Genomic DNA, 56516 nt, shown 5'->3' on the forward strand with positions numbered 1-56516 from the left:
CCATGTTGGCCCAATGGTTGGCGCTGAGCGGGATTATTGCCCGTGGGCGCGGAGACCGTGAGCTGACCCAGCGCTATTGCAACGAAGCGTTGGAAAGCTTGCCGCCAAAGCGTTACGGCCAGCGCCTGATGTGCCTCTCGACCCTGTCCAACCTGGCGATCGTCGATGCCGACCTGTGGCGCGCTCGTGGTCTGAACCGCGAATCGTTGGAGCTGGCGCAGCGCGTCGGTAACCCCTTGTTTGAAGCCTTGGCCCATTACGACCGGGCGCGGGTGCTGCAGGCGCGGGGGGAGATCCTGCGTTCCCTGGATGAAGCCCGCCAGGGCCTTGAGCGCCTGCATGGGCTGGCGCCCCAGCGCCTGTATGCCGTGCGCGCACGCCTGTCGCTGTACGAGGGGTACCTGCTGCTGGTGCGTTACCAGCCCGAAGCCGGCCTGGCGCGTTTGCGCGCCGGCCTGGCCGAGGCCCGTGCCTGCCGCGATATCAGCGTGCTGATCGGGCACTGCGTCATCGCCAGCTTCGAAGGGCGGCGTGGGGAGTTTGCCCATGCTTTTGCCGAACTGGCCGAGGCCGAACGCTTGATGCACATCTGGGATGTGCCGCCGATCTATTACCTGGCGATGATCACCCTGATCAAATGCGAGTTGTGGCTGGCCCAGGGGCGCACTGACCTAGCCGACGCCTGGCTGGCCCGCCTGGGGCAGACCTACAACGGCGAGCACGCCGCGGCCGCCCCCGAGTTTCATCCGCACCTGCCGCAACATATCGAGCTGCAACAAGCCGCGCTCGATGCCACGCGCCATCAGCCCGACAGTGCGCTGCAACGCCTGGAAGCGTTGGCCCAACAGGCCCATGACAGTGGGCGCCAGATGATTGCCCTGATGGCGCTGGTCCAGCAGGTGCAGTTACTTCTGGATAATGGCCAGGAGGCCAAGGCCCGGCCGGTATTCGCCCGTGCCCTGGAAGCCGGTTCGGGCGGTGCGTTGCAGCCGTTTCAACGGTTGTTGGAGGGTTACCCGCAGTGGATGCGCGAGCAGTTGGGCAAGGATTCCCATGGGCTGCTCAACCAGAGCTTGCTGGCGTTGCTGCCCCAAGTCAGCGCAGTTGAAGCCGCACCTCAACAGGAAACCCTCAGCACCCGAGAGCTGGCGGTGCTGCAACTGATTGCCCAAGGCTGTTCAAACCAGGAAATCAGCAACCAGTTGTTCATCTCTCTGCACACGGTGAAGACCCACGCCAGCCACATCAACAGCAAGCTCGGCGTGGAGCGTCGTACCCAGGCAGTAGCGCGGGCCAAGGCCATGGGCTTGTTGGCCTGAGCCCTGGGTTTATGGCGTGGTCGGGCAGCCTTTGAGTGAGGTGTCGACGGTCTGATTGATCAGCGCCGCGAAACGCTTGAGGTTGTTCTGATGCGCCACCACCAACTCGTCGATGCTCGGCCCGGCAGGTGATTGCAAGGTGGTGCGGCAGGTCAAGGCCGGGCGATCGCCATTGACTTGCCTCAGGCGCCAGCGCACATCGAGCAATGCGTACTGCCCCGGTACCGAGTCAAACCGCTGCACGTCTACGCGCAAAGCCACGGCTTGCCGGGCATTGCTGTTGGCCAATTGATCGACCAAGGCGCTCCTCAGTTCATCGGCGAGGGTGGCGGCCCACCACTGGGTTTCAAGAATCGCCAGGCCGCTGTCGCCCTGGCGGATCACTATCTGCGCGCGGTCGACCTGAGGCGGCACGCTGATGCTCTCAATGCGCACACCGCCGGCCTCTGCTCGCGTACTCGGGCTCAAGTGCGCCGGGGTCAGGGTATGAAAAGCGATGGGTTCACTGCGACAGGCACCGAGCAGCAGCAGGGCGCTCAGTAACGTGATCTTCAACGGCAATGTCATGGCGGCTCCAATGGTCATTTGCGGGGTGGCCCTTGCAGGTCCGTCGGTGCGGCGTTATCGGGGCGGCCGCGAATCAGCGACTCCGGATGCCGGCCCAGATAATCCGAAAGCTCGCGCAGGGAACGCGACATGCGCCCCAACTCGTCGAGGGTCTGGGTCAGTTGTTCACGCTGCGGCGAGTCTTCGGCCAGGGTTGAACTGGCCGATTGCAGGGTCTTGCTCACGTCGGCCAAGGTCGTTTGCACACCCGGCAGCGTCTTGGCGTTGAATTGCGCCAGGCCCTTGCGCAGTTCGACCAGGCTGGCGTCGAGGTTGCCGGCAATACGCTCGACAGGCAGTTGGCTGATCTTGTTGACGATGCCTTCGAACTTCTCTTGCAGCTGTTCCAGGTTGCCCGGAATGGTGGGGATGCCCACGGGGCGCTGGTTCGGGTCGAACGCGACTTTTTCCGCCTTGGGGTAGAAGTCCAGGGCGATGTAGAGCTGGCCGGTCAGCAAGTTACCGCTGCGAGCCTGGGCGCGCAGGCCGTTTTCGATGAAGGTCCCGATCAGGCGTACGCCGGCTGCCTCATCGTCAGGGTTATTGTTCATGGCCTTGAGCAGCTTGGTGTGGGCCTCGCCGAGCAGTTGCGGGTAGATCACGATGCCGACATTGACCGGGAAGGTGCGTTTCTTCGCATCGAAATCCAGGTTGATCGATACAACCCTGCCGAACTCGACGCCGAGGAACTCCACCGGTGCGTCGACTTTCAGCCCGCGCAGGGCCTGATCGAAGCGCAGGACCATGTATTGCCCATTGCCGTTGGGCGGGGCGAGGGCGCTTTGCTGGTCTTCGAACAATTCAAAGCTGCGACTTTCTTCGGCCGGTTTGTCATTGGGGTTGTAGGGCGGCGCCTGGAAGGCAATCCCCCCCATCAACATGGACGACAAGGATTCGGTTTTCAGCGCAAAGCCATTGGCACCGACGCTCAAGTCGACGCCGCTGGCATTCCAGAACCGCGTGTTCTCGGTGATGTACACATCATTGGGCGCATGCACGAAGATTTCGACATTCACGCCCTTGCCCTCGTTGTCCAGCTCATAGGCCACCACCTGGCCCACCGGGATCTTGCGGTAATAGACGGGGGAGCCGATGTCCAGGGAACCCAGGGCCTGGGTGTGCAGGGTGAAGCGCTTGCCCGGCTCGCCGTAGGTGATGGGCGGCGGGTTTTCCAAGCCGGTGAAGTGCTTGGCGCGGGTCTCGGATTGACCGATGTCCGCGCCGATATAGTCGCCGGACAACAACGTGTCGATGCCCGACACGCCGCCTGCGCCAATGCGCGGGCGCACCACCCAGAATTTCGAATCTTCGCGGGTGAAGCTTTCGGCCTGTTTGACCAGCTCGACGGTGGCATTGACGCTTTTCTGGTCATCACTCAGAGCTACGGCGGTTACTTGGCCGATCACCACGTTGCGGTATTTGACCTCGGTTTTGTTGGCAACCAGCCCGCTGCCGGTCTTGAAGTTGAGGACGATGGTCGGCCCTTGTTGCATGACGCTGTGAATCACCAGCGAGATCCCCACCAGTACGGCGACAATCGGCACGATCCAGACCAGCGAGACACTGAAACGACGCGTCTTGATCACGGGTTGCCCCGCAGGGGTGTCAGCCTTGGATGAGCTCATCCGTGGTCTCCTCGTTATGTGGGTTTTCCCAGATTAGCCGGGGATCAAAGCTCATGGCCGCGAGCATCGTAAACACGACCACCAGGCCAAAAAACAGAATGCCCAGGCGCGGTTCTATCGTGCCCAGGGCTTGAAACTTCACCAGTGCGGCCACCAGGGCGACCACGATGACATCGAGCATCGACCAATAGCCGATCAGTTCGATAAACCGAAACAGCTTCGAACGCTCCTTGCGCGCCCACTGGCTATTGCGCTGCACAGTGACCAGCAGCAGCCCCAGCGACAGGAACTTAATGCCCGGCACGGCAATGCTGGCGATGAAAATGATCAGCGCAATGTCCCAGGCGCCATGTTGCCAGAACTCCAGCACGCCGCTCATGATGGTGCTGTCTGCGCCCGAGCCGAGCATGGTGGTGTTCATCACTGGCAATAAATTGGCCGGGACATAAAAGGCGAGGGCGGTGAGCATGTAGGCCCAGGTTCGGGTCAGGGACTGCACCTTGCGCCGATGCAGCGCGGCGCCACAGCGGTCGCACTCGGTGGGCTCAAGGCGCATGTCGCAGGGCTGGCCGCAGGTGTGGCACAGGCACAGGTTCAGCTCGCGGGCGGTGGGCGGTGAATTCATACGGTGTCCCACAGGTCGCGCACATCGCGCCCGGCAATGCGGATCAGCAACAGGCTCAGGGCGGCCAAGGCGAACAGGCCGGTGCCTGGGATCACATCCAGCATGCCGGCCAGCTTGAACACCGCGACCATCGCGCCCAATAGGCACACCTCCAGCATGCTCCAGGGCCGGAGTGCTTCGAGCCAGCGCATGCACAGCTTGAACGCCGGCGAGCGCCTGCCGGCCAAGGCGAAACTCAGCACCCAGATCAGCAATAGCAGCTGAAACACCGGCGCGATAATGATGGAAATCGCCGCTACCAAGGCAATGAACGTGATCGGCCCCAGGCTCAGTGCAACCACTGAGTCCCAGAGGGTGGCGCTGTTTTTCAAACCCTGCAGGCTGATGCTCATCACCGGATAAAAGTTGGCGAAGGTCCACAGCACTGCGGCAGTCACCGTCAGGGCGAGGCGTTGCTGCACCGACAAGCCGTTATAGCGCTGCAGTACGCCCGAGCAACGTACGCATAGGGCTTTTTGATGTTTGGCGAGCGTGACTTTCTCGTACACGCAGTCGCAGTGCTCGCAGATGATCTGTTGATTCGCCATGGGTGTTGCTCCAAATGCGACTGACTGCAGCGGGGGATTTCAATGGCGCGTGTGTAGCTTAGCAGCGGATAGACCGCGCAATCGACTCCTTCCAGAGCAGGGGCAAGCTACACCATACTGCACTTGGAACGCGCCAGAGAGCTTGCAGGACACCCATGACTATTGAAAAACAACCGTTGATTCGCGAAACCTTCCCCGTCGGCCCGTTGCAGTGCAACTGCACCATCATTGGTGACCCGGTCACAAAAAAAGCCATCGTCGTCGACCCCGGCGGCAATCACGAGTTGATTCTGGCGCGCCTTGATGCGCTGGGCCTGAAGGTGGTGAGCATTATCCACACCCATGCTCACCTTGATCATTTCCTGGCTTCCGGCCAATTGAAGGAAAAGACCGGTGCTACGTTGCACCTGCATAGGGATGATCAATTTCTGTGGGACAACCTGGAAATGCAATGCCAGATGTTTCGCGTGCCCTACGTCCCGGTGCCGTCTCCGGATCGCTGGCTGGAGCATGACGAAGAACTGGCCTGCGGCTGCGGCGTGGCCTTGCACACCCCAGGGCATACACCGGGCTCGATGAGTTTCTGGTTTGCCGACGCCAAGCTGTTGATCGCCGGCGATACCTTGTTTCGTCGCGGGGTAGGGCGTACGGATTTATGGGGCGGCGACCAGGCGACGATTGTGCGGTCGATCAAGCAGCGCCTGTATACGCTGGACGAAGGCGCGACGGTGGTCACTGGGCATGGGCCGGATACGTTGCTGGGCGATGAGATGCGGGAGAATCCTTTCGTGCGTGCGTGATGGGTTGTCGGCTCTGATACAAGCCGGTACAGACACACAGGCACAGGCCCGAGCCAAAGACAGCTATGCTTTACGCACCCCTGCACGGAATTTTTGCCGTTTGTCGCGTTCCAAACTCGGCACAGGTCCATTGCCAATGTCCTCTGCATCACAGAATGCAAAAGTAGGAGCTTCCTTCATGTTCACTCCGCGTCGTCTGCTTGTTGTCGCTACCGCCTTAGCCCTGTTGTCTGGCTGCGCTTCACCTAACCCTTATGACGGCAGCCAGGGACAGGCCAGCAATGGTTCCGAAAGCGGCATGAGCAAAACCGCCAAGTACGGCGGCCTCGGTGCGCTGGCTGGCGCATTGGCCGGTGCAGCCATCGACCATAACAACCGTGGCAAGGGCGCGCTGATTGGCGCAGTCGTTGCGGGTGCCGGTGCGGCGGGCTACGGCTACTACGCCGACCAGCAGGAGAAAAAACTGCGCGAAAGCATGGCCAATACCGGGGTTGAGGTGCAGCGCCAGGGCGACCAGATCAAGCTGATCATGCCGGGTAACATTACCTTCGCCACCAACTCGGACGCGATCTCCAGCAGCTTCTATCAGCCGCTGAACAACCTGGCCAACTCCCTCAAGCAGTTCAACCAGAACACCATCCAGATCGTTGGCTACACCGACAGCACCGGTAGCCGTCAACTGAACATGGACCTGTCCCAGCGCCGTGCGCAGAGCGTGGCCAACTACCTGACCTCCCAAGGTGTCAACGGTGCCAACCTGAGCGCACGCGGGGCCGGCCCGGATAACCCGATTGCCAGCAACGCCGACGTGAATGGCCGTGCCCAGAACCGTCGTGTCGAGGTCAACCTCGGCCCGATCCCTGGCCAGCAATACGGCCAGCCTGGCCAGCAGCAGGCGCCACAGCAGAACAACCAGTTCCAGGGCAACCCGTACCAGCAATACCAGTAAACCCCTGGGCACTAAAAAGGGCGCCGTGCAGTCAATGCACGGCGCCCTTTTTAGTGGCTGCGTGTTTTGATCGTTCCCACGCTCTGCGTGGGAATGCCCGCTCCTTCGGACGCTCCGCGTCCTACTCTTGGCGCAAAAGCTGAAGCGTGTGCGGTGACGCGGAGCGTCACGGGGTGCGTTCCCACGCAGAGCGTGGGAACGATCAGGCACCTTCGATCTACATCAGTCGATGTATTCGAACACCTTCACGATCTTCTGTACGCCCGACACGCCCTGCACCAGATTGGCGGCGCGGGTGGCTTCTGCCTGGGTCAGCAGGCCCATCATGTAGACGATGCCGTTATCGGTGACGATCTTGATCCGCGAGCCTGGCACTGCACTGTCGGTCAGCATCTGGGCCTTGATCTTGGTGGTCAGCAGCGCATCGTTGCTGATGGCCAGCAGAGTGATCGGGTCCATGACCTGCAGTTCGTTGTGGACCTTCTTGACGCGTTGCACGCCGGCGGCGGCTTGCTCGGCCTGGGCCTTGAGGTCGGCGCGCGGGGTTTGGCCTGCCAGCAGGACCACACCGTTGAAGCTGGTCACCACGATGCGCGAGGCACCGTTGCCCAGGTCGGTAGCCGCCTTGGCGACGTTGACCTTGACCTTGGTTTCGATCAGCGAATCATCGATGGTGCTGCCGAAGGTACGTGTGCCACGGTCGTCCTGGATAGGGGTGTCCCGTGTAGCGGTGATAGCCGAGCTGCAGCCGCTGATGGCGACGCACAGCGTGATGGCCAAAAGACTGAGGCGATTAACGGTCATTCTTCACTCCCGAACAGTTGGCTGTCGATCAGATCGCACAGGCAGTGGATCGCCAGCAGATGAACTTCTTGGATGCGTGCAGTGACATTGGCCGGGACGCGAATCTCCACGTCCTCCGGCAGCAGCAGCGAAGCCATGCCGCCGCCGTCGCGACCGGTCAAGGCTACGACAATCATTTCGCGATCATGTGCGGCCTGGATCGCTTGAATAATATTGGCCGAGTTGCCGCTGGTGGAAATCGCCAGCAATACATCGCCCGGCTGGCCGAGGGCGCGGATCTGCTTGGAGAAGATTTCGTTATAGCTGTAGTCGTTGGCAATCGAAGTGATCGTCGACGAGTCGGTGGTCAAGGCAATAGCCGGCAGGCTCGGGCGCTCACGTTCGAAACGGTTGAGCAGCTCGGAGGAAAAATGCTGGGCATCGCCAGCCGAACCGCCATTGCCGCACGAAAGCATTTTGCCTTCGTTGAGCAAGGCATTGACCATCACCTGGCTGGCTTGCTCGATGTGCGGTGCAAGTACGTCCATCGCCTGTTGCTTGGTGTCGATGCTGGCCTGGAAAAGCTGGCGAATTCGGGATTGCATGTCCATCTGTGTGACCTTAAGTAGCGCGGCTGTTTGGCACAGGTAATGTGCAGCCCGCAAAGCAAAGAGCAAAAATGAGTGGTGAAGGTGCCCGGCGAATCAGCTGTCAAAGGCATTTTTGAGCCAGGTCAGATCAGCTGTGCCTGACGGGGTGCTTTCCATGGCAACCACATCGAAACGGCAGGGGCAGTCAGCCCAGCGATGCTCTTTTTGCAGAAAAAACTGCGCAGCGAGTATCAGCTTTTGACGCTTGCGCCCGTCGATACTGGCGAGCGCGCCACCCCATTGTGCGTGTTTTCTGTAGCGGACTTCGACGAATACTACTGTATCGCCGTCAAGCATGACCAGATCAAGCTCGCCGCGTTTACATAACCAGTTCTGCGCCAGAAGGCGCAGACCCTGTTGTTGCAGGTAGTTGAGTGCATGCAGTTCGGCATCCTTGCCGCTGTGTGCGCTGGACCGCTCGGGCATCAGCGTGGGGTATCGGGCAGGCGCTGAATGTCGCCGCCGACGAACTTCGCCCACGGCATCTGGCGATCAACGCGCTGGTTGGCGCTGATGCCCAGGTTGCCCGAGAGGCCGTCGACACGGGTGTCCGGCAGTGCCTTGAGCTGGCCCAGGCGTGGCGCCAGGCGGTAGGCATCGACGCCCATCGCGTAGAGGCGGCCCAGGCTGCCATTGGCTTGCGGCCATTGCGCGGCGACCTGGTTGCGCAGTGGGTCGGTGGTATTAAGCAGCCAAGGGGTTTCGCAGAACATCACGTTGGTCATGTCCAGGTACTGGTTACGATCACCGCTGGCGCTGTACACGTGGGAGGTTGCGTATACCGGCACATCCCCGGCGTACTGGAAGTTCAGGGTCGGCTTGATCTGCTGGGCCAGTTGCGGCGTGACGGCCAGGAAGATGAACTCGATGTCCTGGCGACGCGAAGGCTGGGCGGCGACGTCGGTACCGACTGTGCTTTGCAGGCTCTTGGCGCGGCCTTCGCTCTTGCGCAGTTGGAACAGATCGGCGATCTGCTGGGCCAGGGCCACAGGTTGGTCGACATATTCAACGCCCATGACGGTGCCGCCATTGGCTTCCCAATCCTGGCGGAACGCCTTGTAGACACGCTCACCCCATTCGCCACGGGGCACCATGGCGGCGGCGCGATGCAGGCCATCGGCACGGGCACGGCGCGACACTTCGCGGGCTTCGTCTTCAGCGGCCAGGCCGAATTGGAACAACTGCGCCGGGCCCTGATCGGTCTCGCTGTAGTTCAGGGCCAGGGTGGTGATCGGTAACTGCGGGCGCGCGCTGAGTTGCTTGACCAGCGGTTTTTCCAGCGGGCCGACCACCAGTTGCACACCGGCGGCCTGGGCCTTGGCATAGAACTCGTCGAGGGAGGCCAGGCGCGAGCTGTCATAGAACTCAATGACCGGCGGCTTCTGCCCGGCTTGCTCAGCCTGGTAGTGCGCCGCCATGAAGCCTTCGCGCAGCGCTTTGCCCACAGCAGCCAGCGGACCTTCCTGCGGCAGCAGTAGGGCAATCTTGTTCAGGGGCTGGCTGGCCAGTTCCTTGAGCTTGGTCAGCGGTGCTGGCAGTTGCACTGCCGCCGGGTGCCCTGGGTTCTGAGCGCGCCAGGTGTCGATGGCGGCTTGTTGTTGCTCCAGCGTACCGGCGCCCTTGACCGCCTGGGCCAGAGTGATCCAGCCATCGAGGGTCGGGTTGCCGGTAGCTTGCAGCTGTTCGGCTGGCAGCGCGGCAATCAATACCCAGATAGCCTCGTGGTTGCTGCTGGCAGCTTCAGCCGTCAGCAGGAGCGCCATGGCCACCCGCTCGCGAGCGGCGGCGAGGGTCTGGCCGTCGGCTTCATAGGCGCGTGCATGTACGGTACCGGTGCGGATCTGCTGGTCGGCCGGCAGTTCCTTCAGGTTTTGCAGGCTAGGGTGGTTCAGCGCTGCCAAGGCCGCCTTGGGCTGGTTGCGCCCCATGGCCAGTTCTGCGGCCAGGGTGCTGGCAAATACTTGCGCGGCTGGCTTCAGGGCATCCAGGGGCACTTGCGCAAGGATCTGCGAGGAGCGGCCGGGATTGTTCTGCTGGTAGGCCAGGTCCGCCGCGCTCAGGCGCAGCAACGCGGCTTTTTCTGGCGTCTTGGCGTTCGTCGCCTGTTCGAGCAGTTGCTCGATACTGGCATCGGGCGTGCGTGGCAGTTCGCCAAGACTGGAGGAGGGCGAACTGGCGCAAGCGGCCAGCAAGGCAGCGAGGCAGAGGGCGGAGAGCAGCCGCAGGCAAGCGATCATGTAAGTGTTCCTGATACCGATCAAATTAGCGTGGAAGTGTACCCAAGCACTGGCCCAGGCGCGATGTTCATGGCGTTAAACCGTGGATTTAGGTCGTGCAAATGTTGCCAATAGCTGACGGTGGCTGAAACGGCATCGGCCGTGATGGCATATTTTCAAGGCGTCTACGCGCTACAATGTGGCTTTTGCCAACCATCGAGGTGTGCGCTTTGACTGCTCCAGGTCCTTTGAATTCCACTGCTGGCTCGCTTTTTGTGGTGGCGACGCCCATTGGCAACCTGGACGACATCAGTGCCCGGGCGCTGAAGGTGTTGCGCGAGGTGAAATTGATCGCGGCAGAAGACACGCGGCACTCCCAACGGTTGATGCAGCATTTTGGTATCAGCACGCCATTAGCGGCCTGCCACGAACACAACGAACGTGAAGAGGGTAGCCGCTTTATCACGCGTCTTTTGGCGGGTGATGACGTGGCGCTGATTTCCGACGCGGGCACGCCCCTGATTTCCGATCCTGGTTACCATCTGGTCCGCCAGGCGCGCGCCGCTGGTATCAATGTAGTGCCTGTTCCAGGAGCCTGCGCGCTGATTGCTGCATTATCGGCCGCCGGGTTGCCCTCGGACCGCTTTATCTTCGAAGGCTTCCTGCCCGCCAAGGCCGTAGGGCGTCGGGCGCGTCTGCAGGCACTTAAAGAAGAGCCGCGCACCTTAATCTTTTATGAGGCCCCGCATCGCATCCTTGAATGCCTGCAAGACATGGAGCTGGTGTTCGGCGGCGAGCGCCTGGCCTTGTTGGCCCGGGAGTTGACCAAGACCTTCGAAACCCTCAAGGGGTTGCCGCTGGAGGAGCTGCGAGCGTTTGTCGAGGGCGACAGCAATCAACAACGTGGCGAATGCGTGGTGCTGGTAGCAGGCTGGACCGCGCCGGAGAATGAAGACGCGGTGGGCAGCGAGGCCATGCGCGTCCTCGATTTGCTGCTCAAGGAAATGCCGCTCAAGCGCGCCGCCGCCCTGGCTGCCGAAATTACCGGTGTGCGCAAGAATGTGTTGTATCAGGTCGCGCTCGATAAACAGAAGGCCGAATAGTTCCGGGGCCAAAACTGTATTTCGTCTGAACGTGATGGCAATGCTGCACTTTTAATACTTGTCCTCAAGCCGCCGTGCCGTTAACCTTCGCGGCGGAGAGTCGATTGGACAGTCGCTGCCCTCTATGAAAATTAGGGGGGGGAGGAAAGTCCGGGCTCCATAGGGCGAAGTGCCAGGTAATGCCTGGGAGGCGTGAGCCTACGGAAAGTGCCACAGAAAATAACCGCCTAAGCACTTCGGTGCCGGTAAGGGTGAAAAGGTGCGGTAAGAGCGCACCGCACGACTGGCAACAGTTCGTGGCTAGGTAAACCCCACTTGGAGCAAGACCAAATAGGGTCCCAAGGCGTGGCCCGCGCTGGGACCGGGTAGGTTGCTAAAGATGTCCAGTGATGGCCATCGTAGACGAATGACTGTTCAAGACAGAACCCGGCTTACAGATCGACTCTCCACCTTTTTTCCTTGCGTTCGAATCTCGTGCGCAAACCCGGTAGTAACGCAAGAATCCCTCCCTGCCAAATCATTGGCAGATGCATCTTCGTAATACCAAAAAAATCTTACTCTTAATAAATTACTTTAACTTTGCGCTCTAGCTCTTTGAGCTATTTGCTGTTGTTGAGTCAAAAACATCGCAAAACTCTCGTTTCTCCTCCTTTTACCCTCCTAAATCTCCGTTCTGTAAGGCTTTTCCTTGAATACGCGCCTTGACGGTGTGGTAGGCGCATTCCTATAGTGTGCGCAAGTGGCGGAAAGTGGCACAAAGTGGGTTTTTTGAACGTAAAACGCTAAAATTTGGAGAAACGCATCTGTGTTTCGCGGAGCTAACGCTATCAGTCTCGATGCAAAAGGCCGTCTCGCTATGCCGAGCCGGTATCGTGACGAGCTCATTTCGCGAAGTTCAGGGCAATTAATCATCACGATTGACGCCGTTGATCCTTGTTTATGCGTTTACCCCCTCGATGAGTGGGAGTTGATTGAAACCAAGTTGCGCGCGCTGCCTTCATTGCGTGAAGAAAACCGCCGACTCCAGCGTTTGCTGATCGGTAATGCCGTCGACCTTGAACTCGATGGCAGTGGTCGTTTCCTGGTGCCGCCGCGACTGCGCGAGTACGCCAAGCTCGACAAGCGCGCAATGCTGGTAGGCCAACTGAACAAGTTCCAATTGTGGGACGAAGATGCCTGGGATGCTGTGTCTGCAGCGGACCTGGCTGCTATTCAACAACCGGGCGCCATGCCTGATGAACTGCGTGATTTGATCCTGTGACTATTGATAGCGGCTTTAACCACATCACCGTACTGCTTGACGAAGCCGTCGAGGCTCTCGCCGTACGTGCCGATGGCTGCTATGTCGATGGCACATTCGGCAGGGGCGGGCATAGCCGGTTGATACTCAGCCAGCTCGGGTCCGACGGCAAACTCCTTGGGTTCGACAAAGACCCTCAAGCGATTGCCACCGGGCAAGCGCTAGCGGCCGAAGACGGCCGCTTTGTCGTTGTGCAGCGCAGCTTTGCCGAGCTGGGGGCCGAAGTTGCCGAGCGCGGCATGGCGGGCAAGGTGGCCGGGGTTCTGCTCGACCTGGGCGTGTCTTCGCCACAGCTCGATGACCCGGAGCGCGGCTTCAGTTTCATGAACGACGGCCCCCTCGATATGCGCATGGACCCTACCCGTGGGGTCAGTGCCGCACAATTCATCGCCACCGCGCCGGTGGAAGAAATCGCCCGTGTGTTCAAGGAATACGGTGAGGAGCGCTTCGCCGGTCGAATGGCGCGTGCCGTGGTCGAGCGCCGCGAAATCCAGCCGTTCGAACGCACCGCTGACCTGGCCGAAGTGCTGAAGGTCGCCAATCCGGCCTGGGAAAAGGGCAAGAACCCGGCGACCCGTGCGTTCCAGGGCCTGCGCATTCACGTCAACAACGAATTGGGCGATCTGGAAGCCGGCCTCGAAGCCGCTCTGGATGCTTTGGAAGTGGGCGGTCGCCTGGTGGTGATCAGCTTCCACTCCCTGGAAGACCGCATCGTCAAACTGTTCATGCGTCGTCTGGTCAAGGGCGAATCCGACAACCTGCCGCGCAACCTGCCGGTGCGTTTCGAAGCCTTTGTGCCGAAAATCAAAATCCATGGCAAAGCGCAGTTCGCTTCCGAAGCCGAACTCAAGGCCAACCCACGTTCCCGTAGCGCCGTCATGCGTGTTGCGGAGAAATTGCGGTGAGCAAGCTTTTCGCCAAGCCCCTCCCGGGCGGCAGCTTCTTTATGTTGCTGCTGTTTGTCGGCGTGCTGGTATCCGCGATTGCGGTGTCCTACAGCGCCCACTGGAACCGCCAGTTGCTCAATACCCTCTACGGGGAATTGAGCGTGCGTGACAAAGCCCAGGCAGAGTGGGGCCGGCTGATCCTTGAGCAAAGCACCTGGACGGCTCACAGCCGTATCGAAGTGCTGGCCACTGAACAATTGAAGATGCACATCCCTGGCGCGGCTGAAGTTCGCATGGTGGCGCCATGATGAAACTCGAAGGGGCACTCTACCCATGGCGCTTCCGCCTGATGCTCGGCTTGCTGGCATTGATGGTGGGCGCGATCGTCTGGCGCATCTTCGACCTGCAGGTCGTCGACCGCGACTTCCTGATCGGCCAGGGTGACGCCCGCAGCCTGCGGCATATTCCGATTCCTGCGCACCGTGGCCTGATCACCGACCGTAACGGCGAGCCTCTGGCCGTCAGTACCCCGGTGACCACCCTGTGGGCCAACGCCAAGGAACTGCAAGTTGCCAAGGACAAGTGGCCTGAACTGGCCGCTGCCCTGGGGCAAGACCGCAAGGCCCTGACCGAGCGCCTGGAAGCCCAGGCCAACAAAGAATTCATCTACCTGGTGCGCGGGCTTACCCCTGAGCAAGGCCAGCAAGTGCTCGACCTTAAAATCCCCGGTGTCTACGGCATCGAGGAGTTTCGTCGTTTCTACCCGGCCGGTGAAACCACCGCGCATATGGTCGGCTTTACCGATATCGATGACCATGGTCGCGAAGGTGTCGAACTGGCCTACGACGAATGGCTGGCCGGCGTTCCCGGCAAGCGGCAGGTCATCAAGGATCGGCGCGGCAGACTGATCAAGGATGTCCAGGTCACCAAAAACGCCAAGGCCGGCAAGCCTCTGGCGTTGTCGATCGATTTGCGCCTGCAATACCTGGCCAACCGCGAACTGCGTAACGCGATCATCGAGAACGGCGCCAAGGCCGGCAGCCTGGTGATCATGGACGTGAAGACCGGCGAGATCCTCGCCATGGTCAACCAGCCGACCTACAACCCGAACAACCGTCGCAACCTTCAGCCGGCGATGATGCGTAACCGCGCGATGATCGACGTGTTCGAGCCGGGCTCGACCATGAAAGCGATCTCCATGAGCGCTGCCCTGGAAACCGGCCGCTGGAAACCCAGCGACAAGGTCGAGGTTTACCCAGGCACCTTGCAGTTGGGCAAGTACACCATTCGTGACGTGTCCCGCACCGAGGGGCCAGTGCTGGACCTGACCGGCATCCTGATCAACTCCAGTAACGTCGGCATGAGTAAGGTGGCCTTCGATATCGGCGGCGAGACTATTTATCACTTGGCGCAAAAGATCGGCCTGGGCCAACCCACCGGCCTCGACTTCCCGGGCGAGCGGGTCGGTAACCTGCCGAACTACCGCGAGTGGAGAAAAGCCGAGACTGCCACGCTGTCCTACGGCTACGGCCTGTCGGTGACCGCCATCCAGTTGGCCCACGCGTTCTCGGTATTGGCCAATAACGGCCGTATGGTTCCGCTGAGCCTGATCCACGTCGACGAAGCGCCAAAAGCCACCCAAGTGATCCCGGAAAACGTCGCCAAGACCATGCAAGGCATGCTGCAACAAGTGATCGAGGCACCGCGCGGCGTATTCCGCGCCCAGGTGCCGGCGTACCACGTTGCTGGCAAGTCCGGTACGGCGCGTAAGACCTCGGTGGGCACCAAGGGCTATGCCGAAAACTCCTACCGTTCGCTGTTCGCCGGCTTCGGCCCGATGAGCGACCCGCGCTACGCCATCGTCGTGGTCATCGACGAACCTAGTAAAGCCGGTTACTTCGGTGGCCTGGTTTCGGCGCCCGTGTTCAGCAAAGTGATGTCCGGCACCCTGCGCTTGATGAATATCACGCCGGACAACCTGCCGCCGACGCAACAAGCCAACGCTGGTCCACCGGCTGCCGCTGTCAAAGCCAATGGAGGGCGCGGCTGATGTCTCTTAGCCTGAACAAGATTTTTGCCCATGCCGGCCACGATCTGCTGATTCGTGAGCTGACCCTGGACAGTCGTAATGTACGCGCCGGCGACCTGTTCCTGGCGGTACCTGGCGGCAAGCTCGATGGCCGTGCGCATATCGCCGATGCCCTGCAACGCGGTGCGGCTGCGGTCGCCTATGAAGTGGAAGGCGCCACCGTGCTGCCGATCACCGATGTGCCGTTGATTCCGGTCAGGGGCCTGGCTGCGCAGCTTTCTGACATCGCCGGGCGTTTCTATGGTGACCCGAGCCGCCAGCTCAACCTGGTGGGCGTGACGGGCACCAACGGCAAGACCAGCGTGACCCAATTGGTCGCCCAGGCTTTGGACCTGCTGGGTCAGCACTGCGGCATCGTCGGCACCCTGGGTACCGGTTTCTATGGCGCGCTGCAAAGCGGCCTGCACACCACGCCAAACCCGATTGCCGTGCAAGCGACCCTGGCCGACCTGAAAAAGGCCGGCGCCAAGGCGGTTGCCATGGAAGTGTCTTCCCATGGCCTGGACCAAGGGCGTGTCACTGCTCTGGCCTTTGACGTGGCGGTGATGACCAACCTGTCCCGCGATCACCTCGACTACCACGGCACTATGGAGGCGTATGCTGCCGCCAAGGCCAAGCTGTTTGCCTGGAATGACCTGAAGTGCCGGGTGGTCAACCTCGACGACGCGTTTGGCCGCCAACTGGCGGGCGGAGACAGCGACGCGCGCCTGATCAGCTATAGCCTGCAAGATGCCAGTGCCTACCTGTATTGCCGCGAAGCCCAATTCAATGATGAAGGCGTGCGCGCCACATTGGTGACGCCGCAGGGCGAGCACCACTTGCGCAGCACCTTGCTCGGGCGGTTCAACCTGAGCAACGTGCTCGCCGCTATCGGTGCATTACTGGGCCTGGACTACGCCCTGGATGAAATCCTGCGGGTACTGCCGAAGCTGGAAGGCCCGGCCGGTCGCATGCAGCGCCTGGGTGGCGGCACGCAACCGCTGGTGGTGGTCGATTACGCCCACACACCGGATGCCCTGGAAAAAGTCCTCGAAGCCCTGCGCCCACATGCCAAAGGCAAACTGCTGTGCCTGTTCGGTTGCGGCGGTGATCGCGATCGCGGCAAGCGCCCATTGATGGCCGAGATCGTCGAGCGTTTGGCCGACGGCGTACTTGTCACCGACGACAACCCGCGCAGCGAAGACCCGAGCCAGATTTTCGACGACATCCGTGTCGGTTTCAAAGACGCCTCCAAGGTTACGTTTGTGGCTGGACGCGGCGCCGCCATTGCCCAGCTGATCGCCAGTGCCGGCGCGGACGACGTCGTGGTGCTCGCGGGTAAAGGCCACGAGGACTATCAGGAAATCAACGGTGAGCGCCATGCCTTCTCCGATCTGGTCGAGGCGGATCACGCCCTGACCGCCTGGGAGGTCGCCCATGCTTAAGGCGATGACGTTCCGCGAACTGGCCCAGGCCCTGTCGGCCCGTGTGCTGTCGAGCGACTGCACATTCACCGGCGTCAGTATCGACAGTCGTAACATCCAGTCGGGGCAGCTGTTTGTCGCCCTGGCCGGCCCGCGTTTCGATGGTCACGACTACCTCAACGACGTTGCCGCCAAAGGTGCCGTCGGTGCCTTGGTGCAGCGTGAAGTGGCCGATTCTGCCTTGCCGCAATTGCTGGTAGCCGACACCCGCCTGGCCCTGGGCCAACTGGGTGCGCTTAACCGTGCTGCTTTTGATAAGCCGGTGGCGGCCATTACCGGTTCCAGCGGCAAGACCACGGTCAAGGAACTGCTTGCTGGCGTCTTGCGTACGCGCGGGCCGGTACTCGCGACCCGTGGCAACCTGAACAATGATTTCGGCGCACCGCTGACCCTGCTCGAACTGGCTCCGGAACACACGGCGGCAGTGATTGAACTGGGGGCTTCGCGCATCGGCGAAATCGCCTATACCGTGGCGCTGACCCAGCCTCACGTGGCGATCATCAACAACGCCGGTACCGCCCATGTCGGTGAGTTCGGCGGCCCGGAAAAAATCGTCGAAGCCAAGGGCGAAATCCTTGAGGGCCTCGACGCCTCGGGCACTGCGGTACTGAACCTGGATGACAAGGCGTTCGAGACCTGGCGTGTACGCGCCGCCGGTCGCAAGGTCCTGACGTTTGCAGTGCTGAATGCCGCAGCCGATTTTCACGCTTCCAACATCAATGTCGATGCCCGTGGCTGCCCGTCCTTCACCTTGCACACTCCGCAAGGTGATGAGCACGTGCAGTTGAACCTGCTGGGCAACCATAACGTCGCCAACGCCTTGGCCGCCGCCGCTGCCGCCCATGCCCTGGGTGTGTCGCTGTTCGGCATTGCCACGGGCCTGGGCGCGGTGCAGCCGGTCAAGGGCCGCACTGTGGCGCAACTGGCTGGCAACGGCATGCGCGTGATTGATGACACTTACAACGCCAACCCGTCCTCCATCAATGCCGCTGTGGACCTGCTCAAAGGCTTTGATGGGCGCAAGGTGCTGGTGCTGGGCGATATCGGCGAACTGGGCGATTGGGCTGAACAAGGCCACCGTGAAGTCGGCGCCTATGCCGCCGGCAAAGTGGACGCGCTCTACGCCGTTGGCACGAACATGGCTCATGCGGTCAACGCTTTCGGCCCCGGCGCGCGGCATTTCGCCAGCCAGGCCGAGCTGATCCAGGCGTTGACGGCGGCTGAACATGACAAACACACAACTATTTTGATCAAGGGATCGCGCAGCGCGGTGATGGAAAACGTCGTCGCAGCCTTGTGTGGCTCAAGTACGGAGAAACATTAATGCTGCTGCTGCTGGCTGAGTATCTGCAACAGTTCCACAAAGGCTTCGCGGTCTTCCAGTACCTGACCCTGCGCGGGATTCTGGGTGTGCTGACCGCGCTGTCTTTGTCGCTGTTTTTAGGGCCGTGGATGATCCGCACCCTGCAGAACCTGCAAATTGGTCAATCGGTTCGTAACGACGGCCCGCAGTCGCACCTGTCCAAGTCTGGCACTCCGACCATGGGCGGTGCGCTGATCCTGTCGTCCATTGGCGTCAGCACCTTGCTGTGGGCCGACCTGCATAACCGCTACGTGTGGGTGGTGCTGCTGGTGACCCTGCTGTTCGGCGCCATCGGCTGGGTGGATGACTACCGCAAAGTGATCGAGAAAAACTCCAAGGGGCTGCCAAGCCGCTGGAAGTATTTCTGGCAGTCGGTGTTCGGCCTGGCCGCCGCGATCTTCCTGTACACCACCGCGCCAAGTGCCGTGGAAACCACCTTGATCATCCCGATGCTCAAGGATGTGAGCATTCCTCTGGGTGTGGGCTTTGTGGTGCTGACCTACTTCGTGATCGTCGGCTCCAGCAACGCGGTGAACCTGACCGATGGCCTCGACGGCCTGGCGATCATGCCGACGGTGATGGTGGGCGGCGCGCTCGGCATCTTCTGCTACCTCTCCGGTAACGTGAAATTCGCTGAATACCTGCTGATCCCTTATGTACCGGGCGCCGGTGAGCTGATCGTGTTTTGCGGTGCGCTGATCGGTGCCGGCCTGGGGTTCCTGTGGTTCAACACCTACCCAGCACAAGTCTTCATGGGCGACGTCGGCGCACTGGCGCTGGGCGCGGCCTTGGGCACCATCGCGGTGATCGTTCGCCAGGAAATCGTGCTGTTCATCATGGGCGGCGTGTTCGTGATGGAAACCCTGTCGGTGGTCATCCAGGTGGCGTCCTTCAAGTTGACCGGGCGCCGCGTGTTCCGCATGGCGCCGATTCACCACCATTTTGAACTCAAGGGCTGGCCTGAGCCACGCGTGATTGTCCGCTTCTGGATCATCACCGTGATTCTGGTACTGGTCGGCCTTGCCACCCTGAAACTGAGGTAGAAACGAGTGTCCCTGATCGCTTCAGACCACTTCCGCATCGTTGTCGGCCTCGGCAAGAGCGGCATGTCCCTGGTTCGCTTCCTGGCGAACCGGGGCACGTCGTTTGCCGTGGCCGATACGCGGGAAAATCCACCGGAGCTGGTCACGCTGCGCCGTGACTACCCGCACGTGGAAGTGCGTTGTGGCGAGCTGGATGTCGAGTTTCTGTGCCGTGCCGACGAGCTCTACGTGAGCCCGGGCCTGGCCCTGGCGACACCGGCCCTGCAAGCGGCTGCGGCCCGTGGCGTGAAGCTGTCTGGCGATATCGACCTGTTCGCACGCAACGCGAAGGCGCCGATCGTGGCCATCAGCGGTTCCAACGCCAAAAGCACCGTCACCACTCTGGTCGGCGAGATGGCGGCTGCGGCGGGCAAGCGTGTGGCCGTCGGCGGCAATCTTGGCGTGCCGGCACTGGATTTGCTCAGCGACGACGTCGAGTTGTACGTGATGGAGTTGTCGAGCTTCCAGCTGGAAACCACCCACGACCTGGGCGCTGAAGTGGCGACGGTATTGAACGTCAGCGAAGACCATATGGACCGCTACAGCGGCCTGCCGGCTTATCACTTGGCCAAGCACCGGATCTTCCGTGGCGCCAAGCAATTTGTCGTCAACCGTCAGGATGCCCTGAGCCGTCCGCTGATAGGCGAGGGCATGCCCTGCTGGACCTTCGGCCTGGGCAAACCGGACTTCAAAGGCTTCGGCATTCGTGAAGAGAGCGGCGAGAAGTACCTGGCGTTCGAATTCCAGAACCTGATGCCGGTACGCGAACTGAAAATCCGTGGCGCACACAACCAGTCCAATGCCCTGGCGGCCTTGGCGCTCGGTCACGCGGTTGGCCTGCCGTTCGACGCCATGCTCGCGAGCCTGCGCACCTTTGCCGGGCTTGAGCATCGCTGCCAATGGGTGCGCGACCTCAATGACGTCAGCTATTACAACGACTCCAAAGCCACCAATGTCGGTGCAGCCCTGGCGGCCATCGAAGGCCTGGGGGCCGATATCGACGGCAAGCTGGTGCTGATCGCCGGTGGTGATGGCAAGGGTGCCGACTTCAAGGACCTCAAAGCTCCAGTGGCCGCCCATTGCCGCGCCGTGGTGCTGATGGGCCGCGATTCGGACCTGATCGCCGCCGCCCTCGGTGACGCTGTACCGCAAGTACGCGCAGCTTCCCTGGACGACGCCATTGCCCAGTGCAAAGCCCTGGCCCAGCCTGGCGATGCGGTGTTGCTGTCGCCCGCGTGCGCCAGCTTCGACATGTTCAAGAACTATGAAGAGCGCGGCCAACTGTTCGCCCGCGCCGTGGAGGCTTTGGCATGAGCCTCAACCTGAGAAACATCATCAAGCCATACCCGTCGCCGATCATTACCGGGCGCGGCATCGACCTCGATTTCCCGATGCTCGCCGGTTGCCTGGCGCTGCTCGGCCTGGGCCTGGTGATGATCACTTCGGCGTCCTCCGAAGTGGCCGCCGTGCAGTCGGGCAACACGCTGTACATGATGATCCGCCACCTGGTGTACCTGGTGATCGGCCTGGGCGCCTGCATCGTCACCATGATGATTCCGATTGCCACCTGGCAGCGTCTGGGTTGGCTGATGCTGATCGGTGCGTTCGGCTTGCTGGTCATGGTGATCGTGCCCGGCATCGGCCGCGAGGTGAACGGTTCGATGCGCTGGATCGGCTTCGGCGCGTTCAACGTGCAGCCGTCGGAAATTGCCAAAGTGTTCGTGGTGATCTACCTCGCCGGTTACCTGGTGCGCCGTCAGAAAGAAGTACGCGAAAGCTGGATGGGCTTCTTCAAGCCGTTCATCGTGCTGCTGCCCATGGCTGGCCTATTGCTGATGGAGCCCGACTTCGGGGCCACGGTCGTGATGATGGGCGCCGCCGCCGCGATGCTGTTCCTGGGTGGTGTCGGGCTGTTCCGCTTCACCTTGATGGTGGTGCTGGCCGTCGCGGCGGTGACCATCCTGGTGCAGGCGCAACCCTACCGGATGGCGCGTTTGATCACCTTTACCGACCCCTGGTCCGACCAGTTCGGCTCCGGCTACCAGTTGACCCAGGCGCTGATCGCCTTCGGTCGCGGCGAGTGGCTGGGTGTGGGCCTGGGCAACAGTGTGCAGAAGCAGTTCTACCTGCCGGAAGCCCACACCGACTTCGTGTTCTCGGTATTGGCCGAAGAGTTGGGTGTGGTGGGTTCGCTGTGCACCGTGGCACTGTTTGTATTCGTCTGCGTGCGCGCCATGTACATCGGCTTGTGGGCCGAGAAGGCCAAGCAGTTCTTCGCCGCCTACGTGGCCTATGGGTTGGCTTTCCTGTGGATCGGCCAGTTCCTGATCAACATCGGCGTGAACGTCGGCCTGCTCCCGACCAAGGGCCTGACCTTGCCGTTCCTCAGTTACGGCGGCAGTTCGTTGGTGATTTGCTGCGCCTGTCTCGGCTTGTTGCTGCGTATCGAGTGGGAGAGTCGCACCCACCTGGGCAGCGAAGAGATGGAGTTCAGCGAAAGCGACTTCGCCGAGGAGCCGACCCATGGGCGCTAACGTGCTGATCATGGCGGGCGGCACCGGGGGGCATGTGTTCCCGGCCCTGGCTTGCGCCCGTGAATTCCAGAACCGTGGCTACACCGTGCACTGGCTGGGTACGCCCCGTGGCATTGAAAACGAATTGGTGCCCAATGCCGGCTTGCCGCTGCATTTGATCAACGTCACCGGCCTGCGTGGCAAGAGCAAGTTGTCATTGCTCAAGGCACCGTTCGTGTTGCTCAAGGCGGTCATGCAGGCGCGCAGGATCATTCGCGAGTTGAAGCCGGTGTGTGTGCTCGGCTTTGGCGGTTATGTGACCGGCCCTGGTGGTGTTGCGGCGAAACTCGCGGGTGTGCCGGTGATCGTTCACGAACAGAACGCCGTCGCCGGTACTGCCAACCGTCTGCTAGTGCCGTTGGCTGCGCGGGTGTGTGAAGCCTTCCCGAAAACCTTCGCCGCCTCCGACAAGCTTCGCACCACCGGTAACCCGGTGCGTACCGAACTGTTCATGGCCATTGCGCGTGACGCGCTGGCGGGGCGCAAGGCTCACCTGCTGATCCTGGGCGGAAGCCTGGGCGCCGAGCCGCTGAATAAATTGCTGCCTGAAGCCGTTGCGCAACTTCCTGAGGATGTGCGCCCGGAGATCTTCCACCAGGCCGGCAAGAACCACGATGAAATCACCGCCGCGCGTTATCGCGAGGCCGGTGTAGAGGCCAATGTACAGCCCTTCATCAAAGACATGGCCCAAGCCTATGGCTGGGCCGACCTGGTGGTCTGCCGCGCTGGTGCGCTGACCGTCAGTGAACTGGCGGCCGCCGGTCTGCCGTCCTTGCTGGTGCCTTTGCCCCATGCCATCGACGATCACCAGACCCGCAACGCCGAATATTTGGCCGGGGAGGGCGCTGCCTTCCTGCTGCCGCAAAGAACGACTGGCGCCGCCGATTTGGCCGCACGCCTGACCGAGGTTTTGATGCAACCGGAACGACTCAACAGCATGGCGAGCACCGCAAGCCGCCTGGCCAAACCTGACGCAACCCGCACCGTGGTCGATATCTGCCTGGAGGTGGCCCATGGTTGAGAATCAGAAAGCCATGCCGCAACCCGAGATGCGCCGTATCCGTCGTATTCACTTCGTCGGTATCGGTGGCGTGGGCATGTGCGGGATTGCCGAAGTGTTGCTGAACCTGGGCTACCAGGTGTCCGGCTCGGACTTGAAAGAGTCGCCGGTCACCGAGCGCCTGAAGTCCTTTGGCGCGCAGATCTTTATCGGCCACCGTGCCGAGAACGCTGCCGAGGCCGATGTGCTGGTGGTGTCCAGCGCCGTGAACACCTCCAACCCGGAAGTGGCCACCGCCCTTGAGCGCCGTATCCCTGTGGTGCCGCGTGCCGAGATGCTCGCCGAGCTGATGCGCTATCGCCACGGCATCGCCGTTGCCGGTACCCATGGCAAGACCACCACCACCAGCCTGATCGCCTCGGTGTTCGCCGCCGGTGGCCTGGACCCGACCTTCGTCATCGGTGGCCGCCTGAATGCAGCTGGCACCAATGCCCAGCTCGGCACCAGCCGCTACCTGATCGCCGAAGCCGATGAAAGTGATGCGAGCTTCCTGCACCTGCAACCGCTGGTCGCCGTCGTCACCAACATCGACGAAGACCACATGGCGACCTACGACGGTGACTTCAACAAATTGAAGAAAACCTTCGTCGACTTCCTGCACAACCTGCCGTTCTACGGTCTGGCCGTGGTGTGCCTGGACGACCCGGTGGTGCGTGAAATCCTGCCCCAGGTCAAACGCCCTACCGTGACCTACGGCTTCAGCGAAGACGCCGACGTGCGCGCAATCAATGTGCGCCAGGAAGGCATGCAAACCTTCTTCACCGTGCTGCGCCCCGATCGCGAGCCGCTGGACGTGTCGGTGAACATGCCGGGCAACCACAACGTGCTGAACTCTTTGGCGACCATCTGCATTGCCACCGATGAAGGCGTCAGCGATGAAGCCATCGTCGAGGGCCTGTCGCGCTTTGCCGGTGTGGGCCGTCGCTTCCAGGTCTACGGCCAACTGCCGGTTGAAGGTGGTGACGTGATGCTGGTGGACGACTACGGGCACCACCCGACCGAAGTTGCGGCCGTTATCAAGGCCGTGCGCGGTGGTTGGCCGGAGCGCCGGCTGGTTATGGTGTACCAGCCGCACCGCTACAGCCGCACCCGCGACCTGTACGACGATTTCGTCAATGTACTGGCCGATGCCAACGTGCTGCTGCTGATGGAAGTCTACCCGGCCGGTGAAGAACCGATCCCGGGCGCTGACAGCCGCAAGTTGTGCAACAGCATCCGCCAGCGCGGCCAGTTGGACCCGATCTACATCGAGCGTGGCGTGGATCTGGCGCCTATCGTCAAGCCGCTGCTGCGCGCCGGCGACATCCTGCTGTGCCAGGGCGCCGGTGATATCGGTGGCCTTGCGCCCAAGTTGCTGGCGAGCCCGCTGTTTGCAGCCGCCGCCAAGGGGAAGTCGAAATGACCACTGATTACGGCTCCCTGTTTTCAACCCTTGCGCCTGCCGACTTCGGTCGCGTGGCCGTGTTGTTCGGCGGCAAGAGCGCTGAGCGCGAAGTGTCGCTCAAGTCCGGCAATGCGGTGCTTGAGGCGCTGCAAAGTGCTGGCGTGAATGCCTTCGGTATCGATGTGGGCGATGACTTCCTTGCCCGCCTGCAGGCTGAAAAAATCGACCGCGCCTTTCTCATTCTTCACGGCCGCGGCGGTGAGGACGGCAGCATGCAGGGCCTGCTCGAATGCGCCGGCATCCCTTACACCGGCAGCGGCATCCTCGCATCGGCCTTGGCGATGGACAAGTTGCGCACCAAGCAGGTGTGGCACAGCCTGGGTATTCCGACCCCACGTCACGCCGTACTGTGCAGTGAAGACGATTGTATTTCTGCGGCCAAGGAACTGGGCCTGCCTTTGATCGTCAAACCAGCCCATGAAGGCTCCAGTATCGGCATGGCCAAAGTGAACTCGGCCGCCGAATTGATCGACGCATGGAAAGCGGCAAGTACCTACGATTCGCAAGTGTTGGTGGAACAGTGGATTTCCGGTCCCGAGTACACCATCGCCACCCTGCGTGGCCAGGTATTGCCGCCCATCGCTTTGGGCACGCCCCACACCTTTTATGACTACGACGCCAAGTACCTGGCTTCCGATACTCAGTACCGGATCCCATGCGGCCTCGAAGCAACCAAGGAACAAGAATTGATGGACCTCACGGCGAAAGCCTGTGAGGCGCTGGGTATCGCCGGTTGGGCGCGGGCAGACGTGATGCAGGATGACCAAGGGAATTTCTGGTTCCTTGAAGTCAACACCGCACCGGGCATGACCGACCACAGCCTGGTTCCCATGGCAGCCCGTGCCGCCGGTCTGGATTTCCAGCAGTTAGTGCTGGCGATCCTGGCCGACAGCATTGAGCCAAGAGGCTAAACACATGAACGGCGCATCGCTTCGTCATCAGCCCCCACAAGCACCGAGCCGCAAGCCGGTGCCACGGGGTGCAAGCCGAATGGTGGCTAAAGAGCCGATGTCTTCGCGCCTGCCAAAAGCCAACTTTGGTTTTATCAAGGCGCTGTTCTGGCCGGTGCTGCTGGTGGTGCTGGGCTTTGGCACGTACGAAGGCGCGCAGCGTCTGTTGCCGTATGCCGACCGGCCGATCACCAAGATCAGCGTGCAGGGCGACTTGAGCTACATCAGCCAGCAAGCGGTACAGCAGCGCATCGGCCCATACCTGGCGGCGAGCTTCTTTACCATCGACCTGGCTGGCATGCGCTCGGAGCTGGAACAGATGCCGTGGATCGCCCACGCCGAAGTTCGCCGTGTATGGCCGGACCAGGTCACGATCCGCCTGGAAGAACAACTGCCCGTGGCCCGTTGGGGCGATGAAGCGCTGTTGAACAACCAGGGCCAGGCGTTCACCCCGCGTGAGCTGGCCAATTATGAACACCTGCCGCAGCTGTTCGGGCCGCAGCGGGCGCAGCAGCAAGTGATGCAGCAGTACCAGGCCTTGAGCCAGATGCTGCGGCCACTGGGCTTCTCCATTGCACGCCTGGAATTGCGTGAGCGGGGCAGCTGGTTTTTGACGACCGGGGCAGGCAGTTCCGGCCCGGGCATCGAGTTGTTGCTGGGACGCGACCGCTTGGTGGAAAAGATGCGCCGCTTTATTGCCATCTATGAAAAAACCTTGAAAGAACAGATTACGAACATTGCGAGCGTCGACCTGCGTTACGCCAACGGCCTGGCCGTCGGCTGGCGTACACCGGCTGCGCCCACGGCAGCACAACCCGCTGTCGCGAAGAATTAAGAAGAGGCAGGACCCATGGCAAACGTGCAAAGCGGCAAAATGATCGTCGGTCTCGATATCGGCACCTCCAAGGTGGTGGCGCTGGTGGGCGAGGTCGGGGAAGACGGCGCGATCGAAATCGTCGGTATTGGCACGCATCCGTCCCGGGGCCTGAAGAAGGGCGTGGTGGTGAACATCGAGTCCACCGTGCAGTCGATCCAGCGCGCTATCGAAGAAGCGCAGCTGATGGCCGGTTGCCGGATTCACTCGGCGTTCGTCGGCGTGGCGGGCAACCACATCCGTAGCCTGAACTCCCACGGCATCGTGGCGATCCGCGACCGTGAAGTCAGCTCGGCCGACCTTGAGCGCGTCCTCGACGCCGCCCAGGCCGTGGCGATCCCGGCGGACCAGCGCGTGCTGCACACCCTGCCGCAGGACTACGTGATCGACAACCAGGAAGGCGTGCGCGAGCCCCTGGGCATGTCGGGCGTTCGCCTGGAAGCCAAGGTTCACGTGGTGACCTGCGCCGTCAACGCCGCACAGAACATTGAAAAATGCGTGCGCCGCTGCGGCCTGGAAATCGACGACATCATTCTCGAGCAGTTGGCCTCGGCCTACTCGGTACTGACCGACGACGAAAAAGAGCTGGGCGTGTGCCTGGTGGACATCGGCGGCGGCACCACCGACATCGCGATCTTCACCGAGGGTGCGATTCGTCACACCGCCGTGATCCCGATTGCCGGCGACCAGGTCACCAACGACATCGCCATGGCGTTGCGCACACCGACCCAGTACGCCGAAGAAATCAAGATCCGCTACGCCTGCGCCCTGGCCAAGCTGGCCGGTGCCGGTGAGACCATCAAGGTGCCAAGCGTGGGTGATCGTCCACCCCGCGAGCTGTCGCGCCAGGCCCTGGCCGAAGTGGTCGAGCCACGCTACGACGAGCTGTTCACCCTGATTCAGGCTGAACTGCGCCGCAGCGGCTACGAAGATTTGATCCCGGCCGGCATCGTGCTGACCGGTGGTACCTCGAAGATGGAAGGCGCGGTCGAGTTGGCCGAAGAGATCTTCCACATGCCGGTGCGCCTGGGCGTGCCCCATGGCGTGAAGGGCCTGGGCGACGTGGTGCGCAACCCGATTTATTCCACCGGTGTGGGCTTGCTGTTGTACGGGCTGCAAAAGCAGACCGACGGCATTTCCCTGTCGGGCCCGAGCATCCGTGACAGCTACCGCAGCGATGACGATGAGAAAGCGCCGCTGCTGGACCGGATCAAAAGCTGGGTACAAGGCAATTTCTAAAGATTTACCGCGACACCGCAACACCCGCAACAAGCAGTAGGCGAAAAAACTAGAGAAAATGAAAGGAGAGGGAACATGTTCGAACTCGTAGACAACATCCCCGCTAGCCCGGTTATCAAAGTAATCGGTGTCGGCGGTGGCGGCGGCAACGCTGTCAACCACATGGTCAAGAGCAACATTGAAGGCGTTGAGTTCATCTGCGCCAACACTGATGCCCAGGCGCTCAAAAGCATCGGCGCGCGGACCATCCTGCAATTGGGCACCGCGGTGACCAAAGGCCTCGGCGCTGGCGCCAATCCGGAAGTCGGCCGTCAAGCCGCCCTGGAAGACCGCGAGCGTATTGCCGAAGTGCTGCAAGGCACCAACATGGTGTTCATCACCACCGGCATGGGCGGCGGTACCGGTACCGGTGCTGCACCGATCATTGCCGAAGTGGCCAAGGAAATGGGGATTCTGACCGTTGCTGTCGTGACGCGTCCGTTCCCGTTCGAAGGCCGCAAGCGCATGCAGATCGCCGACGAAGGTATCCGTCTGCTGTCTGAAAGCGTCGACTCGTTGATCACCATCCCCAACGAGAAACTGCTGACCATCCTGGGCAAGGACGCAAGCCTGCTGTCTGCGTTCGCCAAGGCTGACGATGTACTGGCCGGTGCCGTTCGCGGTATCTCCGACATCATCAAGCGTCCGGGCATGATCAACGTCGACTTTGCCGACGTTCGTACGGTCATGAGCGAAATGGGCATGGCGATGATGGGCACTGGCTGCGCCAGCGGTCCGAACCGTGCACGCGAGGCCACCGAAGCGGCCATCCGCAACCCGTTGCTCGAAGACGTGAACCTGCAAGGCGCACGCGGCATCCTGGTGAACATCACCGCCGGTCCCGACCTGTCCCTGGGTGAGTACTCCGACGTGGGTAGCATCATCGAAGCCTTCGCGTCCGAGCACGCCATGGTCAAGGTGGGTACCGTTATCGATCCGGACATGCGCGACGAACTGCATGTAACCGTGGTTGCGACCGGCCTGGGTGCGAAAATCGAGAAGCCTGTAAAGGTCATCGACAACACTCTGCACACTAGCCAGGCCAGCCAGGCAACTGCTGCCCCAGCCCCTGCTCGCCAGGAACTGCCGTCGGTGAACTACCGTGACCTGGACCGTCCGACCGTGATGCGCAACCAGGCTCAGGCCGGTGCTGCGGCGTCCCGTAGCCCGAATCCGCAAGATGACCTGGACTACCTGGACATCCCGGCATTCCTGCGTCGTCAGGCCGATTAATGGAATGTATCAGGGCTATGAAGGTGATTGGTGTTCAGCAAAGGTCTGGTCTGTTATTATCGCCAGCCTTTGTTGATACCAGTTCGCAATTTGCGCTGAAGCGGTCCAAGCCATGATTAAACAACGCACCCTGAAGAATATTATCCGTGCCACAGGTGTAGGTCTGCACTCCGGGGAGAAGGTATACCTGACCCTCAAGCCCGCACCTGTCGACACCGGCATCGTGTTTGTTCGTGCCGACCTGGACCCTGTGGTGCAGATTCCTGCTCGCGCGGAAAACGTTGGCGAAACCACGATGTCGACCACTCTGGTCAACGGTGACGTCAAAGTGGACACGGTGGAGCACTTGCTCTCGGCCATGGCTGGCCTGGGCATCGATAACGCCTACGTCGAGCTCTCCGCGTCCGAAGTCCCGATCATGGATGGCAGCGCTGGACCCTTCGTATTCTTGATTCAATCTGCCGGCCTGGAAGAACAGGACGCAGCCAAGAAGTTCATTCGCATTCTGCGGGAAGTGACAGTAGAAGACGGCGACAAGCGCGCCACCTTCGTCCCGTTCGAAGGCTTTAAAGTGAGCTTTGAGATCGATTTCGATCACCCGGTATTCCGTGACCGCACCCAAAGTGCAAGCGTGGATTTTTCCAGCACTTCGTTTGTAAAAGAAGTCAGCCGCGCCCGTACCTTTGGTTTCATGAGTGACATCGAGTACCTGCGCAAGCACAACCTCGCACTCGGCGGCAGCGTGGAAAACGCCATTGTGGTCGACGCGGATGGTGTCCTGAACGAAGACGGCCTTCGCTACGAAGACGAATTCGTGAAGCACAAGATCCTCGATGCAATCGGTGACCTCTACCTGCTGGGCAATAGCCTGATAGGCGAGTTCAAAGGCTTCAAGTCGGGCCACGCCCTTAACAACCAGCTGCTGCGCAAGTTGATTGAGCAGACAGACGCTTGGGAAGTCGTGACCTTCGAAGATGCCAGCACCGCACCGATCTCTTACATGCGTCCCGTTGCGGCGGTGTAAGTAACAACTCTCTTTCTTTAGTTTTGAAAGGCTGCCTTCGGGTGGCCTTTTTTTATGCCTGACGAATATCCAAATGTGGGAGCTGGCTTGCCTGCGATAGCGGCCGGCCAGTTAGCTTATAGATAGCTGCCCCACCGCCATCGCAGGCAAGCCAGCTCCCACACCTGACCTCATCAGTTTGAGGTCTTTGAAACATCCACTATCCGGTTACGGCCGCTGTGCTTGGCCTGATACAACGCCTGGTCAGCCTTGAGCAGCAGGTCTTCAAGGGAAATACGGCTGTGCTTTTGCCAAGTACTCATGCCGATGCTCACCGTGATTGGTTGCTCATCCCCGGCCTTGCGCGGCAAGTGCTGGACACCCTTGCGGATATGCTCGGCGATCACCCACGCCCCCTTGGCGTCGGTATTGGGTAACACCACCGCGAACTCTTCACCGCCATAACGCGCCGCCAGATCGGCAGGGCGGCGGATATGGCTGGCGATCACCTGCGCGACTGCGCGCAACGCCTCATCGCCGCCCTGGTGGCCGTGGCGGTCGTTGAAGGCCTTGAAGTGGTCCACATCGATCATCAGCACACTCAACGACTCGATGGAGCGTTGTGCCCGGTCCCATTCCAGCCGCAAGCGTTCGTCCAGCGTGCGGCGGTTGGCCAGGCCGGTAAGGGCGTCGGTGGCTGCCAGTTCTGACAGCACCTGTTCGGCGCGATGGCGACGGCGCAGCTCCATGCACAGTGCCCAGGTCAGCCACAACAGGCCCACGCACAACACTCCGGTCGCGATGCTGACCAGCCACGCCGCACGTCGCCAGGGGGCGAACATTTCATTGCTGGACAAGGCCACTGCCACGATCAGCGGCAAGTTGCCCACATTCGAAAAACTGTAGAGCCGTGCCTGGCGATCGACACTGGAGATACTTTGGAAGCTGCCGTCCCGTTCGCGCAGCATGCGCGCCACATTCGGGCGCTGGCTCAGGTCCTTGTCGACGATATCTGCCTCCAGCAGAGGCTCTTGCGCCAGCAGGATGCCTTGGTGGTTGAGCAGGTTGATGGTGCTGTTGCTGCCGATGTTCAAGCTGCTGAATAACTGATGAAAGTACGACAGGCGCATGGACGCGACCGCCACTCCCAGGAAGCGCCCATCCGGTGACGAAACGCGACGGCTGAACGCGATGCGCCAGGGGTCGGCACACTGGCAGCGCGCCATGAACGGACGGCTGATATACAGGCCCAGGTCGGGGTTGGTGCGGTGCGCCCGAAAGTAGTCCCGGTCGGCAAAGTTACCCAGTTTGGGCGTGAGCAGGGAGGAATCGGCAATCACCTCGCCAGCCGGGTCCAACAGCAGGATATCGCCCTTGTAGGGCGCCGCTGCGGAACGATCGAACAGCACCAAATGACGGATGCTCTCTGAAACGTCTTGCAGGTCGGTGCGCTCGGTGGCGCTGATCAAGCCTTTGAGGGCCATGTCGTAAAGTTCGACATTGCGCAGCACGTCAGCGTCGATCAATTGAGTGATGGTGTTGGCGGTGCGCTTGGCCGTCTGCAGGGTGTTGGCATGTTCACGAATCAGCAGCGCAGTGACGACCCCCACGATCAGCAACACCGTGAGGGTGCTGCCCAGGATCAGCAGGCGCTCCGGGCGGCGGTTGGGGCGGGTAGGGCTTGAACTCATCGGGCACACTTCTGCATTGAGAATGCCCTTAGCGTAGTAGCAACTCTTAAATATGGCGCAAAGCCAACCTGTAGGAGCGAGCAAGCTCGCTCCTACCTGTACTCAGAACACGTTGATCGGGTAGTCCACGATCACACGGTATTCATCCACATCCCGGTCCACCGCCGAGTAGCCATTGCTGCCGCGATTGGTCGCCCATTGCAGGCGCACGGCCAAGTCCTTGGCCTTGCCGCCCTGCACCACATATTTCAGGTCGATATCGCGCTCCCAGTGCTTGGCATCCTTGCCATCGGCGCTGTACCAGTTGCTGTAGCCGCGACTGTTGGGGTCGACCTTGGTCAGGTCGGTCTTGCCGCTGATGTAGGACACGGCGGACGTCAGGCCGGGCACGCCGAGGCCGGCAAAGTCGTAGGCGTACTTGAGCTTCCAGGAGCGCTCATTGGGCCCGTTGAAATCCGAGTACTGCTGGGAGTTGTCCAGGTACACGCTGTCGCCCTGGGTGATGTAATCGAACGGCGTGTTGCCATTGACCCGCTGATAAGTCGCTGTGACGCTGTGGTTACCCACGCCCACGGTGAAATGCAGGCTGTAGGTGTTGTTGTCGATATCCCCCAGCAGCGATTGACCGGTGTCCTGGGTATGGTAGTAGTGCAGGCCGGGCGTCAGGCTGACCAGGTCGTTCAGGGCGTAGGTGTATTCCAGGTCGTAGTAATACTGGTGCCAGACGTCCTTGAGCTCGGACGCGTACAGGTTGCTGGTCAGCCCCTCGATCCCGCTGAACGACACGCCAGCCCAGTCCAGGTGCTGGCTGTCGGTGTTGGCGGGCAGCGTGCCGTAGCTGGTACCAATACGCCGATGGCCGCTCTGGTTATAGAGCTTGGTGAAACTGGCCTGGCCACCTTCGAACATCCAGCCGTCAAAGCTGTGGTTGGTCAGGCTCACGCCACGGAAAGTCTGCGGCAACATGCGTGTCATGCCGCCGGCGATCACCGGGTTGTTGAGGAACAGGTCGCCGGCTTTCAGTTCGGTGTCGAAGGCGCGCAGCTTCAAGGTGCCGCCAGCCGTCGAGAACGAACCCGGCGCTTTGCCGTTGCCGCTGCCATACGGAAGGATGCTGGAACCATCCGTACCGCCACCGCCGTCGAGCTTGAGGCCGAACATGGCATTGACGTCCAGGCCCAAGCCGATGGGGCCCTGGGTGTAGCCGGATTCGAAGGTGCCGATAAAACCCTGACCCCACTCTTTGCTGTCATCGGTATGAATATCGCGCCGGTCGCGGTTCATGTAGTAGTTGCGGGTGTTGATCGTGAGGTGTGAACCCTCGACGAAGCCTTCGACGGGCGGGGCGTCTGCCGCGTGGGCAAGCGGGATGATCGTTGCTGCGATTGCGAGGAATAACGGGGTGAACGTCAGCGAGTTCTTCACCGGTGGAGCTCCTTTGGTCAATCATGAACGGCCAGTGTCGTGGGGTGTGCCCGGCCTTTTTTCACGGCAAAAAAAAGCCGCTGAAGTCAGCGGCTTTAAGACAGATTCCCAGTGTAGAGCCCTGGAAATAAGTCGAGGGAAATTCGGGTGAGTGGTCAGCTGTCTTTGCCGTCGCGCTCATCGATGCGTCAAAGTAACGCAGGGGAGCGGTGCGATACAGAGTGTAACAAGATAATAACTATTGCCCAAATCGCAACAGTGAGGGCCATGGGATCTTCTGTGGGAGCTGGCTTGCCTGCGATGCAGACACCTCGGTATGCCAGGCCTACCGTGGTGATGCTATCGCAGGCAAGCCAGCTCCCACATTTTGACCGAGTTGTTTAGATCGGCAGGGTGATACCAAACGTATTGCCACCGCCTTCACTGCGCACAAACACATCCCCGCCATGCATCAACGCAATCGCCTTGACGATCGCCAGCCCCAATCCGTGATTGGCCCCGCTGTTGCTGCGCGAGGCATCCACCCGATAGAAGCGTTCGAACAGGCGTGGCAAGTGTTCGCTGGCAATCGCGTCGCCGGGGTTGGTCACGCCGATTGCCACCTGCTTCTCCTGCACCTGGATATGCACGTCGATAATCTGTCCGGGTGCGGTGTGTTGCACGGCATTGCTCAGCAGGTTGATCAGCGCACGCCGCAGGTGGGCTTTTTCGATCTGCACCAGGGCATCGCCGTCCACGCGCACCTGAACCTGGGCGTCTTCGAGGATAAAATCCAGATAGTCGAGGGTGGTGGCCACTTCATCGGCCAGGGAGCATTCGATCAGCTTGGTGGCTTTGCTGCCCTGATCGGCGCTGGCAAGGAACAGCATGTCGTTGATGATCGAGCGCAGCCGTTCCAGCTCCTCCAGGTTCGATTGCAGCACCTCAAAATAGTGTTCGGCCGAACGCCCGCGTGTCAGCGCGACTTGGGTCTGGCCGATCAGGTTGGTGAGCGGCGAGCGCAGTTCATGGGCAACGTCGGCGTTGAACGATTCCAAGCGCGAATACGCCTGTTCAACCCGGTCGAGGGTGGCGTTGAATGAATTGACGAATTGGCTCAGCTCGGGCGGTAAGGGTGACAATTGCAGGCGCCCGGAGAGTTTCGGCGGCGCAAGCTTTTGCGCTTCATCCGAGAGTTTGCCCAAGGGCTTGAGGCCGATACGCGCGACCCAGAACCCCAGCAGTGCCGCCAGTATTACACCCACCAGCGCGAGGCTGATCAACGCCACCAGCAAGTGATGCTGGGTGGCGCGGAAGTTCTCCGTGTCGATGGCAATCATAAAGCGCAACGCCGGGCGCTGGTCCTTGGCTGCAAATTGGCTGACCAGCACCTTGAAGGGATAATCGTGACCCGGCAGGCGCAGGTCGCGCTTACCTGTGGCGCCTTCGGCAAAGGCGCGAATCTGCGCGTCCGGCTCACCGTATTCGTAGCTCGGGTCGCTGCTGACCACCCAGAAACGGATGCGCTTGTCTTCTTCCCCCAACAGCTTGAGCTTGGACCTGATCTTGGCCCAATGTTCCGGCGTGCCGAAGCGATTGATCGACGATTCCAGCACGCTGTAGCGCGCATCCAACTCGGCACCTGGCAACAGCCCCAGGCCACGGTCGACCTGCTGGTACAGCGCGCCGCCGATCAACAGAAAGATCAGCAACGCCACCAGGGTGAACATGCCACTCAGGCGCAGGGCGATGGAATTAGCGACCACTGTGGTTTTCCTGCATGCGGTTTTCCAGCACATAGCCCATGCCACGAATGGTGTGCAGCAGCTTGTGTTCGAACGGCCCGTCGAGCTTGGCGCGCAGACGCTTGATCGCCACTTCCACCACGTTGGCATCGCTGTCGAAATTGATGTCCCAGACCATCTCGGCAATCGCGGTCTTGGACAGGATCTCGCCCTGGCGTCGCGCCAATACGCTGAGCAGCGAGAACTCCTTGGCGGTCAGGTCCAGGCGTACACCGTTGCGGCTGGCCTTGCGGCTGATCAGGTCGATCCACAGGTCGGCAACGGTGACCTGCACCGGTTCATGGCCGCCGCTGCGGCGGGTCAGGGCTTGCAGGCGGGCCACCAGTTCCAGGAACGAAAACGGCTTGCCCAGATAATCGTCGGCGCCTTCGCGCAGGCCGCGGATGCGGTCTTCAACGCGCTCGCGAGCGGTGAGCATGATCACCGGCGTCTGCTTGCGGGCGCGTAAGGCACGCAACACACCGAAGCCATCCAGGCCGGGCAGCATCACGTCGAGCACGATCACGGCGTAATCGTTTTCCAGCGCCAGGTGCAGGCCCTCGATACCTTCCCGGGCCACATCGACGGTGTAGCCTTGCTCGGTCAGGCCGCGGTGCAGGTAGTCCGCGGTTTTTTCTTCATCTTCAATAATCAGGACGCGCATGACCGCCTCAGTGTGTGGTCGCCAGCGTCAGCGCTGGTTTGGGCCTGTGGAAAAAACGTTCAAGGTACAAGTATATGACCGGCGTGGTGAACAGCGTCAGCGCCTGGCTCACCAGCAAACCACCGACCACCGCGATGCCCAGCGGCTGGCGCAGTTCCGCCCCAGGGCCTGCGCCGAGCATCAACGGCACGGCGCCGAGCAACGCGGCAAGGGTGGTCATGATGATCGGCCGGAACCGTGTCACGCAGGCTTCATAAATCGCATCTTCGGGTGGCAGCCCGCGTACCCGCTGCGCCTCCAGGGCGAAGTCGATCATCAAGATACCGTTTTTCTTCACGATGCCGATCAGCAGCACCAGGCCGATCAAGGCCATGATCGAAAAGTCCTGGCCCAGCAGCCACAGCATGACCAGCGCACCGAGGCCCGCCGAGGGCAGGGTGGAAATGATCGTCAGCGGGTGCACAAAACTCTCGTACAGCACACCCAGAATAATGTAGACCGCCACCAGCGCCGCGAGGATCAGCCAGGGTTGGCTGGCCAGCGAGCTCTGGAACGCCTGGGCCGCACCCTGGAAGTTGCCGATGATTGTGCTCGGCATCCCGATTTCGTTTTTGGCCTGGTCGAGCATGATCACTGCATCGCCCAGGGCTACGCCGGGCGCCAGGTTGAACGACAGGTTGGCAGCAGGGAACATGCCGTCATGGCTGATGGACAACGGTCCGACCGTGGGCGGGTCGACTTTGGCCAAGGCCGACAACGGCACCATCTCGTTGGTCAATGGCGAGCGCAGGTAAAAATAGTCGAGGCTTTCGGCCTTGCCGCGCTGTTGGCTGTCCAGTTCAAGTATCACTTGGTACTGGTTGATCTCGGTCTGGAACTCGTTGATCTGGCGCTGGCCGAAGGCGTCGTACAACGCCTGGTCGACATCGGTGGCGGTCAGCCCGAAACGTGAGGCGGCCTGGCGGTCGATGCTGATATGGGTGATGCTGCCGCCCAGTTGCAGGTCGTTGGACAGGTCGCGAAACGCCGGGTTGGCGCGCAGTTTTTCGGTGAGACGCTGGGTCCAGGTGTTCAGCGTCGGGCCGTCGTTGCTCTTGAGCACGTATTGGTACTGGGCGCGGCTGGGGCCGGAGCTCAAGTTGATGTCCTGGCCGGCGCGCAGGTACAGCACGATGCCAGGCACCCTCGCCAGTTGTGGGCGGATGCGGTCGATAAACTGGCTGGCGGACACATCGCGCTCACTGCGGTCTTTCAAGGCGATCCAGAAGCGGCCGTTGGCGATGGTCTGGTTGCTGCCGGTAACGCCCACCGAATGGGAAAACGCCTGCACCGCCGGGTCGGCCTTGACGATCTCGGCCAGGGCCTTGTGCTTGGCGACCATGTCCTTGTACGACACATCGGCCGCCGCTTCGCTGGTGCCGAGCACGAAACCGGTGTCCTGCACCGGGAAGAATCCCTTGGGAATGAACACATAGCCGACCACCGCCAGGGCCAGGGTTACCACGAAGATCGCGGCCATGCTGCGTTGGTGCGCCAAGGCCCGGCGCAGGTTGCGCGCATAGCCGGCCAGCAGGCGTTCGCTGAAGCTGGGTTTGGCGTGGGCAGGGTGGGTAGGGGCACGCATGAACAAGGCGGCCAGCGTCGGGGCCAATGTCAGCGAAACCACCACTGAAATCAGAATGGTCGCGGTGGCCGTCAACGCAAACTCCTTGAACAACCGACCGACCACGCCGCCCATGAACAGCAGCGGAATAAACGCCGCCACCAGCGAGAAGCTGATGGACACTACGGTAAAGCCAATTTCACCCGAGCCCTTGATCGCCGCTTCACGTTTGCCCAAGCCGGCTTCCAAGTGCCGATGAATGTTCTCCACCACCACAATCGCATCGTCCACCACAAAGCCCACGGCGATCACGATGGCCACCAGGGTCAGGTTGTTCAGGCTGAACCCCATCACATACATCAGGGCGAAACTGGCTACCAGCGACACACCCAATACCGCAGACACAATCAGCGTCGCCGACAGTTGACGCAGGAACAACGCCATCACCGCCACCACCAGCAGGATGGCGATCAGCAGGGTCATTTCCACTTCATGCAGTGAGGCGCGGATAGTCTTGGTGCGATCGGTCAACACGCTGACCTGCACCGAGGCTGGCAACATGCCTTGCAGGCGCGGCAACTCGGCCTGGATGCGGTCGACGGTGTCGACGATGTTGGCGCCAGGCTGGCGTGAAATCACCAGGTTCACCCCTGGCGTATCGCCGGACCAGGCTTGCACGTAGGCGTTTTCCGAGCCGTTGATGACCTTGGCGATATCGCGCAGTTGAACCGGCGCACCGTTCTTGTAGGAAACGATCAGTTGGCCGTATTCCTCTGGGTGAAACAGCTGGTCGTTGGTCGACAGGGTGGACACGCTGTTTTCGCCATAGATCGCGCCCTTGGCCAGGTTCAGGCTCGACTGCTGGATGGCCAGGCGTATGTCGGCGAGCGTCAGGCCGATGGCCGCGAGCTTGTCGGGTGCCGCCTGCACGCGAATCGCCGGGCGTTGCTGGCCGGTGATGTTGATCTGGCCGACGCCGTCGATCTGGCTGATCTGGCGCGCCAGCAGGGTTTCCACGTAGTCGCTCAGCTCGGTGCTGGGCATGCTGCTGGAACTGACACTGAGGATCAACACCGGGCTGTCCGCCGGGTTGACCTTCCTCCAGGTGGGCAAGCTCGGCATGTCGCTGGGCAACTTGCCGGACGCGGTGTTGATCGCGGCCTGGACTTCCTGGGCGGCGGTGTCGATGCTTTTTTCCAGGGTGAACTGCAGGGTCAAGAGGCTGGAGCCCAAGGCGCTGCTGGAGGTCATCTGGGTCATGCCGGGGATGGCACTGAACTGCACCTCAAGAGGCGTGGCCACCGATGAGGCCATGGTGTCCGGGCTGGCGCCGGGCAGTTGCGCTGTGACCTGGATGGTCGGGAATTCCGCTTCCGGCAGTGGCGCGACGGCCAGGTTCGGGAAGGCAATAATCCCCAGCAACACCAGGGCGAAGGTCAGCAACAGGGTGGCGACCGGATGGTCAACGCACCAGGCCGAGGGCGACCGGCTTGCACTCATGGTTGCACCTGGGCGTTGGCGGTGTGGATCACTTGCGGCGGCTCCTTGAGCACCTCCACCTGCGCACCGGCCTTGAGCCGCGATTGCCCATCGCTGACCAGCACATCGCCGGCCTGCACGCCTTTGATGATATTGATGTCGCTGTTCTGGTAGGCGACTTGCACCGGCACCACCTCGACTTTGTCAGCGCTTACGCGGTACACGAAATGTGAGTCCAGCCCGCGCTGCACCACGGTCGGCGGTACCACCAGGGCGTTCTTGTCGAGGGCCGTCTGGACCTTGATGGTCACCAGTTGCCCCGGCCATAGCTTATGCGCCGGGTTGCTGAACTCGGCCTTGGCCCGCAGGGTGCCGGTGGTGGAACTGATCTGGTTGTCGATCAGGCTCAGGTGGCCTTCGCCGAGCAGGTCGCCGGTCTGGTTGTCGGTGTCGGCGCCCAGGTAGGCGTCGACGGTGGCCCGGGTGGGGGCGGCAATCAGGCCCTGCAAGGTCGGCAGCATCTGTTGTGGCAGGGAGAACTCAACGGCAATCGGGTCGAGCTGCGTGACGGTAAACAGCCCCTGGGTGTCGCTCATGCGCAGGAAGTTGCCTTCGTCCACGTTACGGATGCCCACGCGGCCGCTGACCGGGGAGCGAATCTGGGTATAGGAAAGTTGTACTTGAGCCGCATCAATGGCCGCCTGGTTGCCCTGCGCGGTGGCCTTGAGCTGGTTGACCAGCGCCTGTTGCTGGTCATAGGTCTGTTTGGACACGCCGTCGTCGATGCTCAGCGCTTTGTAGCGCTTGAGATTGACCAACGCCACTTGCAACTGCGCCTGGCTTTCGCCCAATTGCGCCCTGGCCTGGTCGAGGCTGGCGCGGATCGAACGGTCATCGATGGTCGCCAGCAAGTCGCCGGCCTTCACCGATTGGCCCTCCTTGACCAGCAGCTGGGTGAGGATGCCGTCGATCTGCGGGCGAATCACCCCACTGTGCAACGACAGCACTGAGCCGATGCCGCTGATGAACCTGGGAACGTCCTGTTGCGCGACGCTCACCACCCGTACCGGGATCGCTGTGGGCGCAGCCAGCCGGGGCTTGGCAGGCCGTGTTACGGCCCAGGCGGCCACCGCTAGTATCAAGAGGACGCCCACCATCAGGGCCGTGTTTCGTTTTATCTGCATGGGAGGCGCCGGGACGCAGTTGCACGCTTTAAGCCGCAAGCTGCCAGTTGAAGGTTGGGTAGCTGCTTTATAGCCCGGTAATACGGTCAGCACGGTGACGCGAAACTGACAGTCGCGACAGCTAGCGCTTTTTACTTGTGGCTTGAAGCTTACCGCTTGCTGCTTTGCCCCCGTATACTCGCGCTTTTACACCTATAGCTGCGCCGGAGCCCCTATGACTTCCCCAACCCAACCCCCTGTCGACGCGGCTGACCTCGTCGATTCGGCCACCGCCGACGGCGTTGAAAAAACCGAGATCCCGGCGTTTAAGTTCCCCTTCAAACCGGGCGAGCTGGCTGGCGCCAAGAATGCCAGCCAGCCCTGGTACAAAGGCGGCGCCAAGAACGGCCATACCAAGACGCCGGGCATGGCGCCTCCGGGCACTCGCCGGTCCATGGGTAAACGCTGAGATTAAAACCGTAGGTGCGTTATAGGCTGTTACCTACATTGCCCGTAGAAATTTCTGCTTGTAGGTCCGCGACCGATTCTTGAAAGCTTGCACAGCGTTTGCTTCGTCCCGATGACGCTCATCGGGGCGTGGTGAGTCAGCTTTCCGGAAAAGGACATTCCCGTGGCCCTGATACACCTCTGTGCGGTGCTCGTCCTCTTGCTCTCGTCGACTGCGGTTGCCGTCGACGTGCAACCGCGGCGTGAAATCCGTTTCGCCGTTGCCGCGCATTTCCCGCCATTTCAAAGCCGCAATTCCCAAGGGCAATTGGTGGGGCTGAATATCGAACTGGGCAATGCCCTCTGCGAGCAGCTCAACGTGCGCTGTACCTGGGTCGACCAGGTCGTGATGGAAAACTTCCCGGCCCTTGAAGCCAGGCAGTTCGACGCGATCATGGGCATGGCGCCCACCTGTCGTCGGCGCAAACGGGTGAGTTTCACCGATGACCTCTACCCGATCACCACGCGGCTGGTGGCGCGTAAAACCTCAGGCCTGCGCCCTGATCGGCGCTTGCTCAAGGGCAAGCGGGTCGGGGTGTTGGTGCGCAGTAATCGTGAAGCCTACGCCCTGTCGCAGTGGGCTCCGGCGGGAGTGATCATCAGGAGTTTCTGGCTGAACGACCAACTGGTGCAGAGCCTGGTTTCGGGCGATATCGATGCGACCCTGCAAGGCGTCGTGGAGATCCGTGAAGCCCTGCTCGACACGGCCGATGGCCTGGACTTCGACTTCATGGGCCCGCCTGTGTCGTCTGGCCTGCTGGGTAATAGCGTGGCGATCGCGGTGCGAAAAACCGATACCGCGTTGCGTAATGAGCTTAATCATGCGCTTGAGCAACTGATGCAGAATGGCGAATACCAACGCATCCTCCAGCCCTATCGCCTCGGTGTATTGCCCGCCCGTCCATGAGCGCTAATGGGTGTGCAGCTTTGCACCCGAAGTTGAATTAGATACCCATACCGTCATGAGGCCGCAGCGGCTTAAGCCGCCCTCAACGAGATAAACGCATAATTGGCTGGCACCTCAGTGGCAATTTGCGCTCCGGCATCCAGCACCTGTTCGGCGACGTCCATCCCGGACACATGAAACACCCATTCATTGGTCACCGCCGGCTGTTCAACCGCCTGTTCAATGGCTTGGGCAAACGCCTGCATATCCGGCAAGTACGCGGTAAACCCGTCGCCCTTGAGCGCGGTCGTGCGGATGCCGAGCAACGCGCACACCGCTTCTTTGGTCTGCACGTCATCACGGTCGGCCTGGCGTGAGCGGCGAATCAGTTCGGCCAGTTGTGCGTCCATCAACTCGCCACCGACGATCAGCGCGGGGCCTTGCTCCCAGGATTCGGGCGGGCAGTCTTTGGCGCTCGGGTTCAGCGGGATATGCGGGTTGATCTCCATCGGGTAGATGCGGCACACCAGCGGGCGCCGTTCGTAGATGCGGCAGCGGTTGTCTTCGTCAAGATTCCGGCAGCGTCCGGCGTTGTAGGCGGCAAAGGTAATTGCCACAAACGCCTCGGTATTGCCGCTGGGCACGACCACTGAGCGGCGCTCGGCGTGTTCCCGTTGTTGCAGGGGCAGGCCCAGGCCATTGCCAAGAAAGCCCTCGACCAGAACGATGACGTTGCCACCGTCCGCCGCCCAACTGCGGGCTTCTTCGAGGGTCAGGGGCACGTGATGGTCGCTGCAGCATTTACCGCAACCGACGCAGGAAAAGTGTGTGTTCATGGCGGATCTGTCACCAGGCAAGGTCAGAGGGCACGCTTGAGGGGTGACGGGTTTTTACCTCTATCTACCGCTCAGGGGCTCTGGAAGCAAGTTATGCGCCAGTGAGGATCAGCCATTGGATACGACGTCGCGCAGCACAAACCGCATGCCCGCACTTTCGTACAGTTGCCGGGCGCGCAGGTTGCTCTCCAGCACCTTGAGGTCGACATAGGGTTCGCTGCGCTGCTTGAACACCTGGAAGCTGTGCAGCAGCAAGGCGCGGCCCAGCCCTTGGCCTTGGGCACAGGGGTGTACGGCCAGGTTCTTGATAAAGGCGCTGGTCCAGCATTGGGCCACTGCGAGAACACCGTCGTGGTTACTGGCCACCAGGCACAGCGTCGGGTCGTAGTCGGCATCGGTGACGAACTGCTGGCGCCACTCCTCCAGGTGGCCGACACGGCCGCCGCCCTGGTCCTGGGTCATGCGCAGCACGGCATGGATCGCCGGAGCTAGCTCATCGCGATAATGATCCAGCCGGGTATTCGCTGGCCACTGCGGGGCGGGCAGGCTGCCGGTGAGGTCGCGACGCAGCAGCTGGTAATACTCGGCCAAGGCTTACAGCCCCTTTTGCGCCACGGTTTGCGCGGCGACCACCAGGCATTTGGTCAGCTCTGGGGATGAGAACTTGGTGAGCACCGAGTCGGCGCCGGCCAGGCGCGCTTTTTCGCTGTTCATCGCACTGTCCAGAGAGGTGTGCAACAGCACATAGAGGTCCTTGAAATCCGGGGTTTCGCGCAGGGTGCGGGTGAGGGCGTAGCCGTCCATCTCAGACATCTCGATGTCCGACACCACCACGTTGATCTGTTCAACCGTGCCTTGCAGTTCCAGCAACACGTCGATGGCTTCCTTGGCGCTGCGGGCGGTGTGGCAGGTCAGGCCGAGGTTGCGCAGGGTGTGTACCGATTGCTGCAAAGCCACCTGGCTGTCGTCCACCACCAGGATGCGGGCGTTGCCCAGCACTTCGGCTTCTTCCATGGTCAGGTCGGTCGGCGCCGCTTCAATCGGTGCCGGGGCGATGCCATGGATGACTTTCTCGATATCCAGCACCTGCACCAGGCCACCTTCCACCTGGGTCACACCGGTGATAAACGCCCGATTGCCGCCGGAGCCGTAGGGCGGCGGGCGGATATCGGTGGTCAGGCAATGCACGATCTTGCTTACCGCCTGAACATGCAGGCCCTGCTTGGAACGGCTGACATCGGTGACGATCAGGCAGCCGCCGTCCGGGTCTTGCAAAGGCATTTCACCCAGGGCGCGGCTCAAGTCGATCACCGACAACGAAGCGCCGCGCAAGGTGGCGATGCCTTTGACGTGCGGGTGGGACTCCGGCAGCTTGGTCAACGGCGGGCAGGGGATGATCTCACTGACTTTCAACAGGTTGATGGCCATCAGCTTGCCGCTGCGCAAGGTAAAGAGCAGAAGCGAGAGTGAGTCTGCGCGGGCTTTGGTGGTGGACATAAAAACCTTCTGTGGATCAGGGATGACGATCTATAGAGAGTTATCGACTTGGCTGGCCTGGGCTTTAACCGGATTTTTGTGTCGGGCACTGTTTATGTGGGCGCTGGCAAGCCAGCTCCCACATTAAGTCCAATATCAGCCCTTCCAGGCCTGTGGGTTCACCAGATCCTGCGGGCGTTGGCCCAGCAGGGCGCTGCGCAGGTTGTCCACGGCGCGGTTGGCCATGGCTTCGCGGGTTTCACCGGTGGCCGAACCAATATGCGGCAGGGTCACCGCATTGCTCAGCTGGAACAACGGCGATTCAGCCAGCGGTTCCTTTTCATACACATCCAGCCCGGCGCCACGAATGCGTTGGGTTTGCAGGGCTTCGACCAGCGCAGGCTCATCCACCACCGGCCCACGGGAAATATTGATCAGAATCGCGCTGGGCTTCATCAACCCCAGCTCCCGAGTGCTGATCAGGTGATGGGTCTTGTCGCTCAACGGCACCACCAGGCAGACGAAATCCGCCTCGGCCAGCAACTGCTCCAGGCTGCGAAACTGCGCGCCCAGTTCCTGCTCCAGCGCGGTCTTGCGGCTATTGCCGCTGTAAATGATCGGCATGTTGAAGCCCAGGCGCCCACGCCGGGCCACGGCCGCGCCGATATTGCCCATGCCGACAATGCCCAGGGTCTTGCCGTGCACATCGCAACCAAACAAAGGCGCGCCCACGCTGGCTTTCCATTGGCCGGCCTTGGTCCAGGCGTCCAATTCGGCCACGCGGCGGGCGCTGCTCATCAGCAACGCAAAGGCCAGGTCGGCAGTGCTCTCGGTGAGCACATCGGGGGTGTTGGTGAGCAGGATCCCGCGCTCGGTGAGGTACGGCACGTCGTAGTTGTCGTAGCCCACCGACACGCTGGACACCACCTCCAGCTTGCTTGCGCTTTCAAGCTGCTCGCGGCCCAGCTTGCGGCCCACGCCGATCAAGCCATGGGCATGGGGCAGGGCTTCGTTGAACTGTGCGTTGATGTCACCCAGCTTGGGGTTGGGCACGATCACCTCGAAATCCTGTTGCAGGCGTTCGATCATGGGCGGGGTGATACGGCTGAAGGCCAGGACAGTCTTTTTCATTGCAGAACTCCACTCAACATGTGGGAGCTGGCTTGCATGCTCCCACAATGAATTTATAGGGGGTGGGGAAGCAGCATGCCAAAATCAGTTCGCCATCCGCACGCCACCCACACCACCGCTCAACTCATACGCCACCAACTCCGCTTGGTGCGCCGCCAGAATTTCCGGCAACGAACCGCGCAGGTATTCCACCCAGGTCTTGATCTTCGCATCCAGGTATTGGCGCGAAGGATAGATGGCGTACAGGTTCAGCTCCTGGGAACGGTAGGTCGGCATCACCCGCACCAGCGTGCCATTGCGCAGCCCTTCGATGGCGGCATACACCGGCAGCAGGCCGACGCCCATGCCGCTGGTGATCGCGGTTTTCATCGCGTCGGCCGAGTTCACCAGGAACGGCGAGCTGTTGATCGCCACGCTTTCCTGGCCTTCAGGGCCGTTGAAGGTCCATTTGTCCAACTGGACCACTGGGCTGACCAGGCGCAGGCACGCATGGTTGAGCAAGTCCTGGGGCCGCTGTGCGCAGCCCTTGGCCTTGACGTAGTCCGGCGAGGCGCAGGCGATGCTGTAGGTGATGCCCAGGCGCTGGGACACGAAACCTGAATCCGGCAGTTCGCTGGCCAGCACGATGGACACGTCGTAGCCCTCATCGAGCAAATCCGGCACGCGGTTGGCCAGGGTCAGGTCGAAGGTCACGTCGGGATGGGTGCGGCGGTAGCGGGCAATGGCGTCAATGACGAAATGCTGGCCGATGCCGGTCATGGTGTGCACTTTCAACTGCCCGGCCGGGCGCGCGTGAGCGTCGCTGGCCTCGGCCTCGGCCTCTTCGACGTAGGCGAGGATCTGCTCGCAGCGCAGCAAATAACGTTTGCCGGCTTCGGTCAGCGCGATGCGTCGGGTGGTGCGGTTGAGCAAGCGGGTTTGCAGGTGGGCCTCAAGGTTGGAGACCGCGCGCGAGACGTTGGCCGTGGTGGTGTCCAGTTGCACGGCGGCGGCGGTGAAGCTGCCGGCTTCGGCCACACAACTGAAGGCGCGCATGTTTTGCAAAGTGTCCATGGAGTGTTCTCAAGGGAGATAGCAAATTGTGACAGAAAGTTACGCTTTCAGTGATCCCTACCAACGGATTATCGCCTGAACGGTAACAAAGATTCACAGGAATGCCAGCTTATCGTCCTCCCTGGCGCCGCCTAGAATTGCGCCACCTCTCCCGCAACACCCTCTCAGGAATTCGCTTGCCGTGCCGCGTCGCATCAGCAGAGAGCTGAAGACTCTCAGTGTTTGGGCTTTAACGTCAGTCATCAGCGGTTGCATCGGAACCGGAGGAATCGCCCCGCAAGGCAAGGCGATCAACGCCAATACCCTGGCCACCGACGCCGCGATCCAGAGCGCCGACCGCGACGCCCACTGGCCCACCGCCCAATGGTGGCAGGCCTACGGCGACCCGCAGCTCAACCGTTGGGTCGAACTCGCCACCCGCAACAGCCCCAGCCTGGCCGTGGCCGCCGCCCGTGTGCGGCAAGCCCGAGCGCTGGCCGGCGTGGCCGAGTCGGCCGAGTCGCTGCAGGTCAACAGCGACACCACCCTCAAGCGTCACAACTGGCCGAAGGATCAGTTCTACGGCCCCGGCCAATTGAGCGGCGCCAACACCTGGGACAACAATTCGTCCCTGGGCCTGAGCTACGCCCTCGACCTGTGGGGCCGGGAAAGCAACACGACTGAACGTGCGGTCGACCTGGCGCACATGAGCGCCGCCGAAGCGCGTCTGGCCCAGCTCGAGCTGCAAAATAACGTGGTGCGCGCCTATATCCAGCTGTCGTTGCAGTACGCCAACCGTGACATCGCGGCCGCCACCCTGGCCCAGCAACAGCAGATCCTAGACCTGGCCAACAAACGCCTGGCCGCTGGGATCGGTACTCACTTTGACGTCAGCCAGGCCGAAACCCCGCTGCCGGAAACCCATCGCCAACTGGATGCCCTGGACGAGGAAATCGCCCTGAGCCGTAACCGACTGGCGGCGTTGGCCGGCAAAGGCCCGGGGGAGGGCGCGCAGTTGCAGCGCCCGACCCTGGCCCTCGCCGCGCCGTTGAAATTGCCCTCCAGCCTGCCCGCGCAATTGCTCGGCCAACGCCCGGACGTGGTCGCCAGTCGCTGGCAGGTAGCGGCCCAGGCGCGGGGTATCGATGTGGCTCATGCAGGCTTCTACCCCAACGTCGACCTGGTCGGCAGCCTTGGCTACATGGCCACTGGGGGCGGCATGCTGGAATTCCTGGCTGGCAAGAAATTCAACTACAACGTCGGCCCGGCGATCACCTTGCCGATCTTCGACGGCGGCCGTCTACGTGCGCAATTGGGTGAAGCCAGTGCCGGCTACGACATCGCGGTGGCCCAGTACAACCAGACCCTGGTCAATGCGCTCAAGGGCATCAGCGACCAGTTGATCCGCCGCGAATCCATGGACAAGCAATCGGTTTTTGCCGCGCAGTCGGTGGCCTCGGCGCAGAAAACCTACGACATCGCCATGATCGCCTATCAGCGTGGCCTCACTGATTACCTCAACGTGCTCAACGCCCAAACCTTGTTGTTTCGCCAGCAGCAGATCGCACAACAGGTGCAGGCGGCACGCCTCAGCGCCCATGCCGAGCTAGTGACCGCCTTGGGCGGCGGCCTCGGTGCTGGCGATGATGTGCCCAAGGCTGCCAAGACACTCCCAAGCAAGACTCCGGCGGCGCTCGCCGTGTTTGATCACTGAGTAGGCCTTGATGACTCCCTTGCCTGCACCGCTGCGCTGGCTGCATTCCCTTGAGTGGCGCCGTGGTTTTTTCGACTGGGCACGCAGTGATGGCGTGACCTGGGTGTATATCTTCAAAGTGCTGGTCGCTGCGTTCCTGACGCTGTGGCTGGCGATGCGCCTGGAACTGCCGCAACCGCGCACGGCGATGATCACCGTATTTATCGTGATGCAGCCCCAGAGCGGCCAGGTGTTCGCCAAGAGTTTCTATCGCTTCCTCGGGACCTTGGCAGGCTCGGCGGTGATGGTGCTGTTGATCGCTTTGTTTGCGCAGAACACCGAACTGTTCCTCGGTGCGCTGGCGATCTGGGTGGGCATTTGCACCGCTGGCGCCACGCGCAATCGTAACTTTCGCGCCTATGGGTTCGTGCTCGCCGGCTACACCGCGGCGATGGTCGGCCTGCCGGCCCTGGCCCACCCGGACGGCGCCTTCATGGCGGCGGTGTGGCGGGTGCTGGAAATCTCCCTGGGGATACTGTGCTCGACACTGGTCAGCGCCGCCATCCTGCCGCAGACCTCCAGCGCCGCCATGCGCAACGCGCTGTACCAGCGCTTCGGTGTGTTCGCGCTGTTTGTGACCGATGGCCTGCGCGGGCGCAGCCAACGCGAAGGTTTCGAGGCCAGCAACGTGCGTTTTATTGCCGAAGCCGTGGGGCTGGAAGGCCTGCGCAGCGTCACCGTGTTCGAAGACCCGCACATGCGTCGGCGTAACGGGCGGCTCAGTCGCCTTAACAGCGAATTCATGAGCATCACCACGCGCTTCAACGCCTTGCACCAATTGCTTGAACGCTTGCGCGCCGATGAGGCCGACCATGTAGTGGCAGCGATCAAGCCCGGCCTGCAAGACCTGGCCGAAGTGCTCGACGGCTTCTCTGGCCGCGCTCTCACCAGCTTGGATGCCGCGCGCCTGGTCAACCAACTGAGCGCCTACAAGGACGGCCTGCCCGCCAAGGTGCGTAGCCTGCGGGCGAGCTTCCAGGAAGACAACCCGACGGACGCCGAGCAGTTGGATTTCCACACTGCCTACGAGCTGCTGTACCGCTTCGTCGACGACCTGCACAACTACGCGCAAACCCACGCGTCCCTGGCCGATCATCGCCATGCGCGGGAGGATTGGCACGAAGCCTACACGCCAAAGACCAACTGGCTGGCCTGTGCCGCTGCCGGTGTGCGCGCCTCGTTTATCCTAGTTGTGCTGGGCAGTTACTGGGTGGCCACGGCCTGGCCCAGCGGCGCCACCATGACCCTGATCGCGGCGGCCACGGTGGGCCTGTCTGCTGCCACGCCCAACCCCAAGCGCATGGCGTTCCAGATGGCCTGCGGTACCTTGATCGGCGCCTTGGTCGGCTTTGTCGAAATGTTCTTCGTGTTCCCCTGGATCGACGGTTTCCCGCTGCTGTGCGTGATGCTGGCGCCGGTGATCATCTTCGGTGCCTTCCTCTCCTCCCGCCCGCAATACGCCGGTGTGGGTGTGGGCCTGTTGATCTTCTTCAGCACCGGCTCGGTGCCCGACAACCTCACGGTCTATAACCCCTACACCTTTATCAACGACTACATCGCCATGGTCATCGGCATGCTGGTATGCGCGGCGGCGGGGGCGATCATTTTGCCGCCCAACAGCCGCTGGTTGTGGCGCCGCCTGGAGCAAGACCTGCGTGAGCAGGTGGTGTATGCCATCAGCGGCAAGCTCAAGGGCCTGGCGTCGAGCTTTGAAAGCCGCACCCGCGACCTGCTGCACCAAGCGTATGGCCTCGCGGCCGGCCAGCCGCAGGTGCAACGCGATTTGCTGCGCTGGATGTTCGTGGTGCTGGAGGTCGGCCACGCGATCATCGAACTGCGCAAGGAGCAGGCGATTTTGCCGGTGCACCCGGCGTATGCCGAGTCGCAGCCGTGGCGCCAGGCGATCCGCGTGATGGGACGCTCGCTGGTGCGGCTGTTCCTGCAACCCAGCGCCAGCAACCTGGAGCGCGGGTTGATTGCCGTCGACCATGCGATCAGCCGCGTGCAGGCCACCGACGAACCCTTCGCCCCGCACTTCGACACCTCGGCCCTGCGCCGGGTGAAGAGCTACCTGCACTTTATTCGCACCTCGTTGCTCGACCCGCAATCGCCTCTGGCCGCCCTCAAAGGAGCCCCGAATGCCTCGTGAAATTGCATTCCACGGCATCTATATGCCGACCATGACCCTGATGTTCTTGATCGCAGCGGGGCTGGCCTGGGCGGTTGACCGCTTCCTGGCCGGGTTCGACCTGTACCGTTTCTTCTGGCACCCGGCGCTGCTGCGCCTGAGCCTGTTCGCTTGCCTGTTCGGCGCCCTGGCGCTGAGCGTCTACCGTTGAGAATGCCCCGATGAAAAAGTTTTTCAGCCTGCTCGCCACCTTGCTGGTGCTGGCGTTGGCGATCTGGATTGGCCGCACGTTGTGGGTGCACTACATGCAAACGCCGTGGACCCGCGATGGTCGCGTGCGCGCCGACATTATCAATGTGGCGGCTGACGTTACCGGCGAAGTGGTGGACGTGCCGGTACGCGATAACCAGTTGGTGAAAAAAGGCGACCTGCTGATGCAGATCGACCCCGAGCACTACCGCATTGCCGTCAAGCAAGCGCAATCGCTGGTGGCCTCCCGCAAGGCCACTTGGGAAATGCGCAAGGTCAACGCGCACCGCCGCGCCGACCTGGACGCGCTAGTGATCTCCAGGGAAAACCGCGACGACGCCAGCAACATCGCCGACTCGGCCCTGGCCGATTACCAGCACGCCCTGGCGCAACTGGAGGCCGCCGAACTCAACTTGAAACGCACGCGAGTGCTGGCGGCGGTAGACGGTTATGTCACCAACCTCAACGTGCACCGTGGCGACTATGCGCGTATCGGCGAAGCGAAGATGGCTGTGGTGGATATGAATTCGTTCTGGGTGTATGGCTTCTTTGAAGAAACCAAACTGCCCCATGTGAAGGTGGGCGACAAAGCCGATATGCAATTGATGAGTGGCGAGACACTCAAGGGGCACGTGGAAAGCATCTCCCGTGGCATCTACGACCGCGACAACCCCGAGAGCCGTGAACTGATCGCCGATGTGAACCCGACCTTCAACTGGGTGCGCCTGGCTCAGCGCGTGCCGGTGCGGATTCACATTGATGAAGTGCCGGAAGGCGTGTTGTTGGCGGCAGGGATTACCTGCACCGTGATCGTCAACCCAACACAAAACTAAACTGTGGGGGGGCTTACCCGCTCCCACAGTTGACCGCGTCAGGCTTTGATAAAGGTTTCATGCAGGTGTCGCCACAGCAGCGCGCCACTGGCCTGTTTCTCGAACACCACCGTGGCGCGGCGGTCGGTCTGGGTGCCGCTGTCGTCAATCTGATGCTCGCGATACGTCACCGTGGCGCCGCGCGCATGGCGGTCGATGCCGGTCATTTCACTCAAGGTGATTTTCAACCCCGGACGCATCCCGCCCAGGCGCGTAAACAACGCATTGACCCCGGCCCTGTTGACCCGCGTACCGGTGGCGGGCGCGATCATGCTGAACTCGGGTGAGAAGCGCGCGAGCAGATTTTCCAGCGTGCCCTGAGGCGCAACCCCGGCAAACCATTGCTCGATCTCGACGTGGGTCTGGATCACTTCTTCAAAAAAATCGCTGTAGTCAATCATGCTTGGGCTCGCTGCAAGGGTGAAGCAGCGTGCGTACTCTGGAAGCATCCAGGCGCAACACTGCGAAAAGCGGCAACAGGGTCAGAGCTGCCGCCATCGTGAAGGTTATGGCGAAGGAATCCAAGGCCGACAGTATTGCACTGAGCACGGCGGCGCCGACGCAGAAGCTTACTTGACGGTTCATGTTCCACAACGCACTGGCGTGGCCCATGCGCTCGGCGGGAATATCCAGAAAGGCCAGAGTTTGCGCAGTGCTGCTGCACAGGCTGCCGCCCAGGCCCATCAAGACGTAGGCCGCAATAATCAGCGCGGGCTCGTTGAGCAACAGGATGCCAGCGCATTGCAGCGCCATGCCCGCCAGCAACAAGGGTTTGGGGCCGCAGCGATTGAAGAGTTTTTTGCTCAGGTAGATTGCCACTGCCGAGGCCAGCGCCCAGGGCAACATCAGCGCGCCGGTTTGGGTGGCGTCATAGCCCAAGCTGCGCACATAAAGGATGGCGATCAGACTGGTGCCGATAAACACCCCGGGTATGCACAGGTAGACGAGCATCGCCACGCGCAGCATCGGACTGGCAACCTGTTTGAAAATGCTGCTCAGGTCCAGAGGTGGGCGCACGCGGGTGGGCGCGTCGGGTTTTATCCACAACAAGGCCAGCAGCAGGGTCACCAAGGCCAGTGGCAAGTTGGCGTAGAAAATCCAGCGCCATGCCACAGTGTCGACAATCACCCCACCCAATGCTGGCGATAGTGCCGGCACCAGCAACGCCACCGACATCACCCGCGCCGTCAGCTGGCTGCGCTCGGCGGCGGGGAAGTGCCGGTAAGCCATGGCCTGGCCCACGGGAATCAGCAAACCGCCACCGAGCCCTTGCACTGCGCGCCAGCCTATCAACGCCTCAATGGAGCCGGCCTGGCCCACCATCACCGAGGCGCCGGCGAACAGCAGCAGGCTGGAAGCGATCAGGGTGCGCTCGCCCATGAGCGCCGCCAACCATACACTCAAGGGGATGATCACTGTCAGCCCGAGCATGTAGGCATTACTGATCCACGCCAACTGTGTGACCGAGGCGTGCAGCTCGCGGGCGATATCCGGGTAGGCGACGGTGGCAACAAACATGTTCACCAGGTCCAGGGCAAAACCCAATAAAAAGATCCAGGCGACTTTCGAGCGGTAGGTCATGAACGCGTTCCTGCAAGTGAAGCCGGCAGGGTAGGCCGCAAGCAGGGTTTGGGATACGCCGGTTTGCCTGCTAGTTTGTCAAAAATATTTTGACAAAGGAGGGCGTCCATCATGGTCAGCCTGGACCGTTTTGACACTTTCAAGGCTGTGGTCGAGGCCGGCTCGCTCACTGCTGCCGCGGACCTGCTGGGCCAGACTCGCGCCGTGGTCAGCTTCAACCTCAAGCGCCTGGAGGCGGAACTCGGCGTCACCCTGCTGACCCGCAACACCCGCCAACTGGCGCTCACCGATGCCGGCGAACGCTTTTACCTGCGCTGCACGCGCATGCTCGAAGAGGCCCGCCTGGCGGTAGAAGAAGCCCGCAGTGAGCATGCTCAGCTCAAGGGCACGCTGCGCATCACCACCACTGTCGAATATGCCCTGGCCGTCGTTGCCCCGGCGGTAGAAGCCTTTCGCCGCCTGCACCCGGACCTGAATATCCACTTATCCACATCCTCCACCCATGCCGACCTGATCTCCGAGCGTTTTGACGTGGCGATTCGCCTGGGGCGCCTGCTGGACTCCAATCATCGGGCGGTGCAGTTGTCGACGTTCGATGTGTTTGCTGTTGCGGCACCGCAGTTTGCCGGGCTTCAGACCCTGGAAGAGCTGGAGCAGATCCCCCGGTTGGGCCATGGCCGCTTGACCGAACTGAGCGTCACCGACCCGGCGGGCATTCAACATCAATACCGTGCCGGGCCTGCTGCGTTGGTGGCTGATAGTGCGGCAGTGCTCCAGGCATTTGCTGTGCGCGGCCACGGTGTGGCGATTCTGCCGCAATGGCTGGTGCAGGAAGACTTGGAGGCCGGACGGCTGGTGCGTGTGCTGGCGGATCATCGCTTCGCCCCCCAAGGGGTCTACGCGATGTACCCGGATACCCGGCACCTGCCGCTGAAGGTGCGGGCGTTTATTGATTTTATGAAGGGCTAGAGGCTGCCACTCAAACCAAAGCGCTTCTTCAACACCATCTCCAGCAAACCCTTTGGCAACAGTGCCGCCATCAATGGCAACGCGCGGCTGCCGTTGCCCGAACGCAACAGGCGTGGCGGTCGCACGTGCTGCACCGCCTTGAGCACGTCTGCAGCAAATTCACTGGCCGGGGTTGGCTTGTCCTGGGACGCTTGGCTGCGTGCCCGAATGCCCTCGCGCAACGGCCACCATGGTGACTGTTCGTGGATCAGCAATTCGGCTTGGGCGCCGGCATTCTTTGCAAAGCTTGTATTGATCGCACCAGGCTGAACTTCCATCACCTGCACGCCAAACGGTGCCAGCTCCATGCGCAGGGCGTCGCTTAACGCATGCACAGCGGCTTTGGACGCGCAGTAGGCGCCGGCAAACGGCGTCACCAATACGCCGGAAACGCTGCCGATATTCACCACCAGGCCCTTGTTGCGGCGCAGGGCGGGAAACAAGGCCTGGGTCACGCCGACGATGGAAAACACATTGGTTTCGAATTGGCGTTGCATCGCCTCGGTACCGCCGTCGAGCAATGGGCCCATGGCGCCGTAGCCAGCGTTGTTGATCAGCACATCCAACTCGCCCCACTGCTCGGACAAGCGTTGCAGGGCGGCGCTGTCGTTGACGTCCAGTTGTAGGGCATTAAAGCCTGCGGCGGTAAGCGCGGCGACATCATCGGGTTGGCGGGCGCTGGCCCATACCTCGAAGCCTGCGGCTTTGAACGCCTCGGCAAGGGCGCGGCCGATGCCGCTGGAACAACCGGTGATCAGTACGTTGGGCATGCATCATTCCTTTGTCAGTCCGAGAAACTGCCTTGCAGGTGCTCGGCGCGAAATTCCAGGGTTTGTGGGCGATAGCCGGGACGCAGCGGCGGGGTGGGCAGGCAGTCATCCCAGGTGGCGCCCGCCTGCAACTCGCCGGGGCCGCGATAGCGTGGGGCGGCGTAGACATTGTCGGCCAGGTTGACCGTATCGCCCGGTGCATAGGCGGCGACGCGCCAGCGCAGTTCGGTCAGTGGCACGTCGTTGCCGTTGTTCAGGGTCAGTTTTAAAGGACGGTCGGCCGGGCATTCCTGTGGGGCGTAAGTAATGCGCAGCTCAAGGCGAGCCAATTGCGCGGCTTCGCGGTTGTCCAGCCATACCACCCAGACGGCGACGAAACCCAGGCCAACGGCAGCGGCCAACGATACCGGCAGCGCCTTGGCCGGGTAGCGCAGCAGCAGGATCAGCCAGGTGATGATCAGGAGAACGCCGAAGAACATGGAGACCACCTCGAATAGGGAACCAGCATCCTAACTTAAGCTTAGGTGGGATTGGTTACCTTGAGCATTGTGTTGGCCGGGCAGACGCCATCGCAGGCAAGCCAGCTCCCACATTCGACCGCATTCTAAAGTGGGCGCGCGGTCAACTGTGGGAGCTGGCTTGCCTGCGATGAGGCCTGTACAGTCACCACAAACCCCAAAAAAAAGCCCCCACCCAACCCACTGCGGATAGGGGACGCAATGGGCTGGGCGAGGGCTTCTTGTACGACTGTTTTACTGCGCGATAGTTTTCACCGATACACCACGTTCAACCGGTGTCGAGCGCCCGTAGATATCTTCGAAGCGCTCGATATCGTCTTCACCCAGATAGCTGCCCGATTGCACTTCGATGATCTCCAACGGGATCTTGCCCGGGTTGCGCAGGCGGTGCACCGAGGCGATCGGGATGTAGGTAGACTGGTTTTCGCAGAGCAGGAACACGTTGTCGTCACAGGTGACTTCGGCGGTGCCGCTGACCACGATCCAGTGTTCGGCGCGGTGGTGGTGCATCTGCAGCGACAGGCACGCGCCCGGCTTGACCGAGATGTGCTTGACCTGGAAACGCCCGCCCATGTCCACCGAGTCGTAGGAACCCCACGGACGATAGACTTCGCAGTGGTTCTGGGTCTCGCTGCGGCCTTGCTCGTTGAGGGTGTTGACCATCTGCTTGACGCCCTGGACCTTGTCCTTGTGGGCAATCATCATCGCGTCTTTGGTTTCCACCACCACGATGTTGTCCAGGCCGATTACCGACACGAGTTTGCCGTTTCCATGCACCATGCAGTTGCGGCTGTCCTGGATCACCACGTCGCCTTTGCTCACGTTGCCGTTGGCGTCTTTATCGTTGACCGCCCACAGCGAGGCCCAGCAACCCACATCGCTCCAGCCAGCGGCCAAGGGCACGACGCAGGCGCGTTGGGTTTTTTCCATCACGGCGTAGTCGATGGAATTGTCCGGGCAGCAGGCGAAGGTGGCGTCGTCGAAGGTCACGGTATCGGCGGTCTGCTCGCTGCGCTCCAGGGTCAGCACGCAGGTGTCGTAGATGTCCGGGTCATGCTTTTTCAGCTCTTCGAGGAAGCGGCTGGCACGGAACAGGAACATGCCGCTGTTCCAGAAGTAGCCACCGCTTTTGACGAACTCGACCGCACGTTTTTCATCGGGTTTTTCCACGAACTGTTGCACGCGGCTCACGCCTTCAGGCAGCAGCGAATCGTTGGTGGACTTGATGTAGCCGTAGCCGGTCTCCGGGCGGGTGGCCGGCACGCCGAACAGTACCATCTCGCCCCGCTCGGCGGCCACGGTGGCCAGGGCCAGTGCGCGTTGCAGGGCTTTCTGGTCGTCGATCACGTGGTCGGCGGGCAGTACCAGCATCAAATCGTCACGGCCTTCGTTGACCAGCATCATCGCGGTCAGGGCCACGGCCGGCGCAGTGTTGCGGCCGAAGGGTTCCATCAGGATGCGCTGGCAGTCGAGCTTGCGTGCGCTCAGTTGCTCGTTGACGATGAAACGGTGATCTTTGTTGCAGACCACGATGGGGGCGTCCATGCCTTCGAACACCAGGCGCTCCAGGGTTTGCTGGAACAAGGTGTGCTCGCCGGTCAGTGCCAGGAACTGCTTGGGGAATTGTTTACGCGAAAGCGGCCAAAGACGTGAGCCGCTACCACCGGAAAGGATTACTGGGATCATGTTGTTTCTCCTTGAATCGATATGGGTCAGAGCTACGAAGGTTTGTCGTTTCACTCTTGTTTTTGTCTCGGTCCTGAGTTGAGCCCCGGTCAGTGTGGGAGCTGGCTTGCCTGCGATGGCGCCTACAAGACCGCCATCGCAGGCAAGCCAGCTCCCACAAGGGGGCGTGTCAACTCAGGGAAATAATCAGCGGGTCGACACTGGGCGTTTCACCCACACTGGCGACAGGCTCGAACCTGAACCGGTGACGTACAACACCGCCGCTTCACCGCGTTCCAACGCAACCGGCTTCACATCGCCGACTTTCTTGTCACCGTCATACAACGCCAGGCTTACCTTCACCGGGTTGATCTCGCGCTCGCCACGGCCCTTGGCAGCCACCGACTTGACCACATCGGTCTTGCCGTCGGCGGTTTTCAGGGTCAGGGCCTTG

The 56516-nt window shown here is 61.5% G+C and carries 52 protein-coding genes and 1 other RNA gene (2 of these 53 running past the window's edge); 28 read left to right on the forward strand and 25 right to left on the reverse strand.

All coding sequences use genetic code 11. The features are described from left to right. On the forward strand, window positions 1–1319 hold the 3' portion of the coding sequence (locus tag AB4P90_RS05540; protein WP_014716960.1) for a LuxR C-terminal-related transcriptional regulator. 1411 nt of this gene lie to the left of the window's left edge; the window shows 1319 of its 2730 coding nt (coding positions 1412–2730); its start codon lies off the left edge, out of view; the stop codon is at window positions 1317–1319. A gap of 9 nt (window positions 1320–1328) precedes the next feature. Here the strand turns inward: AB4P90_RS05540 and AB4P90_RS05545 are convergent, their stop codons facing one another. The 4 genes from AB4P90_RS05545 to AB4P90_RS05560 are packed head-to-tail and all read right to left on the reverse strand — an operon-like array spanning window position 1329 to window position 4762. Then, window positions 1329–1886 carry a membrane integrity-associated transporter subunit PqiC gene (locus tag AB4P90_RS05545; RefSeq protein WP_019816952.1) on the reverse strand — a complete coding sequence of 186 codons (558 nt, stop codon included), beginning with the start codon at window positions 1884–1886 and terminating at the stop codon, window positions 1329–1331. A gap of 14 nt (window positions 1887–1900) precedes the next feature. After that, the gene (locus AB4P90_RS05550) at window positions 1901–3550 is read right to left on the reverse strand and encodes an intermembrane transport protein PqiB (RefSeq protein ID WP_395605720.1); all 1650 of its coding nucleotides are present in this window, start codon (window positions 3548–3550) and stop codon (window positions 1901–1903) included. Next, window positions 3531–4175 (reverse strand): paraquat-inducible protein A, encoded by a 645-nt coding sequence (locus tag AB4P90_RS05555; RefSeq protein WP_395605721.1) that lies wholly within the window; start codon window positions 4173–4175, stop codon window positions 3531–3533. The genes AB4P90_RS05550 and AB4P90_RS05555 overlap by 20 nt, the downstream gene beginning before the upstream one ends. Then, complete coding sequence (locus AB4P90_RS05560) at window positions 4172–4762, reverse strand: paraquat-inducible protein A (protein ID WP_014716964.1); 591 nt, start codon at window positions 4760–4762, stop codon at window positions 4172–4174. Before AB4P90_RS05560 ends, AB4P90_RS05555 begins: the two co-directional genes overlap by 4 nt. A gap of 155 nt (window positions 4763–4917) precedes the next feature. On the opposite strand from AB4P90_RS05560, the gene AB4P90_RS05565 reads away from it, so the two are divergent. Together AB4P90_RS05565 and AB4P90_RS05570 are read left to right on the forward strand one after the other, a co-directional pair. Then, a complete protein-coding gene (locus AB4P90_RS05565; protein ID WP_191949125.1) occupies window positions 4918–5562 on the forward strand; it encodes an MBL fold metallo-hydrolase in 645 nt (214 codons plus the stop codon). Between the two features lie 178 nt (window positions 5563–5740). Then, entirely contained in the window at window positions 5741–6511 is a 771-nt protein-coding gene (locus AB4P90_RS05570) for an OmpA family protein (protein ID WP_395605722.1), read from the forward strand. Between the two features lie 222 nt (window positions 6512–6733). On the opposite strand, the gene AB4P90_RS05575 is transcribed toward AB4P90_RS05570, so the two are convergent. From AB4P90_RS05575 to AB4P90_RS05590, 4 genes are all read right to left on the reverse strand, one after another. Beyond that, window positions 6734–7315: a BON domain-containing protein gene (locus AB4P90_RS05575; protein WP_003188655.1), complete on the reverse strand. Its 582-nt coding sequence runs from the start codon at window positions 7313–7315 to the stop codon at window positions 6734–6736. Then, window positions 7312–7905, reverse strand: coding sequence for a phosphoheptose isomerase (locus AB4P90_RS05580; protein WP_007904374.1), 594 nt, complete (start codon window positions 7903–7905; stop codon window positions 7312–7314). Before AB4P90_RS05580 ends, AB4P90_RS05575 begins: the two co-directional genes overlap by 4 nt. A 93-nt stretch (window positions 7906–7998) precedes the next feature. Next, window positions 7999–8370, reverse strand: a complete 372-nt coding sequence (locus tag AB4P90_RS05585) for a YraN family protein (RefSeq protein ID WP_014716967.1) — start codon at window positions 8368–8370, stop codon at window positions 7999–8001. Continuing rightward, on the reverse strand, window positions 8370–10181 hold the full coding sequence (locus tag AB4P90_RS05590; protein WP_395605723.1) for a penicillin-binding protein activator: 1812 nt from the start codon (window positions 10179–10181) through the stop codon (window positions 8370–8372). Before AB4P90_RS05590 ends, AB4P90_RS05585 begins: the two co-directional genes overlap by 1 nt. A 176-nt stretch (window positions 10182–10357) precedes the next feature. Here AB4P90_RS05590 and rsmI point away from each other — a divergent pair, with 176 nt between their 5' ends. The 18 genes from rsmI (at window position 10358) to lpxC (ending at window position 29883) form a co-directional block, all read left to right on the forward strand. After that, window positions 10358–11263 carry a 16S rRNA (cytidine(1402)-2'-O)-methyltransferase gene (rsmI, locus tag AB4P90_RS05595; RefSeq protein WP_020301255.1) on the forward strand — a complete coding sequence of 302 codons (906 nt, stop codon included), beginning with the start codon at window positions 10358–10360 and terminating at the stop codon, window positions 11261–11263. 96 nt (window positions 11264–11359) lie between these two features. Continuing rightward, window positions 11360–11713: RNase P RNA component class A (gene rnpB / locus AB4P90_RS05600), an RNA gene on the forward strand. Window positions 11714–12068: 355 nt separating this feature from the next. Continuing rightward, window positions 12069–12524: a division/cell wall cluster transcriptional repressor MraZ gene (gene mraZ / locus AB4P90_RS05605; RefSeq protein ID WP_003171868.1), complete on the forward strand. Its 456-nt coding sequence runs from the start codon at window positions 12069–12071 to the stop codon at window positions 12522–12524. Continuing rightward, on the forward strand, window positions 12521–13468 hold the full coding sequence (rsmH, locus tag AB4P90_RS05610) for a 16S rRNA (cytosine(1402)-N(4))-methyltransferase RsmH (RefSeq protein WP_003188661.1): 948 nt from the start codon (window positions 12521–12523) through the stop codon (window positions 13466–13468). Before mraZ ends, rsmH begins: the two co-directional genes overlap by 4 nt. Then, a complete protein-coding gene (ftsL, locus tag AB4P90_RS05615) occupies window positions 13465–13758 on the forward strand; it encodes a cell division protein FtsL (RefSeq protein ID WP_003188663.1) in 294 nt (97 codons plus the stop codon). The genes rsmH and ftsL overlap by 4 nt, the downstream gene beginning before the upstream one ends. Continuing rightward, window positions 13758–15500 (forward strand): penicillin-binding protein 2, encoded by a 1743-nt coding sequence (locus AB4P90_RS05620; RefSeq protein ID WP_019816949.1) that lies wholly within the window; start codon window positions 13758–13760, stop codon window positions 15498–15500. The genes ftsL and AB4P90_RS05620 overlap by 1 nt, the downstream gene beginning before the upstream one ends. After that, entirely contained in the window at window positions 15500–16963 is a 1464-nt protein-coding gene (locus AB4P90_RS05625) for a UDP-N-acetylmuramoyl-L-alanyl-D-glutamate--2,6-diaminopimelate ligase (protein ID WP_395605724.1), read from the forward strand. The genes AB4P90_RS05620 and AB4P90_RS05625 overlap by 1 nt, the downstream gene beginning before the upstream one ends. After that, entirely contained in the window at window positions 16956–18326 is a 1371-nt protein-coding gene (gene murF / locus AB4P90_RS05630) for a UDP-N-acetylmuramoyl-tripeptide--D-alanyl-D-alanine ligase (RefSeq protein WP_395605725.1), read from the forward strand. The genes AB4P90_RS05625 and murF overlap by 8 nt, the downstream gene beginning before the upstream one ends. Further along, on the forward strand, window positions 18326–19408 hold the full coding sequence (gene mraY / locus AB4P90_RS05635; protein WP_003188670.1) for a phospho-N-acetylmuramoyl-pentapeptide-transferase: 1083 nt from the start codon (window positions 18326–18328) through the stop codon (window positions 19406–19408). The genes murF and mraY overlap by 1 nt, the downstream gene beginning before the upstream one ends. A gap of 6 nt (window positions 19409–19414) precedes the next feature. Next, entirely contained in the window at window positions 19415–20761 is a 1347-nt protein-coding gene (gene murD / locus AB4P90_RS05640) for a UDP-N-acetylmuramoyl-L-alanine--D-glutamate ligase (protein ID WP_073843275.1), read from the forward strand. Further along, on the forward strand, window positions 20758–21981 hold the full coding sequence (gene ftsW, locus AB4P90_RS05645) for a putative lipid II flippase FtsW (RefSeq protein WP_003188673.1): 1224 nt from the start codon (window positions 20758–20760) through the stop codon (window positions 21979–21981). The genes murD and ftsW overlap by 4 nt, the downstream gene beginning before the upstream one ends. Next, window positions 21971–23041 carry an undecaprenyldiphospho-muramoylpentapeptide beta-N-acetylglucosaminyltransferase gene (gene murG, locus AB4P90_RS05650; protein ID WP_395605726.1) on the forward strand — a complete coding sequence of 357 codons (1071 nt, stop codon included), beginning with the start codon at window positions 21971–21973 and terminating at the stop codon, window positions 23039–23041. Before ftsW ends, murG begins: the two co-directional genes overlap by 11 nt. Beyond that, window positions 23034–24482 (forward strand): UDP-N-acetylmuramate--L-alanine ligase, encoded by a 1449-nt coding sequence (gene murC / locus AB4P90_RS05655; protein WP_003188677.1) that lies wholly within the window; start codon window positions 23034–23036, stop codon window positions 24480–24482. Before murG ends, murC begins: the two co-directional genes overlap by 8 nt. Further along, complete coding sequence (locus AB4P90_RS05660) at window positions 24479–25435, forward strand: D-alanine--D-alanine ligase (RefSeq protein WP_014716974.1); 957 nt, start codon at window positions 24479–24481, stop codon at window positions 25433–25435. Before murC ends, AB4P90_RS05660 begins: the two co-directional genes overlap by 4 nt. A 4-nt stretch (window positions 25436–25439) precedes the next feature. Further along, a complete protein-coding gene (locus AB4P90_RS05665) occupies window positions 25440–26309 on the forward strand; it encodes a cell division protein FtsQ/DivIB (protein ID WP_032893516.1) in 870 nt (289 codons plus the stop codon). 15 nt (window positions 26310–26324) lie between these two features. Next, window positions 26325–27587, forward strand: a complete 1263-nt coding sequence (ftsA, locus tag AB4P90_RS05670; RefSeq protein ID WP_014716976.1) for a cell division protein FtsA — start codon at window positions 26325–26327, stop codon at window positions 27585–27587. 75 nt (window positions 27588–27662) lie between these two features. Continuing rightward, window positions 27663–28859, forward strand: coding sequence for a cell division protein FtsZ (ftsZ, locus tag AB4P90_RS05675; RefSeq protein WP_014716977.1), 1197 nt, complete (start codon window positions 27663–27665; stop codon window positions 28857–28859). A 112-nt stretch (window positions 28860–28971) separates the two neighbouring features. Further along, window positions 28972–29883, forward strand: a complete 912-nt coding sequence (lpxC, locus tag AB4P90_RS05680; protein ID WP_003171886.1) for a UDP-3-O-acyl-N-acetylglucosamine deacetylase — start codon at window positions 28972–28974, stop codon at window positions 29881–29883. A 173-nt stretch (window positions 29884–30056) separates the two neighbouring features. On the opposite strand, the gene AB4P90_RS05685 is transcribed toward lpxC, so the two are convergent. From AB4P90_RS05685 to AB4P90_RS05710, 6 genes are all read right to left on the reverse strand, one after another. Continuing rightward, complete coding sequence (locus AB4P90_RS05685; RefSeq protein ID WP_014716978.1) at window positions 30057–31553, reverse strand: diguanylate cyclase; 1497 nt, start codon at window positions 31551–31553, stop codon at window positions 30057–30059. Window positions 31554–31655: 102 nt separating this feature from the next. Continuing rightward, window positions 31656–32978 carry an OprD family porin gene (locus tag AB4P90_RS05690; protein ID WP_014716979.1) on the reverse strand — a complete coding sequence of 441 codons (1323 nt, stop codon included), beginning with the start codon at window positions 32976–32978 and terminating at the stop codon, window positions 31656–31658. Between the two features lie 380 nt (window positions 32979–33358). Then, window positions 33359–34723: a heavy metal sensor histidine kinase gene (locus AB4P90_RS05695; RefSeq protein ID WP_019816941.1), complete on the reverse strand. Its 1365-nt coding sequence runs from the start codon at window positions 34721–34723 to the stop codon at window positions 33359–33361. After that, window positions 34713–35405, reverse strand: coding sequence for a heavy metal response regulator transcription factor (locus AB4P90_RS05700; protein ID WP_014716981.1), 693 nt, complete (start codon window positions 35403–35405; stop codon window positions 34713–34715). Before AB4P90_RS05700 ends, AB4P90_RS05695 begins: the two co-directional genes overlap by 11 nt. Window positions 35406–35412: 7 nt before the next feature. After that, complete coding sequence (locus tag AB4P90_RS05705; protein WP_395605727.1) at window positions 35413–38508, reverse strand: multidrug efflux RND transporter permease subunit; 3096 nt, start codon at window positions 38506–38508, stop codon at window positions 35413–35415. After that, complete coding sequence (locus AB4P90_RS05710; protein WP_395605728.1) at window positions 38505–39671, reverse strand: efflux RND transporter periplasmic adaptor subunit; 1167 nt, start codon at window positions 39669–39671, stop codon at window positions 38505–38507. The genes AB4P90_RS05705 and AB4P90_RS05710 overlap by 4 nt, the downstream gene beginning before the upstream one ends. Window positions 39672–39885: 214 nt before the next feature. Between AB4P90_RS05710 and AB4P90_RS05715 the strand changes: the two genes are divergently transcribed. Together AB4P90_RS05715 and AB4P90_RS05720 are read left to right on the forward strand one after the other, a co-directional pair. After that, window positions 39886–40119 carry a hypothetical protein gene (locus AB4P90_RS05715; protein WP_014716984.1) on the forward strand — a complete coding sequence of 78 codons (234 nt, stop codon included), beginning with the start codon at window positions 39886–39888 and terminating at the stop codon, window positions 40117–40119. Window positions 40120–40281: 162 nt separating this feature from the next. Beyond that, window positions 40282–41064, forward strand: coding sequence for a transporter substrate-binding domain-containing protein (locus AB4P90_RS05720; RefSeq protein ID WP_014716985.1), 783 nt, complete (start codon window positions 40282–40284; stop codon window positions 41062–41064). Between the two features lie 71 nt (window positions 41065–41135). On the opposite strand, the gene AB4P90_RS05725 is transcribed toward AB4P90_RS05720, so the two are convergent. The 5 genes from AB4P90_RS05725 to AB4P90_RS05745 all read right to left on the reverse strand — a co-directional run bounded on the left by AB4P90_RS05725 (window position 41136) and on the right by AB4P90_RS05745 (window position 45539). Continuing rightward, window positions 41136–41879, reverse strand: coding sequence for a YkgJ family cysteine cluster protein (locus AB4P90_RS05725; protein WP_019816937.1), 744 nt, complete (start codon window positions 41877–41879; stop codon window positions 41136–41138). A gap of 108 nt (window positions 41880–41987) precedes the next feature. After that, complete coding sequence (locus AB4P90_RS05730; protein WP_395605729.1) at window positions 41988–42470, reverse strand: GNAT family N-acetyltransferase; 483 nt, start codon at window positions 42468–42470, stop codon at window positions 41988–41990. Between the two features lie 3 nt (window positions 42471–42473). After that, on the reverse strand, window positions 42474–43376 hold the full coding sequence (locus tag AB4P90_RS05735; protein WP_014716988.1) for a chemotaxis protein CheV: 903 nt from the start codon (window positions 43374–43376) through the stop codon (window positions 42474–42476). Between the two features lie 135 nt (window positions 43377–43511). Continuing rightward, entirely contained in the window at window positions 43512–44486 is a 975-nt protein-coding gene (locus tag AB4P90_RS05740) for a D-glycerate dehydrogenase (RefSeq protein ID WP_014716989.1), read from the reverse strand. A gap of 84 nt (window positions 44487–44570) precedes the next feature. Then, window positions 44571–45539: a LysR family transcriptional regulator gene (locus tag AB4P90_RS05745; protein WP_038448973.1), complete on the reverse strand. Its 969-nt coding sequence runs from the start codon at window positions 45537–45539 to the stop codon at window positions 44571–44573. 181 nt (window positions 45540–45720) lie between these two features. On the opposite strand from AB4P90_RS05745, the gene AB4P90_RS05750 reads away from it, so the two are divergent. From AB4P90_RS05750 to AB4P90_RS05765, 4 genes are read left to right on the forward strand one after another with little or no spacing between them, the layout of a single operon-like run. Next, window positions 45721–47232: an efflux transporter outer membrane subunit gene (locus AB4P90_RS05750; protein ID WP_395605730.1), complete on the forward strand. Its 1512-nt coding sequence runs from the start codon at window positions 45721–45723 to the stop codon at window positions 47230–47232. Window positions 47233–47242: 10 nt separating this feature from the next. After that, complete coding sequence (locus AB4P90_RS05755) at window positions 47243–49420, forward strand: FUSC family protein (protein ID WP_197865381.1); 2178 nt, start codon at window positions 47243–47245, stop codon at window positions 49418–49420. Next, window positions 49410–49610, forward strand: a complete 201-nt coding sequence (locus AB4P90_RS05760; RefSeq protein WP_003188711.1) for a DUF1656 domain-containing protein — start codon at window positions 49410–49412, stop codon at window positions 49608–49610. Before AB4P90_RS05755 ends, AB4P90_RS05760 begins: the two co-directional genes overlap by 11 nt. A 10-nt stretch (window positions 49611–49620) precedes the next feature. Continuing rightward, on the forward strand, window positions 49621–50481 hold the full coding sequence (locus AB4P90_RS05765; RefSeq protein ID WP_020301246.1) for an HlyD family secretion protein: 861 nt from the start codon (window positions 49621–49623) through the stop codon (window positions 50479–50481). A 38-nt stretch (window positions 50482–50519) separates the two neighbouring features. On the opposite strand, the gene AB4P90_RS05770 is transcribed toward AB4P90_RS05765, so the two are convergent. Together AB4P90_RS05770 and AB4P90_RS05775 are read right to left on the reverse strand one after the other, a co-directional pair. Beyond that, window positions 50520–50921 carry a nuclear transport factor 2 family protein gene (locus AB4P90_RS05770; protein ID WP_014716994.1) on the reverse strand — a complete coding sequence of 134 codons (402 nt, stop codon included), beginning with the start codon at window positions 50919–50921 and terminating at the stop codon, window positions 50520–50522. Beyond that, window positions 50914–52101: an MFS transporter gene (locus AB4P90_RS05775; protein WP_020301245.1), complete on the reverse strand. Its 1188-nt coding sequence runs from the start codon at window positions 52099–52101 to the stop codon at window positions 50914–50916. Before AB4P90_RS05775 ends, AB4P90_RS05770 begins: the two co-directional genes overlap by 8 nt. A 111-nt stretch (window positions 52102–52212) precedes the next feature. Here AB4P90_RS05775 and AB4P90_RS05780 point away from each other — a divergent pair, with 111 nt between their 5' ends. After that, window positions 52213–53070, forward strand: a complete 858-nt coding sequence (locus tag AB4P90_RS05780) for a LysR family transcriptional regulator (protein WP_014716996.1) — start codon at window positions 52213–52215, stop codon at window positions 53068–53070. On the opposite strand, the gene AB4P90_RS05785 is transcribed toward AB4P90_RS05780, so the two are convergent. The 4 genes from AB4P90_RS05785 to AB4P90_RS05800 form a co-directional block, all read right to left on the reverse strand. Then, complete coding sequence (locus tag AB4P90_RS05785) at window positions 53067–53879, reverse strand: SDR family oxidoreductase (RefSeq protein ID WP_073843290.1); 813 nt, start codon at window positions 53877–53879, stop codon at window positions 53067–53069. The two genes, AB4P90_RS05780 and AB4P90_RS05785, sit on opposite strands and share 4 nt — an antisense overlap. Window positions 53880–53893: 14 nt before the next feature. Continuing rightward, window positions 53894–54358, reverse strand: a complete 465-nt coding sequence (locus AB4P90_RS05790) for a hypothetical protein (RefSeq protein ID WP_014716998.1) — start codon at window positions 54356–54358, stop codon at window positions 53894–53896. A 273-nt stretch (window positions 54359–54631) separates the two neighbouring features. Next, complete coding sequence (locus AB4P90_RS05795; protein WP_032903349.1) at window positions 54632–56083, reverse strand: mannose-1-phosphate guanylyltransferase/mannose-6-phosphate isomerase; 1452 nt, start codon at window positions 56081–56083, stop codon at window positions 54632–54634. 186 nt (window positions 56084–56269) lie between these two features. After that, window positions 56270–56516 carry the 3' end of an alginate O-acetyltransferase AlgF gene (locus tag AB4P90_RS05800; RefSeq protein WP_014717000.1) on the reverse strand. Its footprint extends 410 nt past the window's final position, so 247 of the gene's 657 nt are visible here — the last part of the coding sequence; its start codon lies off the right edge, out of view — the gene reads right to left on this strand; it ends in the stop codon at window positions 56270–56272.

The organism is Pseudomonas sp. B16120, from assembly GCF_044218845.1.
In the GTDB taxonomy this organism is placed as follows: Bacteria; Pseudomonadota; Gammaproteobacteria; order Pseudomonadales; family Pseudomonadaceae; genus Aquipseudomonas; species Aquipseudomonas paracarnis.

Excerpts from the sequence above, each read along its gene's own strand:
- AB4P90_RS05545 (WP_019816952.1), bottom strand. The coding sequence starts at position 1,886 with ATGACATTGCCGTTGAAGATCACGTTACTGAGCGCCCTGCTGCTGCTC.
- AB4P90_RS05550 (WP_395605720.1), bottom strand. The coding sequence starts at position 3,550 with ATGAGCTCATCCAAGGCTGACACCCCTGCGGGGCAACCCGTGATCAAG.
- AB4P90_RS05555 (WP_395605721.1), bottom strand. The coding sequence starts at position 4,175 with ATGAATTCACCGCCCACCGCCCGCGAGCTGAACCTGTGCCTGTGCCAC.
- AB4P90_RS05560 (WP_014716964.1), bottom strand. The coding sequence starts at position 4,762 with ATGGCGAATCAACAGATCATCTGCGAGCACTGCGACTGCGTGTACGAG.
- AB4P90_RS05565 (WP_191949125.1), top strand. The coding sequence starts at position 4,918 with ATGACTATTGAAAAACAACCGTTGATTCGCGAAACCTTCCCCGTCGGC.
- AB4P90_RS05570 (WP_395605722.1), top strand. The coding sequence starts at position 5,741 with ATGTTCACTCCGCGTCGTCTGCTTGTTGTCGCTACCGCCTTAGCCCTG.
- AB4P90_RS05575 (WP_003188655.1), bottom strand. The coding sequence starts at position 7,315 with ATGACCGTTAATCGCCTCAGTCTTTTGGCCATCACGCTGTGCGTCGCC.
- AB4P90_RS05580 (WP_007904374.1), bottom strand. The coding sequence starts at position 7,905 with ATGGACATGCAATCCCGAATTCGCCAGCTTTTCCAGGCCAGCATCGAC.
- AB4P90_RS05585 (WP_014716967.1), bottom strand. The coding sequence starts at position 8,370 with ATGCCCGAGCGGTCCAGCGCACACAGCGGCAAGGATGCCGAACTGCAT.
- AB4P90_RS05590 (WP_395605723.1), bottom strand. The coding sequence starts at position 10,181 with ATGATCGCTTGCCTGCGGCTGCTCTCCGCCCTCTGCCTCGCTGCCTTG.
- rsmI (WP_020301255.1), top strand. The coding sequence starts at position 10,358 with ATGTGGCTTTTGCCAACCATCGAGGTGTGCGCTTTGACTGCTCCAGGT.
- AB4P90_RS05620 (WP_019816949.1), top strand. The coding sequence starts at position 13,758 with ATGAAACTCGAAGGGGCACTCTACCCATGGCGCTTCCGCCTGATGCTC.
- AB4P90_RS05625 (WP_395605724.1), top strand. The coding sequence starts at position 15,500 with ATGTCTCTTAGCCTGAACAAGATTTTTGCCCATGCCGGCCACGATCTG.
- murF (WP_395605725.1), top strand. The coding sequence starts at position 16,956 with ATGCTTAAGGCGATGACGTTCCGCGAACTGGCCCAGGCCCTGTCGGCC.
- mraY (WP_003188670.1), top strand. The coding sequence starts at position 18,326 with ATGCTGCTGCTGCTGGCTGAGTATCTGCAACAGTTCCACAAAGGCTTC.
- ftsW (WP_003188673.1), top strand. The coding sequence starts at position 20,758 with ATGAGCCTCAACCTGAGAAACATCATCAAGCCATACCCGTCGCCGATC.
- murG (WP_395605726.1), top strand. The coding sequence starts at position 21,971 with ATGGGCGCTAACGTGCTGATCATGGCGGGCGGCACCGGGGGGCATGTG.
- murC (WP_003188677.1), top strand. The coding sequence starts at position 23,034 with ATGGTTGAGAATCAGAAAGCCATGCCGCAACCCGAGATGCGCCGTATC.
- AB4P90_RS05660 (WP_014716974.1), top strand. The coding sequence starts at position 24,479 with ATGACCACTGATTACGGCTCCCTGTTTTCAACCCTTGCGCCTGCCGAC.
- AB4P90_RS05665 (WP_032893516.1), top strand. The coding sequence starts at position 25,440 with ATGAACGGCGCATCGCTTCGTCATCAGCCCCCACAAGCACCGAGCCGC.
- ftsA (WP_014716976.1), top strand. The coding sequence starts at position 26,325 with ATGGCAAACGTGCAAAGCGGCAAAATGATCGTCGGTCTCGATATCGGC.
- ftsZ (WP_014716977.1), top strand. The coding sequence starts at position 27,663 with ATGTTCGAACTCGTAGACAACATCCCCGCTAGCCCGGTTATCAAAGTA.
- lpxC (WP_003171886.1), top strand. The coding sequence starts at position 28,972 with ATGATTAAACAACGCACCCTGAAGAATATTATCCGTGCCACAGGTGTA.
- AB4P90_RS05685 (WP_014716978.1), bottom strand. The coding sequence starts at position 31,553 with ATGAGTTCAAGCCCTACCCGCCCCAACCGCCGCCCGGAGCGCCTGCTG.
- AB4P90_RS05700 (WP_014716981.1), bottom strand. The coding sequence starts at position 35,405 with ATGCGCGTCCTGATTATTGAAGATGAAGAAAAAACCGCGGACTACCTG.
- AB4P90_RS05705 (WP_395605727.1), bottom strand. The coding sequence starts at position 38,508 with ATGAGTGCAAGCCGGTCGCCCTCGGCCTGGTGCGTTGACCATCCGGTC.
- AB4P90_RS05710 (WP_395605728.1), bottom strand. The coding sequence starts at position 39,671 with ATGCAGATAAAACGAAACACGGCCCTGATGGTGGGCGTCCTCTTGATA.
- AB4P90_RS05715 (WP_014716984.1), top strand. The coding sequence starts at position 39,886 with ATGACTTCCCCAACCCAACCCCCTGTCGACGCGGCTGACCTCGTCGAT.
- AB4P90_RS05725 (WP_019816937.1), bottom strand. The coding sequence starts at position 41,879 with ATGAACACACACTTTTCCTGCGTCGGTTGCGGTAAATGCTGCAGCGAC.
- AB4P90_RS05735 (WP_014716988.1), bottom strand. The coding sequence starts at position 43,376 with ATGTCCACCACCAAAGCCCGCGCAGACTCACTCTCGCTTCTGCTCTTT.
- AB4P90_RS05740 (WP_014716989.1), bottom strand. The coding sequence starts at position 44,486 with ATGAAAAAGACTGTCCTGGCCTTCAGCCGTATCACCCCGCCCATGATC.
- AB4P90_RS05745 (WP_038448973.1), bottom strand. The coding sequence starts at position 45,539 with ATGGACACTTTGCAAAACATGCGCGCCTTCAGTTGTGTGGCCGAAGCC.
- AB4P90_RS05755 (WP_197865381.1), top strand. The coding sequence starts at position 47,243 with ATGACTCCCTTGCCTGCACCGCTGCGCTGGCTGCATTCCCTTGAGTGG.
- AB4P90_RS05760 (WP_003188711.1), top strand. The coding sequence starts at position 49,410 with ATGCCTCGTGAAATTGCATTCCACGGCATCTATATGCCGACCATGACC.
- AB4P90_RS05765 (WP_020301246.1), top strand. The coding sequence starts at position 49,621 with ATGAAAAAGTTTTTCAGCCTGCTCGCCACCTTGCTGGTGCTGGCGTTG.
- AB4P90_RS05770 (WP_014716994.1), bottom strand. The coding sequence starts at position 50,921 with ATGATTGACTACAGCGATTTTTTTGAAGAAGTGATCCAGACCCACGTC.
- AB4P90_RS05775 (WP_020301245.1), bottom strand. The coding sequence starts at position 52,101 with ATGACCTACCGCTCGAAAGTCGCCTGGATCTTTTTATTGGGTTTTGCC.
- AB4P90_RS05780 (WP_014716996.1), top strand. The coding sequence starts at position 52,213 with ATGGTCAGCCTGGACCGTTTTGACACTTTCAAGGCTGTGGTCGAGGCC.
- AB4P90_RS05785 (WP_073843290.1), bottom strand. The coding sequence starts at position 53,879 with ATGCCCAACGTACTGATCACCGGTTGTTCCAGCGGCATCGGCCGCGCC.
- AB4P90_RS05790 (WP_014716998.1), bottom strand. The coding sequence starts at position 54,358 with ATGTTCTTCGGCGTTCTCCTGATCATCACCTGGCTGATCCTGCTGCTG.
- AB4P90_RS05795 (WP_032903349.1), bottom strand. The coding sequence starts at position 56,083 with ATGATCCCAGTAATCCTTTCCGGTGGTAGCGGCTCACGTCTTTGGCCG.